Origin of the sequence: Zobellella denitrificans, assembly GCF_002407485.1 — a bacterium.
Taxonomy (GTDB): domain Bacteria; phylum Pseudomonadota; class Gammaproteobacteria; order Enterobacterales; family Aeromonadaceae; genus Oceanimonas; species Oceanimonas denitrificans.
In genome coordinates this window covers 141,585-195,545 of record NZ_CP012621.1, presented here as the reverse complement: position 1 = coordinate 195,545, position 53,961 = coordinate 141,585, and the positions used below count along the sequence as shown (strand labels likewise).

Genomic DNA, 53,961 nt, shown 5'->3' with positions numbered 1-53,961 from the left:
AGGCCGAGCAGGGGCACGGTAATGTTGGACAGCACCATGGGCAGGGCCAGGGCGAACACCTGGCGGTGGCCGGCCCCGCTAAAGAAGGAAGACCCCATGTCGTCGGGTGAGCGGAGAAACGGGCGGCCTAGCCGCCCCATTGCCTGAGGATACGGGCCAGATCCCGGACCAGTTCATCCCCGTCGACCAGCGGCATCATGCTCTGCTCGTCGAAGCCGGGGCGGAAGGAGGCATGCAGTTCCCCCCTGGGATTGACCAGGGCGATGGAGGCGGAATGATCCACCAGGTAATCCTGCTCTTCCCGCTCGTGGATACCGTAGATCAGCCCCAGCTGCTGCACCGCCGGCATCAGTCGCTCGTGGCCGGCGGTCGCCGCCACGAAGTCGGGATTGAAGTAGGCGGTGTAGGCCTTGAGCCGTTCGGGCGTGTCCCGCTCCGGATCCACCGACACGAACACCACCTGCACCGGCCCGTTCAGTTGCCGCAGCTCGGGGTAGATTCGCGCCAGATCAGCCAGGGTGGTGGGGCAGATATCGGGGCAGAAGGTATAGCCGACGAACACCAGGCTCCAGCGCCCGGCAAACCGCTGCTCGGTAAAGGGCTCGCCGTCGGCGTCGAGCAGGCTGATGTCCTTCAGCGGCCGCGGCTCGGGGTAGACCACTACCGCCTCGGTCAGGCTATTTTCCTGGTTGTTGTACCAGGCGATGCCGCTCAGGGTGCCCGCTATCAGCAAGGCAACCGCCAGTATCCATATCAGCTTGCTCGTATTAGCCATAGTCTATCCAGTGATCCGCCAGTATCAGCACGAACAGCCACATCAGGTGGCTGATTGAAAAGCGGAAACATTGTAGTGCGGTTTGCGGCCCAGGTCTAAACTTCAGGCGCCAGGCCCACTGGATAAAACGCAGGTTGAGCGCCAATGCCCCCAGCAGGTAGAGCGGGCCCGACATGCCCACCACCCAGGGCAGCAGGCACACCAGGGTGAGCAGCAGGGTATAGAGCAGCACGCAGGTCTTGGTGAACTCGATGCCATGGGTCACCGGCAGCATGGGAATATCGGCCTTGGCGTAGTCGTCGCGCCGGTGGATGGCCAGCGCCCAGAAATGGGGCGGAGTCCAGGCGAAGATGATCATCACCAGCAGCAGGGCATGGCCATGGAAGCCCCCGCTTACCGCCGTCCAGCCCAGCAGGGGCGGCATGGCGCCAGCCAGGCCGCCGATGACGATGTTCTGGGGGGTTGCCCGTTTCAGCCAGACGGTGTAGACCACCGCATAGCCGAGCAGGGACGCCAGAGTCAGCCAGGCGGTCAGGGCGTTGACCCACAGCAGCAGCACCGCCAGTCCTGTTGCCGAGAGGGCAAAGGCAAAGGCCAGGGCGGGCACCGTCTGCACCCGGCCCTGGGCCACCGGCCGGTGGTAGGTACGGGCCATCTTGATATCGATGCGCCGGTCCAGCACATGGTTGATGGCCGCCGCCCCGCCCGCCATCAGGCCTATCCCCAGGGTGGCTGCCACCACCAGTTGCGGGCTCGGCAAGGCGCCGGTGAGAAACATCCCCACCACGGCGGTCAGCAGGATCAGCAGCACCACCTTGGGCTTGGTAAGGGCGAAATAATCCCGCCAGGTCAGTTCCCAGCGTCTGGGCAATAATGCGCTTCGTGCCATGTTTCCTCCCTGTAACGCCAGAGGCGTTCTCCGGTTCCCGTTAAAATCAGCAATAGCGCCGCCGCCCCGGCATTGTGGGCCACCGCCACCGCCAGCGGCAGGTGCAGCACCACGTTGGCCACCCCCAGGGCCAGCTGGCCAGCGACCCCCAGGGCCAGACAGGCTCCCCAGCCCTTCATGCCGCGTCGCTGCCACAGCCGCCAGGCCAGCGCCAGCAGCAGCAACGCGGTGACCAGGGCCCACAGCCGGTGGGCGGCATGGATGGTGACCCGCTCCTCCTGGCTGAGCACCCCGTATTGGTAAGTCTCGGCAGGCACCCCATGGGGATGGAAGGCACTCCACTGCCACTGGCCCAGCCAGTCACCCTGACACACCGGCAGCTCCAGGCAGGACAAGGCGGCATAGTTGGCCGCGGTCCAGCCACCCAGGGCGATCTGCAGCACCAGGGCGCCCAGCCCCGCCAGGTACCAGCCGCCCAGGCCGGCAACCCGGGGCGGCTCGGGCATCGCTTGCCGTCCCTGACAGATGGCCAGGAACAGCAGCGCCAGTATGGTAAAACCGCCCAGCAGGTGGCCCATCACCACGAAGGGCAGCAGGTTGAGGGTCACCGTCAGCATGCCCAGGGTCGCCTGCCCCGTCACCAGCGCCAGCAGCAGCCAGGCGGGAAGCCGGTAGGCACGGTGCACCGCCTTCAGCGACCACAGCGCCATCAGCAGTATGGTCACCCCCAGCAGGCCCGCCGCGTAGCGGTGCACCATTTCGTTGCGTGCCTTGACCGGCTCCAGCGGGCTGTCGGGAAAGCGCTCCGCCGCCAGCCGCTGGGCCTGCTCGGACTTGGGCACGGTGTGAAAGCCGTAGCAGCCGGGCCAGTCCGGGCAGCCCAGGCCGGCGTCGGTGAGGCGGGTATAGGCACCCAGCACCACCACCACCAGGGTCAGGGCAAAGGCAAAGAGACAAAGTTTACGCATGGCGCCTCCTATCCGGCCCGGGAAAACTTGAGCAGACGACGCAGATCCTCAAGCAGGGCCTTGCCGGTCAGCCGGTCCTGTTGCTCGTTGCCGCTCAGGGCATAGCGCATGACGAGCTGGCCGGGCGGATCCGCGATATAGACAAAACCGGCCTCCAGCCCGGGGCCGGCCGACACCGGCATCACCGCCACCCTTTCCTGGTCCCGTCCCAGGGCGAGGTCGATGTTGTGCAACAGGGAAGCGGCGTCGGCGCAGTGGCCGCATTCCGGCGCCAGCGGCAGCAGCAGCCGCCACTGGCGGGCCCCTTCTATCCGTCCCTCCACCCACTCCCCCTGGCCCTTGACCCCGGGGGTGAACCAGCCCTGCTGCAGAACGACCCAGGCCAGGGCTACCGGCAACAGGAATACCCCCACCAACGCCAACACCGGTTTATGTTTCATGCCGCCTCCGATAGAACACCAATGCCGCCACCCACACCGCCAGGGCCATGGCAAACCACTGCACCGCATAGCCCAGGTGCCGCTCCGGCCCCATCACCACCGGCTGCCACTCGGTTCCCTCCGTCTCCAGCCGCAACACGAACGGCAGCGTCCGTTGGCCCCAGCGGGCCCGCAGCAGGTCCGGGTCCAGCCCGCTGATGCGTCGGGTCTGGGGATCCGGGGCGCCGCCCAGGGAAAGGGGCGGCCGGTAGGGCCGGACCAGCACGCCATTCAACTGCACCGGCCCTTCCGGTACCGCCACCACCGGCAGCCGCCGCCGGTCCGGATCCGCCGGCCACCAGCCGGCATCCACCGCCAGCAGGCCGTAGGGGGTCTGCAGCGGGCGGATCAGGCGGTAGCCCGCCCGCCCTTCGTGCATCTGGTTGTCGAGGAAGAGATCGCCGCCGGCCAGGTAAAGACCGCTCACCTCCAGGCGATAGCCGAAGGGGTTATCGATAGCCAGGGTTTCATCCAGATCCAGAGCGATGTCGCGCCGCTGCTGCCATTCCTGCAACAACTGCCGCTTGTCATCGGCCCGGGACAACTGCCAGATCCCCATGGTGACCATCAGCATGGTCATCAGCAGGGTCAGCGCCAACAATCCCCAACTTTTTCCTATACTCAAGACCTGGTCTCTCCGGGAAGCGATTGATGCTGTTCAAACTACTGATTGTCTTGCTGTTGTTGATGATGATCGGCAACCTGCTGCTGGGTCTCAGGGCCATGCTCGGCAACCGGGATCCGGCGCTGATGGCCCGCTATATCGGTCGCCGCCTGCTGTTCGCCGTCATCATACTGCTGCTGTTGATCGCCGCCATGGCCAGCGGGCTGCTGGTGCCCCATCCCACTCCGGGATGGAGCACCAAATGAAGCCCGCTATAAAATATAGACGAAGACGAACAAACAGAGCCAGACCACGTCCACAAAGTGCCAGTACCAGCTGCTGGCCTGAAAGCCGAAATGCTGCGCCGGGGTGAAATGCCCCTTGTTGACCCTGAGCCACATGATGAACAGCATCAGGGTGCCCAGGGTGACGTGGGCCCCGTGAAAACCGGTGAGCAGGAAGAAGGTGTTGCCGTAGATGCCGGAATCCAGCCGCAGGCCCAGATCCCGGTAGGCGTGCACGTACTCCCAGGCCTGCAGGCCCAGGAACAGCGCTCCCAGCAGCACCGTTCCCCCCAGCCATTGCTTGAGCCGGGCCCGCTGCTCCCGCAGCAGCGCCAGGTGCGCCAGGTGCACCGTCACCGAGGAGGACAGCAGTATGATGGTGTTGACCAGCGGCAGGCCGAACCAGCCCATGGCGGTGGTTTCGATGCCGCCGGGGGTCAGTACCAGGGGCCAGACCGGATTGAACTCGGGCCACAGCACCTCGTGGGTCATGGCGTTGTTGCCGGCACCGCCCAGCCAGGGCACCGCCAGCACCCGGGCGTAGAAAAGGGCACCGAAGAAGGCACCGAAGAACATCACCTCCGAGAAGATGAACCAGCTCATGCCCTGGCGGAAGGATCTGTCCATCTGCTCGCTGTACAGGCCAGAGTGGGCTTCATCAATCACGTTGCCGAACCAGCCAAACAGCATAAAGGTCATCACCAGGGTGCCGGCACCGAACACCACGGGCCCCCAGATGCCGGCGATGCCCGCCGCCCACATGCCGGCCCCCGACGCCAGCAGGAAAAGCCCGACCGCCCCCACTATGGGCCAGGGGCTCTGGGCCGGAACATAATAACTCTGAGTCTTGACCGCCATGACTGCCTCCTTGCTCAGCTGCGCGTGGCAACCTGCTCGCTGATGTCGTAAAGGGTATAGGACAGGGTGAACACCTCGATATGACCGGGCAGGGCTTCATCCACATAGAAGCGCATCGGCATCACCGCCTGCTGCCGCGCCGCCAGGGGCTGCTCCTGGAAACAGAAGCACTCGGTCTTGCGCAGGTAGCCCGCCGCCACCCCCGGCGACACCGAGGGAATGGCCCGCAGCACCCGGTCCTCCGCCACATGGCTGGTCACGATGAAGTCCACCTGGTGCATCTCGCCCGGATGCACCTGCAGCCGGCGCACCGAGGGTTCGAAGTCGCCGCTGAGGCCCTTGGCCTTGTAGGTCACAAACTCCACGGTGATCAGCCGCTGCTCGTCCATGGTCCTGGACTCCGCCGCCGCGCTGGTGGCGGTCTTGCCATTGAGGCCGGTGATATCGCAGAACACGTCGTACAGGGGGACCAGGGCGAAGCCGAAGCCGAACATCCCCACCGCCACCAGACCGAGCTTGAGCGCCTTTTTACCGTGATCCATTGCCTTCCACCTCCGGGGGGGTGCTGAAGGTGTGGTAGGGCGCCGGCGAGGGCACCGTCCACTCCAGGCCATGGGCCCCTTCCCAGGGGCAGGCCGCCGCTTTTTCTCCGCCGCGGATGCACTTCACCAGCACCGCCACGAAGATCAGCTGGGACAGGCCGAAGGCGAAGCCGCCGATGCTGACCAGGGCGTTGATGTCGGCGAATTGCAGGGCGTAGTCCGGGATCCGCCTGGGCATGCCGGCCAGCCCCAGGAAATGCATGGGGAAAAAGAGAATGTTCACCGAAATCACCGAGCACCAGAAATGCCACTTGGCCAGCCGCTCGTCGAACATGTGGCCGGTCCATTTCGGCATCCAGTAATAGGCCGCCGCCATGATGGAAAAGATGGCGCCGGACACCAGCACGTAGTGGAAGTGGGCTACCACGAAGTAGGTGTCGTGGTACTGGAAGTCGGCCGGGGTGATGGCCAGCATCAGGCCGCTGAAACCACCGATGGTAAACAGCACGATAAAGGCCAGGGCGAACAGCATGGGCACCTCGAAGCTGATGGAGCCCCGCCACATGGTGGCCACCCAGTTGAACACCTTGACCCCGGTGGGCACCGAGATCAGCATGGTGCAGTACATGAAGAACAGCTCCGCCGCCACCGGCATGCCCACGGTGAACATATGGTGGGCCCATACCAGGAAGCTCAGGCCGGCGATGGAGGCGGTGGCGTACACCATGGAGGCGTAGCCGAACAGCCGCTTGCGGCTGAAGGTGGGGATGATGGCCGAGATGATGCCGAAACTCGGCAAGATCATGATGTACACCTCGGGGTGGCCGAAGAACCAGAAGATGTGCTGGAACAACACAGGGTCGCCGCCCCCGGCCGCGTCGAAGAAGCTGGTGCCGAAGTACTTGTCGGTGAGCACCATGGTCACCGCCCCCGCCAGCACCGGCATCACCGCGATCAGCAGGAAGGCGGTGATCAGCCAGGTCCAGCAGAACAGGGGCAGTTTCATCCAGGTCATGCCCGGCGCCCGCAGGTTCCAGATGGTAACGATGACGTTGATCGCCCCCATGATGGAGCTGATGCCCATGATATGGATGGCGAACACGAACAGGGCGGTGCTGTCCGGCGCGTAGGTGGTGGACAGGGGCGCGTAGAAGGTCCAGCCGAAGTTGGGGCCGCCGCCGGGCATGAACAGCGAGCTCAGCATCAGCAGGAAGGCGAAGGGCAATATCCAGAAGCTCCAGTTGTTCATGCGCGGCAGCGCCATGTCGGGCGCCCCTATCATCATGGGGATCATCCAGTTGGCCAGGCCCACGAAGGCGGGCATGACGGCGCCGAACACCATGATAAGGCCGTGCATGGTGGTCATCTGGTTGAAGAAGTTCGGCTCCACCAGTTGCATGCCGGGCTGGAACAGCTCGGCACGGATCACCATGGCCATGCTGCCGCCCAGCAGGAACATGGCCAGGCTGAACAGCAGGTAGAGACTGCCGATGTCCTTGTGGTTGGTGGTCAACAACCAGCGCATGATGCCCCTGGCCGGGCCATGGTGGTGGTGATCGTCCGCCACGCCCAACTGGCCGTCCGCGGTCTGAGTACGGTCTAACTGCGTCATCCCTGCCCCCTATTGTCCCTGCCTGGCTTCATGGATGTCCTTGGGCTGCACCAGATCGCCGGTGTCGTTGCCCCAGGCGTTGCGCTCGTAGGTGATGACGGCGGCCAGCTCCTTCAGCGCCAGCTGCCGGTCAAAACTCTGCATGGCGGTACCCGCCTTGCCGTAGAGCACGATGTCGATATGGGCGGCCCTGTCGTTCAGCACCATCTGGCTACCCTTGAGCGCCGGAAAAGCGCCGGGGATCCCTTCGCCATTGGCCATGTGGCAGGCGGCGCAGCTGCGCTGATAGACCTGCTCGCCCAGGGCCATCATCTCCTCCATGGTCATCTCCATGGCCAGCAGTTCCTGCTCGGCGGCCCGGGCGGCGGCCTGCTCCGCCTTGGCTTGCGCCAGCCAGTCGTCGAACTCGGCGGCCGGCCGGGCATCCACCACTATCGGCATAAAAGCATGATCCTTGCCGCACAGCTCGGCGCACTGGCCCCGGTAGATACCGGGCTGGTTGATGCGGGTCCAGGCCTCGTTGATAAAGCCGGGGATGGCGTCCTTCTTGACCGCGAAGGCCGGCATCCACCAGGAGTGGATGACGTCGTCGGCAGTGATCAGGAAGCGCACCTTGCGATCGGTGGGCAGCACCAGGGGCCGGTCCACCTCCAGCAGGTAGTTGTCACGCTTGCGCAGGCTGCCGTCGATTTCCTGGGGCAGGGTCGCCAGCAGGCTGAAAAACTCGACGTCCTCGCCGAAGTAGCGGTAGTGCCACTTCCACTGGGAGGCGGTGACCTGCACCGTCAGATCCGACTGGCTGGCATCCTCCATGGCGATCAGGGTGCGGGTGGCGGGAATGGCCATGCCCACCAGGATCAGGAAGGGAATGATGGTCCAGAGGATCTCCACCTTGGTGCTTTCGTGAAACTGGGCAGCCTTGGCGCCCCTGGACTTGCGGTGGTGGATGATGGCCCAGAACATGACCCCGAACACCACCAGGCCGATCAGCGCACAGATGATGAGTATGGTCATGTGCAGGCCATACACCTTCTGGCTGATATCGGTGACCCCCTGGGTCATGTTGAAACGGCTTTGTGCCCACACGGGCAACGATGCCACTAGCGACAGCAGCAGAACGATCGGCTTCACACGCACCCCCAAAAAGTCTTGGTCCTTTATTTTGGCGCACTCGCAAGAGAGTCAGTGCTTACCGAACCACCGCGTCCATCGGTCCGGCACACACTAAGTAAAGCATTGATTATGAAAAAGTAAAAAAATGAAAAAAGAAGCGGGAAGCGGGAAGCGGGAAGCGGGAAGCGGGAAGCGGGAAGCGGGAAGCGGGAAGCGGGAAGCGGGAAGCGGGAAGCGGGAAGCGGGAAGCGGGAAGCGGGAAGCGGGAAGCGGGAAGCGGGAAGCATGCTAAGCCCCCGCCAACCCCAAGGCAAGCGGACGAGTTAAAAGTCGGTGTTGCGGATCACGCCCACCGCCAGGCCCTCGATGGTCAGTTCCTGGCTGCGCAGATCGACCTCGATGGGAGACAGCTCCTCGTTCTCCGGCAGCAGGCTGACCTTGCTGCCCTGGCGCCGGAAGCGCTTGACCGTGACTTCGTCGTCGAGCCGGGCCACTACTACCTGGCCGTTGCGGGCCTCACCGGTCTTGTGCACCGCCAGCAGATCGCCGTCCATGATGCCGATGTTCTTCATGCTCATGCCCCTGACCCGCAGCAGGAAATCGGCCGGCGGATGGAACAGGGCCGGATCCAGCTTGTAGTGGCTTTCTATGTGCTGCTGCGCCAGGATGGGCTCGCCGGCGGCCACCCGCCCGATCAGCGGCAGGCCCGGCTCTTCCTCCGGCTCTTCTTCCTGGGCCAGGCGAATGCCGCGGGAGGTGCCGGGCATCATCTCGATCACCCCTTTCTTGGCCAGGGCCTTCAGATGCTCCTCGGCGGCGTTGGCGGACTTGAACCCCAGGGACTGGGCAATTTCGGCACGGGTGGGCGGCATGCCGGTCTGCTGGATATGCGCCTTGATGATTTCCAGCACCTGGGACTGACGGGGGGTTAGCGCTTTCATAGGGAACCTGTCTTTTTATACAGCTAACTGTCAGTATATCCAGTAAATCCGGCAGGGCAAGCACAATACGCCCTCCCCGGCCGGCACTCCCCTGGCGACCAGGGCGGGAACAGGGCTACAGCAGCGCCAGGGCCAGACCGGCGAACACCGCCATACCCGCGAAGTTGTTGTTGAGGAAGGCCCGGAAGCAGGCCATCCGTTCCCGGTCCCGGATCAGCCGCTGCTGGTACACGAAGAGCGCGGCGGCGCCCAACAGCCCCCAGTAGAAAGGCGCGGCCAGGGCGAATACCTGGCCCGCTGCTACCAACAGCAGCAGGGTGACCAGCTGCAGCAGGCCGACCATCAGCTTGTCGCGCCGGCCGAACAGAACGGCGGTGGACTTGACCCCGATCCGGAGATCGTCGTCCCTGTCCACCATGGCGTACATGGTGTCGTAGGCCACGGTCCAGCTCAGATTGGCGGCAAACAGCAGCCAGAGCCCCGCGGGCAGGCTGTTTGCCTGGGCCGCAAAGGCCATGGGAATGGCCCAGGAGAAGGCGATACCCAGGAACAGCTGGGGCAGGTGGGTATAGCGCTTCATAAAGGGGTAGAGCGCGGCCCAGCCCAGGCCGGCGAAAGCCAGCTGAATGGTCAGGGCGTTGGTGGTCAGCACCAGCAGGAAGGAAATGGCCACCAGCAGGGCGAAAAAGCCCAGGGCCTGGCGCTCGGTCAGTTCGCCGGCAGGCAGCGGCCGGGCCTGGGTGCGCTTGACGTGGCCATCGATATGGCGGTCCGCATAGTCGTTGATCACGCAGCCGGCGGAGCGCATAAAGAAGACCCCGGCGACGAACACCAGCAGCAGCCAAAGTGAAGGCAGGCCGTCGGCGGCGATCCACAGGGCCCAGAGGGTGGGCCAGAGCAGCAGCAGGCTGCCGATGGGCTTGTCCATGCGGGCCAGCGCCATATAGGCACGCCAGCGCGGGCGGGAAGGCGAAGTCAGGGTGGTCATGCTACAGGCTCCTGATAGGCGGGCACGGCGGGCAGAAACAGCTCGGTCACCAGCACCCGGGCACGCCCGGTGGCCAGCACGGAACGCCGACCCCAGAGCGGTCCCGGGCTTGGGTCCAGACCGGCGCGGTGGCAAAGTCGAATGCGCTCATCGTTGGTCAGTTCGGCGAACTCGAAGGTGGATCGCTGCAGATCCGGGGCATCGAACAGCAACTCGCCCAGGGCGCGCCGTCCCAGCCCGGTCAATTGCGGCATGGCAGCCCGGGTGGCCGGAGAATAGAGGGAACTGGCATAGACCCAGGGGGTTTCGTCGCAGTAGAGCAATACCTCCCGGCAATAGGCCTGCTCGCAGTCCAGCAGGGCCTTCTGTTGCGGGGTCAGGGAGAGCAGCGCTTCGCTGGCCAGCACCTCGACCCGGAAGTCCCGGCAATGCCGGCGCAGGCGCTCGGTCAGGGAGCCGGGATCCCGCAGCCAGTCGCACAGGGCGGGCCACCCCAATGGCGACGCTGCCGACCAGCCCCAGCGGTGATCGATGGACGCCGTCACGGCGCGCTCCTGAAATAACGGATAGACATAAAAAGGGACAGCTCAGTTACCTTAAAAACCACCTAATTACTTGACCGGCACGATATTTGTTTAAACAATGCGCCCCAGAAACCAAGGTTGGAGACATTGTTTATGCTACGCATTGCTGCGCTGTGCCTGTTGCTGACGATAGCGGGCCAGACCCGGGCACAGGAAGCATCGCCGGCTCCCGAAGGGGCCCTATACTACACCATGACGCCGGACATTATTACCAACTACCAGCATTCGGGCGATCAGCTCGGTTATATCCGGGTGGCCGTCGAGCTGATGCTGGAGCGCCCGGAGCAGATGCCGCTGGTGGAGCGACACATGCCGCTGCTGCGGGACGCCATCAACAGCCTGCTGGCCGAGAAAAACCAGCAGGAGATCCGCTCCCTGGCCGCCCGCACCGAACTGGCCAGCGAGGGCCAGCGCCGGCTGAACGACCTGCTGCTGAAGGAAACCGGCGAGGCGCCCATCCGTCGCCTGCTGTTCACCAATTTCCTCTATCAGTAACGGCGGGATCTGTTGTCGAGCCAGGCCTGGGCCAGGCCGATCAGGCCGCCGCCCAGGTGGGCCATATTGGCCACCGGTCCCAGCACCCCGGCGAAGCCCAGCACCAACCACACCACCATAAACACCGCCATGCCGTCCGGCAGGCCGATACCCCGCAGCGGGTTGAGCCGGCCGCTGAGCCAGACATAGGCCAGCAGGGCATAGACCACCCCGGACAGGCCGCCAAAGCGGGGGCCGCTGGCCCAGTACTGCATCAGGTTGGGCAGCACCGCCGCCACCAGCAGCAGGGTCAGCAGCTTGCCGTGCCCCAGGCGGCGCTCCACCATGCCGCCCAGGTACCACCACCAGAACAGGTTGAACACCAGGTGCATCAGGGAAAAGTGCAGCAGTGCCGGGGTAAAGGCGCGCCAGAACTCCAGCCCCAGCAGCAGTTCCCAGCGGGGCGGAAAGGACAGCAGCCCGAACATGGGCAGCCCCAGCCAGCTCAGGCCATAGACCAGCAGGCAGGCCAGCACCACCACCATGTTCACCGGTCCGGTCTGGCGCAGCAGATCGCCCAGCCAGCCGGGCTCCTGGCGACCGTGGCTAAAGCGGACCTGGGTGTCGCCCTGGCGCCAGGAGGCATCCTGGTAGCGGGGATGCAGCGGCTCCGCCAGGAAGCGTTTCACCTCCTGCAACGCCTCCTGATAGCGGGACTCGTTGACCAGCCAGATGCTGACGTTGCCGTCGTCGTCCAGGGTCAACTCGCACTTGAGCCCGATGTCGGCCAGATAATCCACGAAGGCCTGGGCCCGGCGCGGATCATCGAGCACCAGTAGCAGCTTCATCCGGCCCCGACCACCGCCTGGGTACGGCGCCAGGCCTCGAAGCCGCCGTCCAGACTGTAGACTTCCTCGAAGCCTTGGTGGATCAGGTACTGGGCCGCACCCTGGCTGCTGATGCCGTGGTAGCACATCACGATCACCGGGGTATCGAACTCCACCTCACTGGTGAACCGCACCAGGCTGTCGTTGGTAAGATGAAAGGCGCCCTCGGCATGGGCCAGGGCAAAGGACTGGGCATCGCGGATATCCACCAGCCGGGCGCGGCCCTCGGCCAGCAGGGTACCGGCCTCGGCCACCGAAATATGGGCAAACTGATCCATAGACTCCTCCTCGAGTAATGTCAGGGCAGTTTACCCAATAGCGGCGGCCTTGGCATCATCCGCCCAGGTAGGCCCGCCGTACCTGTTCGTTGACCAGCAGGGCGGCGCCGGTATCGGCCAGCACGATACGGCCGTTTTCCAGCACATAGCCCCGATCCGCCAGCTTCAGCGCCTGGTTGGCGTTCTGCTCCACCAGGAAGATGGTCATGCCCTTCTCCTCGCGCAAGCGGGCGATGGTGTCGAAGATCTGGGCGATGATGATGGGCGCCAGGCCGAGCGAGGGCTCGTCCAGCAGCAGCAGCCGCGGCTTGCTCATCAGCGCCCGGCCGATGGCCAGCATCTGCTGCTCGCCGCCGGACATGGTGCCGGCCCGCTGGTGCATGCGCTCCTTGAGTCGGGGGAACATCTGGTACACCTCCTCCAGCAGCCCCTGGTGCTCGGCCTTGTCCACGAAGAAGGCGCCCATGTGCAGGTTCTCCTCCACCGTCAACCGGGAAAAGATCCGCCGCCCCTCGGGCACGATGGCGATGTCCTTGCGCATGATGGTGGCGGTGTCCAGGGCGCTCATGTCCTGCCCCTCGAACAGCACCCGCCCCTGGGTCGGCTTGGGATCGCCGCAGATGGTCATCATCAGGGTGGTCTTGCCCGCCCCGTTGGCGCCGATCAGGGTGACTATCTCCCCCTGGTCGATATGGATGGACACCTGTTCCAGCGCCTGGATCTTGCCGTAGCTGGCACTCACATTCTCCACTCGCAGCATGGTCAGGCTTCTCCCAGGTAGGCGTTGATCACATCGGGGTTATTGCGCACCTGCTCGGGGGTGCCGTCGGCCAGGGGCCGGCCCTGGTTGACCACGTAGATATGGTCGGAGATGCCCATCACCAGTTTCATGTCGTGCTCGATCAGCAGGATGCTCACGCCCTCGTTGTCGCGCAGATCGCAGATCAGCCGATCCAGCTCATGGGTCTCGTTCGGATTAAGCCCCGCCGCCGGCTCGTCCAGCATCAGCAGTTGCGGCCGGGCCGCCATGCAGCGGGCGATCTCCAGCCGGCGCTGCTGGCCATAGGCCAGGTTGCCGGCGGTGCGGTTGGCAAACTCGGTCAATCGTACCTTCTCCAGCCAGTAGTGGGCCCGCTCCAACCCTTCCCGCTCCGCCCGGCGAAAACCGGGGGTCTTGAACAGGCCGGCGAGAAAGTTGGTATTGAGATGGCGATGCTGGGCCACCAGCAGGTTTTCCAGCACCGTCATTTCCTTGAACAGGCGTACGTGCTGGAAAGTGCGCACCATGCCGAGGCGGGCGATTTTGTGGCCGGGCATACCCTGGATCGCCTGCCCCCGGAAATTGACGGTGCCGCCGCTCGGCCGGTAGAAGCCGGACAGGCAGTTGAACACCGTGGTCTTGCCGGCCCCGTTGGGGCCGATCACCGAGACGATCTGCCGCTCTCCCAGGGACAGCGCCACCCCGTCCACCGCCACCAGGCCGCCGAAGCGCATGGTCAGGCCGGATACCTTTAACAGCTCGGTCATGATTTCAGCTCCATGTGCGGTCGGTGCATCGGCAGCAGGCCCTGGGGCCGCCAGATCATCATCAATACCATCAGCAGGCCGAACAGCAGCATGCGGTATTCGTTAAACTCCCGGGTCAGCTCCGGCAGTATGGTCATGACGATGGCCGCCAGCACCACCCCTATCTGCGAGCCCATGCCGCCCAGCACCACGATGGCAAGGATGATGGCCGACTCGATGAACACGAAAGACTCGGGGCTGATAAAGCCCTGACGGGCGGCGAAGAAACTGCCGGCAAAACCGGCGAAGGCGGCCCCGATGGTGAAGGCGCTCAGCTTAATCAGCGTCGGGTTGAGGCCAAGCGAGCGGCAGGCGATTTCGTCCTCGCGCAGCGCCTCCCAGGCCCGGCCGAGCGGCATGCGCAGCAGCCGGTTGATGATGAAGATGGTAAACACCACCAGCACCAGCGCCAGCAGGTAAAGGAAGATCACCTTGTGTCCCGAGTTGTAGGCAATGCCGAAGAATTCGTGGAAAAGGTTCTCGCCCCGGCGCTCGAACTCCAGCCCGAACAGGGTCGGCTTGGGAATGCCGGCGATGCCGTTGGGGCCGCCGGTCACCTCCGTCATGTTGTTGAGCAGGATGCGGATGATCTCGCCGAAGCCCAGGGTGACGATGGCCAGGTAGTCGCCGCGCAGGCGCAGCACCGGAAAGCCGAGCAAAAAGCCGAACAGGGCCGCCATGCCACCGGCGATCAGCAGACAGGTCCAGAAATCCAGCCCCAGGTAGGCGTTGAGCAGGGCATAGGTATAGGCGCCCACCGCGTAGAAGCCCACGTAGCCCAGATCCAGCAGCCCGGCCAGGCCCACCACCACGTTGAGTCCCAACCCCAGCATTACGTAGATCAGGGTCAGGGTGGCCAGGTCGACGGCACCGCGGGAGCCGACGAAAGGCCAGATGATGAGGGCGCTCAGCACCAGCACGGTGACGATGCGGTACAGCCAGGGCTGCTCTTCCGGCGCAGGCAGGGCGAAATGGCCCTTGCGATCGGAGAGGTAGCGGAAGGGCTTGCGCAATTGGGCCTGAAACAGCTGGGCCAGGAACACCAGGGCGGCCCCCAGCGCCAACCACTCCCAGGCCGCGTCCAGGCGGTTGGTCACCACCAGCCGGGTACCGGCGGTTTCCAGCCGGAAGCCGAGCAGCCAGCCGGCCAGCACCAGGAACAGGGCGGCGGCGATGAAGGCGGGTTTGAACTTGTTCATACCTTTTCCACCTCCGGTTTGCCCAGAATGCCGGTGGGCATGAACAGCAGCACCGCGATCAACAGGCCGAAGGACACCACGTCCTTGTACTCGGTGCTGAAGTAGGCGCCGGTCATGGCCTCGGTCACGCCCAGCAGCAGGCCGCCGAGCACGGCACCGGGAATGCTGCCGATGCCGCCAAGCACGGCGGCGGTAAAGGCCTTGAGCCCGGCCATAAAGCCGATATAGGGGTTGATGACGCCGTAATAGGAGCCCAGCAGCACCCCGGCCACCGCCGCCAGGGCGGCGCCGATCACGAAGGTGAGGGCGATGATGGTGTTGCTGTTGATGCCGAGCAGGTTGGCCATCTTCAGATCCTCGGCGCAGGCGCGGCAGGCGCGGCCCATGCGCGAGCGGGAGATAAACAGCGACAGCAGGGTCATGGCGACGAAGGTCACCAGGAAGATGATCAGCTGCATGTAGGACAGGGAGGCCTGGAAGCTACCCTCGCCGAAGCTCCAGCCGCCGGGGATCAGGCTGGGCATGGCGACGTCCCGCGAGCCCTGGCTGAGGCGCATCATGTTCTGCAGGAAGATGGACATGCCGATGGCGGAGATCAGGGCGATCAACCGCTTGCTGCTGCGCAGCGGCCGGTAGGCCACCCGCTCGATGGAATAGCCATAAACGCTGGTCAGGGTGATGCTCACCAGGAAGGCGGACGTCAGCAGCAGGAAGCTGCTGTCGATGCCCATCATCATCAGGCCGGTCATCACCATGAAGGCGGCATAGGCGCCGATCATGTAGACCTCGCCATGGGCGAAGTTGATCATGCCGATGATGCCGTACACCATGGTATAGCCGATGGCGATCAGGGCATAGGTGCTGCCAATGGTCAGGCCATTGAGCAGCTGTTGGATGAAATAAAGCACAGGCTCAGACATACAACCTTGTCCTTGTCGTAAGAGCGGTCGGGAAAATGGGGGAATACCAAAGCGGGGCCGGCAGGCCCCGCTTGCGTCAGGAGGTGCTTCCCCTTACAGCTGGGTGGAAGAGCCGTCCTTGTGCCATTCGAACACGCCGAACTCAAAGCCGAGCAGGTCGCCCTTGTCATCCCAGGAAAGAGGGCCCATCACGGTATTCACCGGCTCGGCGCGCAGCGCTTCGGCCACCGCTTCCGGCTCGGTGCCGGCACGCTTGATGCCCTCGGCGATGGCTTCCACCGCCGCATAGGTGGTCCATACGAAGGGGCCGGTGGGATCCTCGCCCTTGGCCTTGATCGCCTCGACCACGGCGGCGTTGGCCGGATCCAGGTCGTATTTCTTGGGCAGGGTGACCAGCAGGCCTTCGGAGGCATCGCCGGCGATGGAGGTGATGTCCTTGTGGCCCACGCCTTCCGGTCCCATAAAGCGGGCCTTGAAGCCTTTCTCGGCGGATTGCCGCAGGATCAGCCCCAGTTCCGGGTGGTAGCCGCCATAATAGACGAAGTCCACCTGTTCCCGCTGCAGCTTGGCGATCAGTGCCGAGAAGTCCTTGTCGCCCGAGGTGATCCCCTCGTAGGCCACCACCTCGACACCGGCCTGCTTCAGCGCGTCGCGCACGCTGGAGGCCAGGCCTTCACCGTACTGTTTCTTGTCATGGATCACCGCGATGCGGCTGGGCTTGGCGTGCTCCAGGATATAGCGGGCGGCGGTCGGCCCCTGGTCACTGTCGAGGCCGATGGTCCGCATCACAAATTCCAGATCGCGCTCGGTGATGGCGGGGTTGGTAGAGGCCGGCGTCACCATCAGTATGCCTTCGTCGTCGTACACGTCCGACGCCGGCAGGGTGCTGTCGGAGCACAGGTGGCCCACCACGAACTGGACACCGTCATTGACGATACGGTTGGCCACCGCCACCGCCTGCTTGGGATCGCAGGCATCGTCGTATTCCACCGCCTGCAGGCTGTACTCGCCCAGGGTGCCGGACTGGTTGAGCAGCTCCACCGCCATGCGGCCGCCGGTAAACTGCATGTCACCGTACTGGGCCACGGCACCGGTTACCGGGCCGGCAATGGCAATCTTTACGGTTTCCGCCGAGGCGGAAAAGGCCGCGCCGTACCCCAGGGCGGCGCACACCGCCACCGCTACCGCCTTCTTGTTCCATATGACCATGTAAATTCCCTCTGTCCTGATATTGGTCTTGCCGGAGATGATCCGGTCTGCCCTTTTTTCTAACCCTAGTGCGTCATTTCCACAAGAGAAAAATGCTTCAGATGGGGCCGGTTACAAAATAAAAACAAAGAGTGTGAAGCCGGATCCCATCCAGGACTGGTCCATAACCCGAACCTGCCTAAAAAACAGGCAGCGAGGTGTCATGCCGCCTTCCGGCTCCGTCCTCGCCGAGGTGTCGCCCGATGGTGAACACCAAAGCACCGCTTGACGATGACATTTGCTACTATGTGTCCTTTCCCAGTTCGAGGTGTCAGCATGGCGACCATCAAAGATGTGGCAGCACAGGCGGGAGTGTCCATCTCCACCGTCTCCCATGTGCTCAACCGGACCCGCAAGGTGAGCGAGGCCGCCCGGACCCGGGTCGAGCAGGCGGTGCGGGAACTCAACTACGCCCCCAACTCGGTGGCGCGCAGCCTCAAGGTCAACAATACCCGCACCATCGGCATGCTGGTCACCACCAGCGCCCATCCCTTCTTCGCGGAAGTGGTGCAGGCGGTGGAGGATCTCTGCTTCGAACTGGGCTACAGCCTGATTTTGTGCAATACCGAGAACCAGCCCGAGCGACAGCTGATGCACCTGCGCATGCTGCTCGAGAAACGGGTGGACGGCCTGCTGGTGATCTGCACCGATACCCCCCCTTCCCTCACCGAACTGTTGCAGCAGCACCCCAGCCTGCCGCTGGTGATGCTGGACTGGAGCCGGGACAATGATTTTGCCGACATCATCCACGATAACGCCGACATTGGCGGATATCTGGCCGCCAAATACCTTATAGAACAAGGACACCGGGATTTCGCCTGCATCACCGGCCACCTGCACAAGGGCACCAGCCGGCTGCGACTGGAAGGCTTTACCCGGGCCTTGGCCGAGGCCGGCCTGGAACTGCCGCCCGAACAGATTATCGAGGGAGATTTCGAGAGCGAAAGCGGCTACCGGGCCATACAGCAGTTGCTGCGGCAGGGGAGCAGCGCCACGGCCGTGTTCGCCTTCTGCGACACCATGGCCTTCGGCGCCATCTGCGCCATCACCCAGGCCGGGCTCAGGGTACCCCAGGACATTTCGGTGATCGGCTATGACGACGTCAACATGGCACGCTTTACCAGCCCGCCCCTGACCACCATCTCCCATCCCAAACGCACCCTGGGCCGCTGGGCCCTGGAGCTGCTGCTGAAGCGGATCAAGGAAAAAGATCACCGGCCCGAGCAGCTGGAACTCCAGCCCCGGCTGGTGGTGCGGGACTCGGTCTGTCCGCCCGGGAGCAGGGATTAGGGACTGAAAGCCGGAAGCCGGAAGCCATATCCCCGGATTTCCGAAAGAACAGGGCCCGCCGAGGCGGGCCCTTGTTTAACCAGGCGGGGCGGCTTACTGCCAGTCCAGTATCACCTTGCCGGACTGGCCCGAGCGCATCACGTCGAAGCCCTGCTGGAAGTCGTCCACCTTGAAGTGGTGGGTGATGATGGGGGTCAGATCCAGGCCGGACTGGATCAGGCTGGCCATCTTGTACCAGGTTTCGAACATCTCCCGGCCGTAGATGCCCTTGAGCACCAGGCCCTTGAAGATCACCTTGTTCCAGTCGATGGCCATGTCGGAGGGCGGTATGCCCAGCATGGCCACCTTGCCGCCGTGGTTCAGCTTGTCCAGCATGTCGCGGAAGGCCGCCGGCACCCCGGACATTTCCAGGCCCACGTCGAAGCCTTCGGTCATGCCCAGCTCGGCCATGACGTCGTCCAGTTTTTCCTTGGCCACGTTGACCGCCCGGGTCACGCCCATCTTGCGGGCCAGCTCGAGCCGGTATTCGTTGACGTCGGTGATCACCACATGGCGGGCCCCCACATGGCGGGCCACGGCGGCGGCCATGATGCCGATGGGGCCGGCGCCGGTGATCAGCACGTCCTCGCCCACCAGATCGAAGGACAGGGCGGTGTGCACCGCATTGCCAAAGGGGTCGAAGATGGAGGCCAGATCGTCGGAAATCTCGTCCGGCAGCTTGAAGGCGTTGAAGGCCGGGATCACCAGGTACTCGGCGAAGGCGCCCTCCCGGTTCACCCCCACCCCCACGGTGTTGCGGCACAGGTGGGTGCGGCCGGCGCGGCAGTTGCGGCAGTGGCCGCAGGTGATATGGCCCTCGCCGGACACCCGGTCGCCAATGTCAAAGCCACGCACTTCCTGGCCGATGGCCACCACCTCGCCCACGTATTCGTGGCCGACCACCATGGGCACGGGGATGGTCTTCTGGGACCAGTCGTCCCAGTTGTAGATGTGGATATCGGTGCCGCAGATGGCGGTCTTGCGGATCTTGATCAGCAGATCGTTGTGGCCCAGCTCGGGTTCGGGCACTTCCGTCATCCAGATGCCGGGTTCCGCTTTCAGTTTTGCCAGTGCTTTCATCGTCATGCTCCCCTTAGATCACGCCCAGTTCCCGGCCGACTTCGGTGAAGGCGGCGATGGCCCGGTCCAGCTGTGCGCGGCTGTGGGCCGCCGACATCTGGGTACGGATGCGGGCCTGGCCCTTGGGCACCACCGGGAAAGAGAAACCGATGACATAGATGCCCCGTTCCAGCAGCCTGTCGGCCATGTTGGCCGCCAGGGCGGCATCGCCCAGCATCACCGGGATGATGGCGTGATCCTTGCCCGCCAGGGTAAAGCCGGCGGCGGTCATCTTCTCCCGGAAATAGTCGCTGTTTTCCCGCACCTTTCTGCGCAGATCGTCGCCGTCTTTCAGCATTTCCAGCACCTTGATGGAGGCGGCGACGATGGCCGGCGCCACCGAGTTGGAAAACAGGTAGGGACGGGAGCGCTGGCGCAGCCAGTCGATCACTTCCTTTTTGCCGGAGGTATAACCACCGGAAGCACCACCCAGGGCCTTGCCCAGGGTGCCGGTGATGATGTCGACCCGGCCCATCACGTCACAGTACTCGGGGGTGCCCCGGCCCTGCTCGCCGACGAAACCCACGGCGTGGGAGTCGTCCACCATCACCAGGGCGTCGTACTTGTCCGCCAGGTCGCAGATGGCCTTGAGGTTGGCGATGACGCCATCCATGGAGAAGACACCGTCGGTGGCGATCAGCTTGAAGCGGGCACCGTCGGCGGAGGCCTGTTGCAGGCAGGCCTCCAGCTCGGCCATGTCGTTGTTGGCATAGCGGTAGCGTTTGGCCTTGCACAGCCGCACCCCGTCGATGATGGAGGCGTGATTGAGGGCATCGGAGATGATGGCATCTTCCGGCCCCAGCAGGGTTTCGAACAGGCCGGCATTGGCGTCGAAGCAGGAGGTGTAGAGGATGGTGTCTTCCATGCCGAGGAAGGCGGACAGCTCCGCCTCCAGCCGCTTGTGCAGATCCTGGGTACCGCAAATGAAACGCACCGAGGCCATGCCGAAACCGTGGCTGTCCAGTCCCTGCTGGGCCGCCTTGATCAATGCGGGATGGTTGGCGAGTCCCAGGTAGTTGTTGGCACAGAAGTTAATCACTTCCCGCTGACCAACCTCGATGGCCGCACTCTGGGGAGAGGTGATCACCCGCTCCTGCTTGTAGAGCCCTTCGGCCTTGGTTTGCGCCAATTGCTCGCTGATATGAGCATAAAATGCCAACGACATACTGAACTCCCGTTATCAATCTGGCTGACTGGGTTAATTTCAGGTCATTTTACTACCAACAATCCCCTTTGACACAAGATATTCTAAGCAAGCCGACTATTTGTGAAAGGGATCACTGGGCGTACGGGCCAACGCCTGATAATGCTCCGACAATTTGGCCAGTTCGGCTCCTTTCTCCGGGTGGAAGTAGGGCTTGAGCAACAGCAGCACCCGGGCCACCCCCTCGTACAGCACCGCCTGGCTGATGCGGGGATCGAGCGACTGGGCCGACTGATAGCTGACCCAGAAGGAGACGACCATCTTCAGGGTCTGGGTCAGGGGATCTATCTCCTGGTCGGGAATGGCCAGCACCTGCTGGGCATTCAGCTCCCGCAGCAGGGCCTGCAGGTTGACGGCCAACTCCCGCTGCACCGCCAGGTACTTTTTGTGCAGCTCCGGATCCCGGTGCAGGATGTCGTTGAGATTGGCGTAGAAGAAACGGAACTCCCACATTACATAGAAGATGGCGTCCAGGTAGTGGAACCACACCGCCGGGCTGGCGCTGGCCGGGCCGGTGACCGGGGTAAAACTCTTGCGCAAATGCTCGGCATATTGCTGAAAAATGCGATGGATAATGTCGTTTTTATTGCGAAAGTGGTAATAAAGATTGCCCGGACTGATGCCCAGATGGGCGGCAATATGGTTGGTGGTAACATTCGCCTCCCCCTGCTCGTTGAACAACTGCAGGGCGGCGGCGACAATACGGTCCTTGGTTTTCATCCTGTTAACCAATACTCACTGACATAACTGAATAGTAACACAGGCGGGCGGGTTAGTTTTCTGTCGCCGAACCATGATAAACTTTCGCCCGATTTTATTCCGTTTTGCCGGACAGATTCCGGCCAGCAAGAGGCAGCTAACGATGATCATTGTGACTGGCGGCGCCGGCTTTATCGGCAGTAACCTGGTGAAGACCCTGAACGAGCAGGGCCGGACCGACGTGGTGGTGATCGACGATCTGACCGATGGCACCAAGTTCGTCAACCTGGTCGACCTGACCATCGCCGACTACCTGGACAAGGACGAGTTTCTGCACCGCATCGTGTCCGGCGACGAATTCGAGGAGTGGGGCGGCATCGAGGTCATCTTCCATGAAGGCGCCTGCTCCGCCACCACCGAGTGGGACGGCAAGTTCATGATGGAGAACAACTACGAGTACTCCAAGGATCTGCTGCACTACTGCCTGGAACGGGACATTCCCTTTATCTACGCCTCTTCCGCCGCCACCTACGGCGGCCGCAACGACAACTTCATCGAAGAGCCGCAATACGAGCAGCCGCTCAACGTCTACGGCTACTCCAAGCAACTGTTCGACCAGTACGTGCGCCGCCTGCAGCCGGAGATCCAGTCCCAGGTGGTGGGGCTCAAATACTTCAACGTGTACGGCCCGCGCGAACAGCACAAGGGCGGCATGTCGAGCGTGGCCTTCCACCTCAACACCCAGCTGCACAAGGGCGAAAACCCCAAACTGTTCGAAGGCTGCGACGGCTACCCGGACGGCGGCCAGATGCGCGACTTCATCTACGTGGACGATGTGTGCAAGGTCAACCTCTGGTTCTGGCAGAACCCGCAAGTTTCCGGCATTTTCAACTGCGGCACCGGCCGCGCCGAGCCCTTCAGCAACGTGGCCGAGGCGGTGATCAAACATCATGGCAAGGGCCAGATTGAGTACATCCCTTTCCCCGAGCAGTTGAAGGGCCGCTACCAGAGCTTTACCCAGGCTGATCTGACCAAGCTGCGCGCCGCCGGCTACCCCCATGAATTCAGGACGGTGGCCGAAGGGGTGGCGGAATACATGGCCTGGCTGAACAGATAACGCCCGGGCCGCCCATGAATATACTGATGGCGTTGTCCCAGCTGGAAGTGACCGGGGCCGAGGTGTATGCCACCACCCTCGGCGACGAGCTGAACCGGCGCGGGCACCGGGTATTTTATGTCTCCGACACCCTGACCAAGCCGCACCAGGGCCAGTTCTTCCGGCTGCGCTTCAACAAGCGCAGCATCCCCCGTCGCTTCTGGCATGTGGGTTACCTGATTTATCTCATCAAAAAACACCGCATCCAGCTGGTGCATGCCCACAGCCGCGCCTCCAGCTGGAGCTGTTATGTGGCCTGCAAACTGACCGGCACGCCCATGATCACCTCGGTGCACGGCCGCCAGCCGGTGCACGCCTCACGCAAGAAATTCCATGCCCTGGGCGACCGCGCCCTGGCGGTATGCGAGGCGGTGCGGGACCAGCTGATCAGTGCCCTTGGCGTCGAACCCGGATTGATCGCCATCGGCCGCAACGGCATCGACACCCGTCATTACCAGCCCGTGCCGGCACCGGTGAATGAACGGCCGGTGATCAGTATCGTCGGCCGGCTCAGCGGCCCCAAGGGCGAGCTCTGCTACCGGCTGCTGGATCAGTGCCTGGATACCGACAGGTACCGGGTGCAGGTGGCCTCCGGCTCCGAGCTTCCCGAGCGCTTCCGGCGCTTTCAGGACAAGGTGGAGTTTCTCGGTTATGTGCGGGACGTACCCGGGCTGATGGCCACCTCCGATCTGGTGATCGGTGCCGGCCGGGTGGCCATGGAGTCCATCCTGATGGGCAGGCCCACCTTCGCCATCGGCGAAGCCAGCGCCCCGGGGCTGGTGACGCCCGACAATATTGATGCTGCCATGGCCGGCAACTTCGGCGATATCGGGCCCATGGACCTGGACATCGACTTCGCCGCCCTGCCCGACCGGATAGCGACGGCGCTGGCCTGCCAGGGCACGGCACCCGCGGTAATGACAAAGGTCAGGAGCAACTACGATCTCGTCGCCGTGGCCGACGAGCTAGAGCAGCACTACCAGAGCGTCTATGTGCACCGGCTGCGGCGGGAAGTGCCCATCGTCATGTACCACCGCTTTATCCGCGACGACAGCGAAAAAGGGATACATGGCACCTATCTGCATGTGAACATGCTGGAAAAGCACTTCAAGCTGCTCAAACGCCTCGGCTACCGGACCCTCACCTTCGCCGATCTGGCCGACCAGGGCCTGGCCAGCCGGCTGACGCCGGACAGCAAGTACATCATCATCACGGTGGACGACGGCTACCGGGACAACTACGAGTTGCTGTTCCCGCTGCTGAAAAAGTACGGTTTCAAGGCGGTGATCTACCTGGTGACCGGCGAGCGTTTCAATCGCTGGGACGTGGAGCAGCCCGGCAACCCGGAAAAGCGGGTGGAGCTGATGACGCCGGAGCAGATCAAGGAAATGGCCGACTCCGGCCTGGTGGAATTCGGCGGACATACCCTGACCCACCCGCACCTGGACACCCTGAGCAGGGAAGAACAGCGACGGGAAATCGCCGACAACAAGGCGCAACTGGAACAGCTGCTGGGCCGGCCCCTCGCCTCCTTCGCCTACCCCTTCGGCAGCCATAACGAAGACAGCAAAGCGCTGGCCAGGGAGCTGGGCTACCCCTTCGCCGTGGCCACCAACAGCGGCCCCCTGGCCATGCACGAAGATCCTTACCAGATCCGCCGTATCGCCATCTTCCCCCGCACCGACGTGTTCGGGCTGTGGCGGAAGATCAAGGGGGATTATGTGTTCAGAAAGAATAAATAGTCTTCTCAAGTCAATGGAATATTTTCATGTTTAACAAGCTGACATCAAGATTGCTAAATATAATAAAAAGCAAAGGCGGCCAGCTCCTTACCAGCCCGGATTCTTATCTGATATGGAACAAAATCAAGTTATCTGGTAAGGGAAACCGTCTTGTTGTTCTTGGCAATGGTAAGTTTCGCCGTTGCGTGATCAGCGTTAGAGGAGAGAACAACATCATAGAAATTGATAATGGTGCCAATATCAGCTTTAGCACATTGGAAATAGTCGGCAACAACTGTCTTATTCGTATAGGTAAACAAACAGATATCGGAGGAGCGTATTTGTCAGCCAAGGGTGAGGGTACCAGGCTCACGATAGGTGAGCATTGCATGTTTTCTCGCGATATCAGTGTCATGACTTACGATGGACATCCTATTTACGATGCGGATACAAAAAAAATTCTTAACCACCCTCAAGACATCCACATAGGCAATAACGTATGGATAGCCGCCAATGCTTCCATATTAAAAGGTGTAACTATAAATGATGGCAGCATTGTTGCCTTCGGTGCCATAGTTACTAGAGATGTTGAAGAAAAAACAATTGTTGCTGGAACTCCCGCAAGAAAGATAAAAAGTAACATTGCGTGGGAGCACTAAAGTGAAAAAACATTGGTTAAGGCCATCCCCACAACCTGAGCGCTCATGCATCTGAAATACAGGATCATTATGAACAAGACTCCTATTCTCATAGTCAACCGCCTCACCCGATTGATCGGCAATGTTTTCAAAATTTTCTCCTACCTATTTCACTTCTTATTACCAAATCTACGCTTTTCCATCCCTGAGTACTCCCCTGCAAAGCTCAGTCTGTCCCGACGCAGCTCGATTCCTCGTACCATTTGGCAAACCAACTTCACCAACAAATGCACCTTGCCCGTGTATATGAACTACTTGTTCAATCGCTTAATGTCCCTTGACTGTGACTACCGCTATGTAAGCACCGAAGCTCGTGGAGAATATTTAAAAAATAACGCGAAAAAAGAAGTCTATGACGCCTATATGAAACTCACCAATGGTGCAGCTCAGGCTGATTTATGGCGCCTGGTAGTCTTGAATCTCGAAGGTGGTGTATATATGGATATAGATGCTACTCTGGTATGGCCGTTGGACAAGCTGATTGGTATGGAAGAAAAGGCTATTTATATAAAAATAGATAACAACACTCGCTTCACCAATTATTTTATTGCATCCGCCCCAAACAATCAGGATCTTGAAAGCGCGATTGAAAAAGTATTATACAATATTGATAATTATGATCCGGCCATGGGAGTTTATTACTCTACCGGACCAGGCGTATTTGACGAGCTTTTCAAAGAAAAAAATGACATTCATACGGAAGATCGTAAATACGTTTGTATCCAGGGGAGTTTCACCAATGAACACTTTCAATATTTGGATCGTCCTCGCTCCAAATGGACCCACATCAATCCGGCAGACCTGGTCAAAAAAGAGGATAACTGAGTGTCTATTTCTGAAAAGGCATCGCTAATTCTAACAAATTTGTCTGTTTGCATGAGCAATAACAATAAAATTAAAGGTAGTGGGGTCAACAAAATATGAGAAAACTAATTGTTGACCTGGATGGTACTCTGACTCAGGCTAACACCTCTGACTACAGGAATGTGCTCCCCAAAGAGGAAGTAATAGAGCAACTTCGAGAATATAAAAAGCAAGGATTTGAGATTGTCATTTCTACGGCACGCAATATGCGCACCTATGAGGGAAATGTTGGTAAAATTAACATCCATACACTGCCTGTCATTACAGATTGGCTGGACAGACACTCTGTGCCCTATGATGAAATCCTGGTTGGCAAGCCGTGGTGTGGCCACGAAGGTTTTTATATTGATGATCGTTCCATTCGCCCCTCTGAATTCACTTCAATGACATTAGAAGAAATTCACAAACTGCTCGAGAAAGAAAAAACATGTTTCTAATCATGTCGGGTGCCTATGTTGGGCAGGAGCTAGAGTCAGAATTCGGACGAATACCTCCCAGCTTTTTACCCCTGGGGAATAGGCGACTATTTCAGCATCAGGTGGCTTTGGCACCAAAGGGATTACAGATTTATCTTTCCCTTCCGGAGTCGTTCGATATTTCTCCCATTGACCAAGCCTGGCTGGATGAAAACAAAATAGAAGTCGTCCCCATCCCCGATGGACTTAGCCTGGGTGCATCCCTGGTAGCGGCAGTCAATATCAGTGGTCATCGACTCGACAAGCCGTTGCATGTGCTTTATGGAGATACCCTATTCCAACAACTACCTGTTGGTGATGACGTAGTCAGTATTTCTTTGGCAAAATACAGTTACAACTGGGCGGTATTAACTGACGACCATTGTGAGTGGCTAAAAGATCACCAACCTCAGAAAACGAGAGAGACAACAAGAATCATAGATGGCTACTTCAAATTCAGCCAACCTAAGACAATTCTGAAATGCATTACTCAGAGTGAGTGGAACTTTATACAGGGTCTTAACCGCTATCATCAAGCTGTCGGACTGACACCAGTATATTCTTCTGGCTGGTTGGACTTTGGCCATGTTAATACCTACTACCGTTCCAAGGCAAAATTCACTACACAACGTGCATTCAACGAGTTGGTGATCACGCCACACTGGATAGAAAAATCCAGTTCACATAACAATAAGATCTCGGCAGAAGCAGAGTGGTTCACAAAGCTGCCGGCCCCATTACGCGGCTATACTCCACAGTTTTTGGGCTGCGAGACCTCACGTGATGGCAAGATTTCTTATCGTCTTGAGTATTTGCATAATACGGCACTTAATGAGCTATTCGTCTTTTCAAGACTTCCCCTTCCAAGCTGGCAATCCATATTAAAGAATTGCATTGATTTTCTTGTTGAATGCTATAACACAAAGGCCCCGAACGAAGCCGAAAGCAACTCCATGGATATATTGTTCGGAATAAAGACTGAACAACGAATAAAGGAATATTGCCAAAATACCGATCTGGATCCTTCAAGCTGTTGGGTATTCAATGGCGAGCCAAGTGTGTCACTCAAGAAAATATTGCAGGACAGTCACGACAACTTGCCCGATTGCAGTCCTCATGCCTCGGTCCTGCATGGTGACTTCTGCTTCAGTAATATACTATATGATTTTCGTGCCGAGAAAATCAAAATAATAGATCCGAGAGGCATGACTCCTGAAGGAAAAAAAACTTTATATGGTGATATTCGTTATGACATAGCCAAGCTCAGTCACTCTGTGCTGGGCTTGTATGACTGGATAGTTGCGGGATATTATCAGGTTGACACCCACGAAAATAACATATTTTTATCAATTGCAGAGCCTGCCGAACACAAAGAATTACAGCAGGGATTTGTTGAAATGATTAAACATCACTTTGGGCTGGAAGCACAGCATCTCTATGCCATGCAAATACAGTTATTTTTGTCGATGCTGCCTCTTCATGAGGATGACCCAAAACGTCAGCAGGCCTTTTTTGCCAATGCATTTAGACTTCATCAGATCATGACGAGAGTTAAGCAATGATAGTGATACCGATGGCGGGTATGAGTTCACGTTTTTTTAAAGCCGGCTATGCAAAGCCCAAGTATATGCTTGAGGCTCATGGAAAGACGTTGTTCGACCACTCAGTGAGCAGTTTTGATTCATACTTTTTGAGCACACCATTTCTTTTTATTGTCAGAGACGCTTTCAATACTGCGGACTTTGTTGCGCAGTCTGCAAAAAGACTGGGGATTAAAGAATTCCATATCATTGTTCTGGAGCAGGAAACACGCGGTCAGGCTGAAACCGTTTCGCTAGGACTGGCCGGATTATCAGACCAAGGCATTGATTACAATGATGAAATCACCATTTTCAATATAGACACCTTCAGACCAAACTTCGTTTTCCCGGAGGTGGCAAGTTCAGGTTGTGGATATCTGGAAGTCTTTGAAGGAAGCGGTGACAACTGGTCATTTGCCAAGCCCAGGCATCCTGACAGCACCGAAGTGATTCAGACTGCTGAAAAAAAACCAATATCCAACTTATGTAGCACTGGATTATATCACTTTTCTAAAAAAAATCATTTTTTAAATGCGTACTTTGACTATTTATCAAAACCCAAGACAGAATGGGAAAAGGGGGAACTCTATATTGCTCCGCTATACAACCATCTGATTGAGAAAGGATTGACGGTTCACTATCACCTTATTGATCGTGATGATGTTATTTTTTGTGGCATTCCGAGTGAGTATCATGAGTTTCTACAAGCCTGAAAACGATATCAAAATTGATGACAAAGACATTACCTTTGTATTGCAAGGACCCGTATCTTCTAGTAAAAGCCGTGCACAGATTGAAGGTGTAACAGAACAAAATGTTGCATCAATCAGAGAGCTATTCCCCAGTTCCACCATCATACTGTCAACCTGGAAAGGTCAGGATGTTGCCAACCTGGATGTAGATAAAGTGTTACTACTTGATGATCCAGGACAAAATAGTGTTTTCAATGATAATGAAGAGATAAAACTGAACAACAACAGGCAGCTCCATAGCGCCCATCAGGGCCTCATGGCTGTAAAAACTCGATACGCAGCCAAAGTAAGAACCGACAACATTATTAAAGGCCGAGGTTTTGTTGATCTATTTGAACGATTTGCCTCTGCTCCAAGAGTACCAGCCATTTCCTACTTGAAGAATCGCGTTGTCACAAGCAGCACATTTTTTATTTCATCTCACATCGGCCAGCCAGTTCACTTCCACAAGAGTGATTTATTTGACTTTGGGGAAACACAGGACTTGCTTAAAATATGGCATGACCTTCCTGTTCCAGCGCTTCACTTCAGTAAGCGTTCTGGATACAAGTCTCGCTACCCAGCAACAGAGCAGTTTTTGTGCCTTCACTGGTTGTCCAGACTGATGAACAAAAAGCTGTTTATTAACACTAAAGCTGGAGATGATGCAGGTCTGGGGCCTGATTTTTGGAGAACATTTATCGCCCATAACCTTATAGTTTGCGAACCAGCCAAGATGGGGCTTGATGTCACTGAAAGATTTTATCAGCGCGGAAACATTGCACTTGAGTATGACTTGGATGATTGGAAATACATGGCAGGCTTGTCGGGAAAGCCGGCCGACAAAAAACGCCTAAAAAGATCATTAAAAAACCTTGAAGGACGACTACTTAGAAGAATTTTTAAATAATCACCACCTACCATTTTTTGCATTAAAGAGTGTTAATAAATGATGATTGAAAAAGATGACACATCAGACATCCACTTTCTATGGTAGCTATATCAGGTTCATCTATTTATAATCATGCAACATAGCATGGCTTTACAGACGAATATATCCGGATGAAAACTCTAGTCATAGGCCCCTCCTGGGTGGGTGACATGGTGATGTCCCAGAGCCTCTATATCACCCTGAAGCGCTTGCACCCCGGTGCCGAGCTGCATGTGATGGCGCCGGCCTGGTGCTGCGCCCTGCTGGAGCGGATGCCCGAGGTGGACAGGGCCATCGTTATGCCACTGGGCCACGGGGACTTCAAGCTAGCCGAACGCTTCCGCCTGGGCCGGCAACTGGCCGCCGAGGGCTATGACTGGGCCATTGTCCAGCCCAACTCCCTCAAATCTGCGCTGATCCCGCTGTTTGCCGGCATCAAAAAACGCACTGGCTGGAAGGGCGAGTCCCGCTATGGCCTGCTGAATGATCTGCGCCGCAACAAGACCGATTTCCCACTGATGGTGGAACGCTACGTCTCGCTGGCCTACCCCAGGGAGCAGATGAAGGATAACCACTGTCTCCCGGAACTGCCCTGGCCCACACTGCGGGTCGATCCGCAGAACCAGCGGCAGGCCCTGAGCGAGCTGGGACTGACCACAGACAGATCCATTCTGAGCCTATGCCCGGGCGCCGAGTTCGGGCCGGCCAAACGCTGGCCGGAGCAGTACTACGCCGAGGTCGCCCGGCACCAGATCGAGCAGGGCCGACAAGTATGGATCTTTGGCTCGGCCAAGGATATCCCGGTGGCGGAGGCCATCAAACACCACTTGCCGCAGCGGCTGCAGGAGCATTGTCATATTCTGGCGGGCAGAACCTCGCTGCACCAGGCCATCGACCTGATGGCGCTCAGTTCCGCCGTGGTGTCCAACGACTCGGGGCTGATGCATATCGCCGCCGCCCTGCAACGCCCCCTGGTCGGCATCTACGGCTCCACTTCCCCCCGGTACACCCCGCCACTGGCCGAGCGGGTCGCCGTGGTTCATACGGATATCGAATGCCGCCCCTGCTTCAAACGGGAGTGCCCCTTGGGTCACCTCAAGTGCCTGAAGGAACTGCCAGCCAAGCGAGTGATCACCGCACTCGAGAAGTTGCTCGGCCACGAGCTTATCTCCACATCTGCCCGGTAAGCCCATGCCCTATCGCCTTGTATACAACCTGCTTATCCATCTGTTCAGCCCCGTCCTGCTGGCCATGCTCTACTGGCCCAAACAGGGCAAACCGGGATTCGGCCGGCGCTGGCCGGAGCATCTGGGCTGGGTCAGGCCAACATCGACAGCAAGACCGCTCTGGCTGCATGCGGTGAGCGTAGGCGAGGTGGTGGCCGCGACTCCCCTGATCAAGGCGCTGAAGGCCGCCCATCCAGAGATTCCTATAGTGGTGACCACCACCACCCGAACCGGAGCGGATCAGGTGGCCAGGCTGGGAGAACTGGTGGAGCACCGCTATGCGCCGCTGGATTTCCCCTGGGCGGTGGCAGGCTTTATGCGCCGCATCCAGCCGCGGGCCCTGCTGATCATGGAAACCGAACTCTGGCCCAACCTGCTGCACGCCTGCGGCCAGCGCCGGTTGCCGGTGCTGGTGCTTAACGCCCGGCTGTCGGCCCGTTCCGCCGACAGATACCGGCGTTTTCACGGTATATTCCGGCTATTGTCCGCCAATATCACTCACATCGCCTGCCAGCACCGGGACGATGCCGAGCGCTTCGCCGGACTGGGTGTGCCCCGCGAGCGGCTCAGCGTCACCGGCTCGGTAAAGTTCGATATCGGTTATGACGAAAAAGTTCACCGGCAGGGCAGGACCTTGCACGAACACCTCGGGGCATCCAGACCGGTCTGGATCGCCGCCTCCACCCACGAAGGCGAAGACGAACAGCTCCTCGCCGCCCATCGCCAGCTGCTGCAACGGCACCCTGACGCCCTGCTGATACTGGTGCCACGCCATCCCGAGCGTTTCGACCAGGTGGCGGAGCTGGTAGCGCAGCAGGGGTTCATACTCTGTCGCCGCACCGATGACAATCCCGGCCCGCAAACCCAGGTCTATCTGGGTGATACCATGGGCGAGCTGCCCGTCATGCTGGCGGCGGCGGACATCGCCTTTGTCGGCGGCAGCCTGATCGAGCGGGGCGGCCACAACCTGCTGGAGCCCGCCGCCCTGGGCAAGCCGGTGCTGACCGGTCCTTCCACCTTCAATTTCAGTGACATCACCCGCCAGTTGGCGACGGCCGGTGGCGCCCGCGTCGTCGCCGATACCGACGAACTGGTCACCGCCCTGGAGTCATTGTTCGCCGATACGGAGCAGGCCCGGGCCATGGGCCGCCGGGCCCTGGCAGTGGTCAGAGCCAACCGGGGCGCCCTGGCCAGAACGCAAACCTTGATCCAGGATCAACTGGCCCTGTAACCGCTCAGCAGCGCCTGCCAGTCCTGTTCACTCCAGTGAAACCCGGGGTGCAGGCCCTGCTCCTTGCGAAAGGAGCGCAACAGCCGCTCCATGTTCTCCCGGGACCAACTGCCGGGCTGGCGGAAGTGGCATTTGTCGAAGTCGATCAGCCAGCTCTTGCCGCTGTCGTCCAGCAGCACGTTATGGCTGTTGAGATCCGCATGGTAGAGGCCGGCGTCGTGGAACTGGCGGATGGTCCTGCCGATGCCCTGCCATTCCTGCTTGTTCAAGGCCTGTTCCTTGAGGATAGCCACCAGATCGCGGGCGTTGTTGATGCGGGTCAGGATGATGTCGGCCCGGTATACCAGGTTGGAGCGCACCATGCGGGCGGCGCAGGGCCGGGGCACCGGCAGGCCGCGACGGTGCAGCTTGGCCAGCACGGTGAATTCCGCCATGGCCCGGCTCTTGGACTCGGCCACGTGCAGGAAGGTATCCTCCATCACCCGGCCTATCATGCCGCCCCGGTAGTAGTGGCGCAGCACCTTGTGACCCACCTCGTCCTCCACGAACCAGGTGGTGTTGCGCCCCACCGACTTGCCGCGGATGGCGTTTTGCTCGCGCCAGTAGTCGATTTCGAAATAATCCCGCTTGAATGCGCCGAAGCATTCGGGATCGTACCAGATAATTTCAGAACCGTGCTCTATCCGTTCCATTTCCACCCCCTGACGAAAACACGGATTTTACATGGCCGGAAAGGCTTTGCATAATGCCGGACTCGGATTCAGGAGAGTTCACCCATGGCCCTGTTCAGCTCGCCCCCCTCTTCCCTTTGTTTGCTGCGTTTATCCGCCATCGGCGACTGCTGCCATGCGGTGGCCCTGGTGCAGGCCATCCAGCGCCAGTGGCCCCAAACCCGCATCACCTGGGTCACCGGCAGGGTGGAAGCCGGCCTGCTGCAACTGCTGCCCGGAGTGGAGGTGATCCCCTTCGACAAGAAGGCCGGCTGGAAAGGCTATCTCGCCCTGTGGCGGCAACTGCGGGGACGCCGCTTCGACGCCCTGTTGCATATGCAGGCGGCCCTGCGCGCCAGCCTGGCCAGCCTGGGGATCCGGGCCCGATACCGGCTGGGTTTCGAGCGGGAGCGGGCCAAGGACGGGCAGTGGCTGTTCACTAACCTCAGGGTGCCCGCCACCGGCGACCATGTGGTGGACGGCTTTATGGGCTTCGGCCGGGCGCTGGGGCTGGACGATGTCTCCCCGAGCTGGTCCCTGCCCCTGCCGGCAGCCGAACGGGACTGGGCCCGCCCGCACCGGGACCACCGTCCGCTGCTGCTGATCTGTCCCGCCGCCAGCAAGGCCTACAAGAACTGGACCGCCGAAGGCTACGCCGCCCTCGCCGACCACGCCCACGAGCGCGGCATGAAGGTGATACTCATCGGCAGCCCCGCCAAGATGGAACAGGATCTGGCAGCGAAAATCTGCAATATTAGCGCCAACATCGACGAAAACCTGGTGGGAAAAACCAGCCTGCCGCAACTGCTGGCCCTGATCCAGGAGGCCAGCCTGGTGGTGGCGCCGGATACCGGCCCCGCCCACATGGCGACCCTGGTCGGCACCCCCGTCATCGGCCTCTACGCCCACCACAACCCCCGGCGCACCGGCCCCTACCGCTGCCGGGATTACGTGGTCAGCGTCTACGAAGAGGCCCTGCTGGCGGAAACCGGCAAGACCCCCGAGCAGTTGCCCTGGCGTACCCGGGTCAGGGACCCGCACGCCATGCAGCGCATCACCCTCGAGCAGGTGATTGCCCAGTTCGACCGCATCACCCAAGATTTCAATCTGTTACAGGAGCCTTCTCGATGAACCAGCGCCCCACCCTCGCCGCCGTCCTGATCGTCAAGAACGAGGCGGACAACCTGGCCGACTGCCTGGCCACCCTGGACTGGGTGGACGAAATCGTGGTGATGGACTCTGGCAGCACCGATCGCACCCGGGAGGTGGCCGAGGCCGCCGGTGCTCGTTTCTTCGAGAACACCGACTGGCCCGGCTTCGGCCGCCAGCGGCAGCTGGCCCAGGACAGGGTGCAGTCCGACTGGGTACTGTGGATCGACGCGGACGAGCGGGTCACCCCCGAACTCAGGACCAGCATCGAGGCGGTGCTGGCCCGGCCCACCGACGACACCGTCTACGCCATTTCCCGCCTGTCCTGGGTGTTCGGCCGCTTTATCCGCCACTGCGGCTGGTACCCGGATCGGGTGCTGCGACTCTACCCCAGGGCCCTCACCGGCTACAACGACGCCCTGGTACACGAAAAGGTGGAGCTCAAGCCGGGCATCAACACCGCCCGCCTGCGGGGGGATCTGCTGCACTACACCTATCGGGATCTGGAGCACTACCTGGTCAAGTCGGCCGGCTACGCCGCCGCCTGGGCCCGGCAGCGGGCCGAGCGGGGCAAGAAGGGCTCCCTGGCCCAGGGGCTGCTGCACGGGGTGGGTTGTTTCCTCAAGATGTACCTGCTGAAGGCGGGCTTCCTGGACGGCCGGCAGGGCCTGCTGCTGTGCCTGCTGTCGGCCCACTCCACCTTCGTGAAGTACGCCGACCTCTGGGTCAGGACAGAAACGTCCGGGCCCAGGGAGTGACCGCCGCCGCTACCGCAGTCACGTCCACCCGGCTCATGTCCTCCACCTGCTCCCCGGCCTCGCCGGGAGGATGAAAGGCCAGGTGCCGCCCCTCGCTGTTCAGCGGCCGCCAGCGCCGCGGCGTGGCCGAGCGGCGCAACGGGAAAAAGCCCACCGTGGGCACGTCCAGGGCGGCGGCGATATGCAGGGGACCGGTGCTGCCGGCCACGAACAGGCTGCCGCAGGCCAGCAGCCGGCAGAAGGCCGGCAGGGGCAGATCCCGGGCCACCACCGCCCCCACCCCAGCCTCGGCCGCGACCTGCTCCGCCAGCGCCGCCTCCCCGGGTCCGGCGGTGAGCACCGGCTGGGCGGCGGGGAACTGGCTGCATAGTGCCTGCATCAGTTGTGCATACTGGCCGGCCGAGAGGTTATTGGCCGAGCCGCCACTGCCCGCGTGCACCAGCAGCCAGGGCCGCTCCGCCGCTATCCCCAACGCCGCCGCCAGCTCCGCCCGGAAAGGAGCCAGCTCGGCGGCCTCGAAGCGCAGGTAGGGCGGCGCGGGTTCGACCGGCGTCACCCCATGGTGGTGCAGAAAGGCCCGCACCAGATCCAGGTTGTACTCGTACTCGGGCTTGGCGGAGCGGGAACGGCGCTGGGTCACCCTGTGGTTGTAGAGCACCTGGGCCAGCTTGGTGGCCGGTGCCCAGCGCTGGGGGATACCGGCCTGCCACACCAGCCTGGCGTTGCGAAAGTTGGAGAACAGGCAGATAACCGCATCGAACCGGCCACTTTTCAGCTGATCCAGCAGGGCGCGTTGCGCGGTCGGTGTCCCCTCCTTGCCCGGATCCAGCAGCACCCGGTCGATGCTCGGGCAAAGCTCGGCCAGTTCGCGGGTATAGGCGGGAACCAGGGCAACCACCTCGCAGCCGAGCGAGGCCTTGAGCATGGCGAAGGCCGGCCAGGCCAGCATAAAGTCGCCTATCTTGTCATTGCGAACCACCAGTACCCGTTTCATATCGCGCTCCACCTTGTTCCTGTGCTGCGGTATTCTACCTCAAACTCTTCAGCTGCGTTTGCCAATAAGGACATCCCATGAGCATCAGGGTCATCTACCCCGGCACCTTCGATCCCATCACCAACGGTCACCTGGATCTGATAGAGCGTGCTTCCCGACTGTTCAACGAAGTGGTCGTGGGGGTGGCCTTCAGCCCCAGCAAGCGGCCCATGTTCTCGCTGGACGAGCGGGTCGAACTGGTAAAGGAAGTCACCGGCCAACTGGGCAATGTCACCGTGGTGGGCTTTTCCGGCCTGCTGGTGGACTTCGCCCGGGCACACCGGGCCAATGTGCTGATCCGCGGCCTGCGCGCCGTGTCCGATTTCGAGTACGAGTTCCAGCTCGCCAACATGAACCGGCGGCTGATGCCGGAGCTTGAAAGCGTCTTCCTTACCCCGGCGGAGGAGAATTCCTTTATCTCCTCCACCCTGGTGAAGGAGGTGGCGATCCACGGCGGCGATATCAGCCAGTTCGTGCCCGCCGCCGTGGCCGAGGCGGTGGCCACCAAACTGGGCTGATCCTCACCGCTGGCAGAGCGGGCAGAACACGGTGCTGCGGCCGTTCATGCGCACCTCGCGCAGCAGGGTGCCGCAGCGGGTGCAGGGCTGCCCGGCCCGGCCGTACACCTGCAACTCCTGTACGAAGTAGCCGGGCTTGCCGTCGCTGCCGGTAAAGTCCTTCAGGGTGGTGCCGCCCTGGCCGATGGCCCGCGCCAGTACCGCCTTGATCTCCCCGGCCAATTTCAGGTAGCGCTCCCGACCGATATTGCCCGCCTCCCGCTTGGGGCTGATGCCGGCGCCGAACAGCGACTCGTTGGCGTAGATGTTCCCCACCCCCACCACGATATGGTTGTCCATGATGAACTGCTTGATGGCCGTCTTGCGGCCCCGGCTGCGCTGGTAGAGGTAGTCGCCGTCAAAGGCTTCGGTGAGCGGCTCGGGCCCCAGCCTGGCCAGCAGCGGGTGCTGCTCCGCCGGCGCCCGGGTCCACAGCAGGCATCCGAAGCGGCGCGGATCGTTGAGCCGCAGCAGCTTGCCGTTGGCCAGCTCGATATCCACATGGTCGTGCTTGCCCGCCGGCGTGCCCTGGGACAACACCTTGAGGTTGCCGGACATGCCCAGGTGCAAAATGGCGGTGCCCCAGTCGGTTTCCAGCAGCAGGTACTTGGCCCGGCGGCGGATGCCGACGATGGTGAGCCCCGCCAGCTCCTGGATTTCCGCCGGCACCGGCCAGCGCAGGCTGGGGTTGCGCACCACCACCCGCATCACCGACTCCCCCAGCAGATGAGGAGTAATGCCCAAACGGCTGACTTCGACTTCTGGTAACTCCGGCATCTCGCCCTCCTGCTACAGTGAGGCGGCAGTATAGCCAAGGTGGCGGCCATAAAAAAACCCGGCCGGAGCCGGGTTTTTTTTCGAAGGCAGGATCTTACTTGATCTTGCCTTCTTTGTAGATCACATGCTGGCGGATCACGGGATCAAACTTTTTGATCTCCATTTTCTCGGGCATGTTGCGCTTGTTCTTGGTAGTGGTGTAGAAATGACCAGTACCAGCGCTGGAGTTCAGGCGGATCTTCTCGCGAATACCTTTAGCCATGGGTTATCTCCTTAGACCTTTTCGCCACGGGCACGCAGGTCAGCCAGGACACTGTCGATACCTTTTTTGTCGATGATACGCATACCCTTGGTGGTGATGCGCAGTTTTACAAAACGCTTCTCGCTTTCAACCCAGAAACGGTGGGTCTGCAGGTTGGGCAGGAAGCGACGCTTGGTGGCGTTGTTGGCGTGAGAGCGGTTGTTACCAACGGCTGGCCGCTTACCAGTTACTTGGCATACTTTAGACATGTCAGTCTTCTCCAAAACTTACTTTTGCTCGAGCAATCAATCACCCCGTTGGCCGTCTGTCGGGGCAAAATAAGGCGGCAATTTATACAGCATACCGCGCCCGAGATCAACTAAAAGCCGAGCGTCCGGCACTAAAGCCAGCCACGCTCGGCAAAAGATACGGTTTCACCGTCACCAACCACCAGATGATCCAACACCCGGATATCCAGCAGCCCCAGGGCGGCCTGAATGCGTTCGGTGATCATGCGATCCGCCCGGCTGGGCTCGGCCACTCCGGACGGATGATTATGCACCAAAATGACCGCGGCGGCACCCAGTTTCAGGGCCAGGGCCACGATTTCCCGCGGGTACACCGCCGCCGCGTCCAGGGTGCCGAAAAACAGCTCGTGGAAGCGGATCACCCGGTGCTGGTTGTCGAGCAGCAGCAGGGCGAACACCTCCCGGCCCCGGTCCCGCAACTGCGCCTGCAAATACTGGCGGGTCAGTTCGGGGCTGGTGAGGGCATGCTCGCGCACCAGCTTTTCATCGAGAAAGCGGCGCATCAGCTCCAGGCTGGCCTGCAACTGCACGTACTTGGCCAGCCCCAGGCCGGGCCCCTCGCAAAACTGCCGCGGCTCGGCCTGCAGCAACTGGCGCAGGGAGCCGAACTGGCTCAGCAGGGTACGCGCCAGGGTCACCGCGTCCATGCCCCGGCTGCCGGTGCGCAGAAAAATCGCCAGCAGTTCCGCATCCGACAGGCTGGCCGGCCCCCGGCTTAGCAGTTTTTCGCGGGGGCGTTCCCCCTCCGGCCAGTCCTTGATGCTCATCGACGCTCCCCCCTGCCCAACCGTTAAAGCCTAGCCCAGACTCCGCCCGGGCCGCACAATTCACCCGTTTGTGGTAATCTTGCCGGCCTGTCCAGTTAGGGAACGCAGCCATGTCATTAACGGGAAAACGCATAGTTATCGGCATCACCGGCGGGATCGCGGCCTACAAGAGCGCCGAGCTGGTGCGCCGCCTCAAGGAGCGGGGTGCCGAGGTCCGGGTGGTGATGACCGAGTCCGCCAAGGCCTTTATCACCCCGCTCACCCTGCAGGCGGTGTCGGGCGAGCCGGTGTCCGACTCCCTGCTGGACCCGGCCGCCGAAGCCGGCATGGGCCATATCGAACTGGCTCGCTGGGCCGAGCTGCTGCTGATCGCCCCGGCCAGCGCCAACACCCTGGCCCGGCTGGCCGCCGGCCTGGCCGATGATCTGCTCACCACCCTCTGCCTGGCCACCCCGGCCGTAGTGGCGGTGGCCCCGGCCATGAACCAGCAGATGTACCGCCACGCCGCCACCCAGGCCAACCTGGCGACCCTGGCCGACCGCGGACTGGCCATCTGGGGCCCGGCCCGGGGCGAACAGGCCTGCGGCGACGTGGGGCCGGGCCGGATGCTGGAGCCGATGGAGCTGGTGGCCGAGGTAGAGCGTCATTTCACTCCCCAAGCCCGACCCCTGGCGGGCATCAAACTGATGCTCACCGCCGGTCCCACCCGTGAGGCGCTGGACCCGGTGCGGTTCATCTCCAATCACAGCTCCGGCAAGATGGGCTTCGCCCTGGCGGCGGCGGCGCAGGAGCTGGGCGCCGAGGTGCTCCTGGTGAGCGGCCCCGTCGGCCTGCCCACCCCGGCCGGGGTGACCCGCATCGAGGTGGAGAGCGCCCGCCAGATGCACCAGGCGGTGATGGCGCACATCGCCGACCAGCAGATTTTCATCGCCTGCGCCGCCGTGGCCGACTACGCCCCCAAAACGGTGGCCGAGCAGAAAATCAAGAAAACCGCCAGCGACACCCTGGTCATCGAACTGACCAAAAATCCCGATATCGTGGCCGAGGTGGCGGCCCTGCCGGACAAGCCCTTTACCGTGGGATTTGCGGCCGAAACCCGGGATGTGGAAAAATACGCCCGGGACAAGCTCAGCCGCAAGGGGCTGGACATGATCGCGGCCAACGACGTGGCCAAGGCCGGGCAAGGCTTCAACAGCGACGACAATGCCCTCACCGTGTTCTGGCCGCAAGGCCGGGCCGATTTACCCCTGGCCGGCAAGACCCAGCTCGCCAGGCACCTTTTGATCCTGATTGCAGACCGATACCATGAACGCCATTGAACTGAAGATCCTCGACCCCCGCGTGGGCACCGACTTCCCGCTGCCGGCCTACGCCACCCCGGGCTCCGCCGGCCTGGATCTGCGCGCCTGCCTGGACGCCCCCCTGGAGCTGGCCCCGGGCGACACCACCCTGATCCCCACCGGCATCGCCATCCATATCCAGGATCCCGGCCTGTGCGCCACCATACTGCCCCGCTCCGGCCTGGGCCATAAGCACGGCATCGTGCTGGGCAACCTGGTTGGCCTGATTGACTCTGACTACCAGGGTCAGTTAATGGTATCCTGCTGGAACCGCGGAAAGGATCATTTCACCATACAGCCGGGAGAACGCATCGCCCAGCTGGTGATCCTGCCCGTGGTGCAGGCCCAATTTACGGTAGTTGACGAATTTGACCAAAGCGAGCGGGGAGAAGGCGGTTTCGGCTCTTCCGGTCGCCACTAACCAAGTTGAGTGCGCCTATGGCCAATACCCAGAACAAGAAAAACCGTCGTGAACAAATCCTGCAGGCCCTGGCCCACATGCTGGAAACCAGCCCGGGGCAGCGGATCACCACCGCCAAGCTGGCGGCGGCGGTGGGCGTGTCGGAAGCGGCGCTTTACCGCCACTTTCCGAGCAAGGCCCGGATGTTTGAGGGATTGATCGACTTTATCGAGGAAACCCTGTTTTCCCGGATCAATCTCATTCTTCAGGATGAAAAGGACAGCGCCCTGCGCCTGCGCTACATACTGCAACTGGTGCTGGGCTTTTGCGAACGCAACCCCGGCATTACCCGCCTGCTCAACGGCGACGCCCTGCAGGGCGAGCACGAGCGGCTGCTGGCGCGCATCAACCAGTTGTTCGACCGGCTGGAAACCCAGCTCAAGCAGGTGATGCGCGAGCGCCGCCTCTACGAAGGCGAGGGCTTCGCCGAAAACGAGACGGTGCTGGCCAACCTGCTGCTGGCCTATGCGGAAGGCCGCATCAACCAGTACGTTCGCAGCCAGTTTCGCATCAAACCCACCCACAACTTCGACAGTCACTGGCAATTGCTGCACCGGCAGCTGGCCGTGGCCGCCTGACGCCCGTCGTCACATCTCCCCCGCCCTTGCCGGCATCACCGGCAAGGGCGCGACCAAAGCAACAATAACGAGAGAGGCACGTTTATGGATACAGAATTGCTCAATACCGACATGCTGAACGAGGCCCAGAGCTGGATCGTCAATAACCAGGGGCTGATCATCGAGTATTCGGTGAATATCGCCGCCGCCCTGCTCACCCTGATCATCGGTTTCATGGCGGTCGGCATGCTGACCGGCGGCCTGAACAGGGTCCTCAAGGCGCGCAAGGTCGACAGCACCATCTCCGACTTCGTCACCAGCCTGCTCAAGTACGGCCTGCTCGCCTTCGTGATCATCGCCGCCATGAGCCGGGTCGGGGTACAGACCGCTTCCTTCGTGGCCATCGTCGGTGCCGCCGGCCTGGCCGTGGGTCTGGCGCTGCAGGGCTCCCTGTCCAACTTCGCCGCCGGGGTGCTGCTGATCGGCTTCCGCTTCTTCAAGGCCGGCGACTACGTGGAGGCGGCCGGCACCGCCGGCACCGTGCACTCGGTGCAGATTTTCACCACCATACTGCTGACCCCGGACAACCGCATGATAGTGGTGCCCAACGCCAAGATCCTCAACGACAACATTATCAACTACTCCCGGGAGAAGACCCGCCGCATCGACCTGGTGATCGGCGTCTCCTACAGCGCCGACCTGAAGAAGACCAAGGAAGTGCTGACCCGCATCGTCAACGCGGACAGCCGCATCCTTAAAGAGCCCGAGTGCCGCATCGCGGTGAACAACCTGGGCGCCTCCTCCGTCGACTTTATCGTCCGCCCCTGGGTGCAGGCGGAGGATTACTGGACGGTGCGCTTCGATCTGCTGGAAAAGATCAAGAACGAGCTGGACGCCAACGGCATCGGCATTCCCTTCCCGCAGATGGACGTGCACCTGCACCAGAAGGAGCCCCAGCGGATGAAGCAGGAAGTTGCCTGACTCCGCCGTCATCAACCACAAAAAAGCCGCTTTTCAGCGGCTTTTTTATTAAATTCCGTATTGCTCCCGGTAGGCCCGTACCCGTTCCAGGTGCTCGGCCATCTCCGGCCTTTCGCCCAGGTAGTCGATCAGATCCGCCAGGGTGATGATGGCGGTGACCCGGGCCTGGTAGTCCCGCTCCACTTCCTGGATGGCGGACAGTTCGCCCTTGCCCTTTTCCTGGCGGTCCAGGGCGATCAGCACCCCGGCCAGGGTGGCGCCGTTGGCCTGGATGATGTCCATGGACTCGCGGATGGCGGTGCCGGCGGTGATCACGTCGTCCACCAGCATGATGCGCCCGGCAAGCGGGCTGCCCACCAGGTTGCCGCCTTCACCGTGATCCTTGGCTTCCTTGCGGTTGAAGCAGTAGGGCACGTCCAGATCGTGCACCTCGGCCAGTTGCACCGCGGTGGCGCTGGCGATGGGAATGCCCTTGTAGGCGGGGCCGAACAGCACGTCGAACGCCACCCCCGCATCCACCAGGGCGGCGGCGTAAAAGCGGCCCAGCCGGGCCAGGTCGCGGCCGCTGTTGAACAGGCCGGCGTTGAAGAAGTAGGGACTCTTGCGCCCGGATTTGAGGGTAAATTCGCCAAACTTGAGCACGGACTTGCTCATGGCGAACTCGATAAACTCACGCTGGTAGGCTTTCATCTTTTCCTTATCTCCGCTCTTGTTACAGGCCGGCAATGGCCCGGCGCTGGTACTCCACCAGCTCGTCGATGCTTTTATGGGCCAGGGCCAGCATGGCCAGCAGTTCTTCGTGGCTGAAGGGCTCGCCTTCCGCCGTGCCCTGTACCTCTATCATTTTACCCTCGGCGGTCATCACCACGTTCATGTCGGTCTCCGCCGCCGAGTCCTCGGTGTATTCCAGATCCGTCACCGCCAGGCCGTCGACGATGCCGACAGAGATGGCCGCCACCAGGGTCTTGAGGGGATTGGCGGCGATCATGCCTTTTTCCTGCATCCATTGCAGGGCGTTGGCCAGGGCCACGCAGGCGCCGGTGATGGAGGCGGTACGGGTGCCGCCGTCGGCCTGGAGCACGTCACAGTCCACGGTGATGGTGTACTCGCCCAGGGCCTTGAGATCCACCGCCGCCCGCAGGGAGCGGGCGATCAGCCGCTGGATTTCCATGGTGCGACCACCCTGCTTGCCCTTGGCCGCCTCCCGTTGCATCCGGCTGTGGGTGGAGCGGGGCAGCATGCCGTATTCCGCCGTCACCCAGCCCTGGCCCTTGCCCTTGAGGAAGCGGGGCACCCCGGTTTCCACGGTGGCGGTGCACAGCACCTTGGTGTGGCCGAACTCCACCAGCACAGAGCCTTCCGCGTGACGGGTATAGTTGGTGGTGATGGTGACCGGCCGGATTTGATCGGGCGCGCGTCCGCAGGCTCGTGTTGACATGGGATCCTCCAAATGGGGTGAAAAGCGGGTTTCGCCCGGCGGGCGAAGTGGCGCCATTATAGAGAAAGCGGACGGCCATTGCATGCCGTCCGCCATTGGCGCCGGCCCCACCCTGTGTCACACTCTGGTTATGACGCCCAATTACCAGATGAGAACCCCATGATCCACAGCATGACCGCCTATGCCCGTCAGGAATTCAAGCAAGACTGGGGCACCGCCGTGTGGGAAATCCGCTCGGTCAACCAGCGCTACCTGGAAACCTACACCCGCCTGCCCGAACAGTTCCGCGGCCTGGAACCCCTGGTGCGGGAAAAACTGCGGGCCCGGCTGCAACGGGGCAAGGTGGAATGTGGCCTGCGCTTCGAGTCCAACCTGGCCAACCAGGGACAGTTGCAGATGAACAAGGCCCTGGCCGAGCAACTGATCGAAGGCGCCACCTGGGTGATGGAAAAGGCCGGCCACGGCAGCATGAACCCGGTGGACATACTGCGCTGGCCCGGGGTGATGGAAGCCCAGGCTCAGGACATGGACGCCCTCAGCAGTGCCCTGATCGGCTGCCTGGATACCGTCATCGACGACTTCCTCGCCGCCCGCGCCAGCGAAGGCGACAAGCTGAAAGCGCTGATCGAGCAGCGGCTTGACGGCATCGAGCAGGAAGTGGTCAAGGTGAAAACCCATATGCCCGACGTGCTGGCCTGGCAGCGCCAGCGCCTGCAGGAACGCTTCGAGGAGGCCAAACTGGAGCTGGACCCGCAGCGGCTGGAGCAGGAAATGGTGCTGCTGGCACAGAAGGTGGACGTGGCCGAAGAACTGGACCGCCTCGGCGCCCACATTGCCGAAACCCGCAAGATCCTCAAGAAAGGCGGCGCCTGCGGCCGTCGGCTGGACTTTATGATGCAGGAGTTCAACCGCGAGTCCAACACCCTGGGTTCCAAGTCGATCAACGCCGACATCACCGCCTCGGCGGTGGAATTGAAGGTGCTGATCGAGCAGATGCGGGAGCAGATCCAGAATATCGAGTGATGCTTCACCAACTGATTGCTCGATCCGGCCCTTGTGTCACAAGGGCTTTTTGTTCCAAACCCTAGTGACAAGCGATGCGTTTCCCGGTAGCGGAGAACGGGACGGTGAGCGTGGTCCGCCAGGCGCCCCCGCGGCAGTAATCCCCGCTCCGGTCACCCGGAGCGGCTTATTCCAGTCCGACCCAAAGGGTGCTGAAACCGCTGCCCGGGTAGCGGGCCCTGACCGGCTCTCGTCCGGGAGGCAAAGACCACCAGTCACTCGCCTGCAGCATCGCCTCCAGTACCAGCCGCAATTCCAGCCTGGCCAGGGGCGCCCCCGGGCAGACGTGGATGCCGGCGCCATAGAGCAGGTTGTCCGCCGGATCCCGATCCAGGCGGAACTCGTCCGGATCGCCGAACACCGCCTCATCCCGGTTGGCCGACGCCCAAAGAATGGAAATCCGCTCGCCCGCCACCAGCGTTTGGCCACCCACCTCGACTTCTCTGGTGGTCACCCGGCGGTTGCTGATCAGGGGCGCATGAATGCGCAGGATCTCGTCGATGGCGGCGGGCAGCAGCGAGGCATCCTGGCGCAATTGGCGCTGCACCTCGCCGTGCTCGGCCAGATAGTGGATCAGGATGCCGATGCTGGCGGTGATGGTGCCGAGTTCGCCCACCGTCCAGTTGCGCAGCAGGCTGACCAGTTCCTCGTCGGTCATCGGCCGCCCCGATACCCGCTCCCGCAGCAGGGCGGTGGTCAGATCGTCCGGGGCATCGGCGCCCAGCGCTCTGCGCTCCGCCAGCAGGGTGCGGATATAACCGTCGAACTCGGTTGCCACCGCCGCCAGTTGGGCCCGGTCGCCGGCCAGGGTTGCGCGGTGGTTTTTCCCGGCCCATTGGCGCAGCGGCTCGTGCAACGAGGCCGGCCAGCCGAGAAAGGCGCATTGCACCCGCAGCGAGAACGGCTGGGCCAGGCTGGCCATCATCTCGCATTCGCCCTTGGGCAGGGCGGTGGCCAGGCGACGGGCCAGTTCCCGGCAGGCCGGCTCGAAGGCCGCCATGCGCTTGTCATCGAAATAAGGCTCGATCAGCCGCCGGTACCGGCCATGCTCCGGCGGGTCCATGCCATTCGGCACGGACAGATGACGGGATACGGCATTGCTGAAACCGTGGTGATCCTCGAGGATGCGCCGCACCTCCCGGTGGCCGAGCACCGACCACTGCAGATAATCGCTGTAGGCAACAGGGCATCGCCGGCGCAGTTCATCATAGGCGGCAATCTGATCCTGCAGGACGGCTTCGGCCCTGGGATCCCAGTCTATTGGGGGTTTATCGGCCATTGTGGCTCCTTTTTTCATCACCGGCGACAACGTCGCCGGTATCAAATACCCGACAGATGGTCATTGCCGCATAAAGCCCCGGGTTCGCCCTTGATCGGGATCAGGGATAATGTGCATTTAAAATATCACTGCTCCTCATGTCCCCCATTCACCACTCTATTTTCGATATTTCCCGAAACTTATCGGTAAATGACACAATATTTTCAACATTTCCTGCTATTTACCGGTGAAGGGCTCACCGACGCTGGCAAAGGGACTCAAAACGACATTAAGCTGAATCCATCCCAGTCTCGCCGGAGCACACCGCCCTTACCCGAATCACCACCGCACGCACCACAAAATAACTAACAACCAACAACATAGAGCACCGCCGGCAACGAACGCCGGCGTATCCTAGGGAGAAGAACATGAACCAATGGCATCGCCTCGGCATGCGCACCCGCCTGTTTATCGCCACGGCCCTGCTGCTGGCCGTCCTCGTCCTGCTGGTGGTGGTACTGCAGTCCACCCTCAACGGACGGGACCGGCTGTCCCGGCTGCAGCACGACGAACTGCCCACGGCGCTCTCGGCCATCGCGGCCCAGGTCCAGGCCAGGCTGAATACCGCCATCACCGGCTCCGAAGCCCTGGCCAGGAATCCCTTTATCCTGGACTGGATTGCCGCCGGCGCGCCGGCAGAACAACTGCCGCAGATGCAGGCGGCCCTGGCCCAGGTGCAGGAGTCGCTGCAGGCCACGGCGGTGTTCATGGCCACCAACGACGGCCGGGAGATACGCTACCACCACTACGAAGACGGCAAGCTCAACTGGCGACGGATGTCCGCCGACAACCCCGACGACGCCTGGTACTTCAGCTACCTGAACGGCGGCCGGTCCTTTGAGCTGAACCTGGACACCAACGCCTTCAGCGACGAGCAATTGCTGATGTTCGTCAACTTCCGCAGTCACCGCACCAACCCGGCGGGGCAGCCGCTGAACGTGGCCGGCGGCGCCATGAACATGAGCCAGCTCGGCGCCCTGATCCGGGAGTTCCGCATCGGAGCCGGCGGCCAGGTGATGCTGGTGCAGCCTTCCGGCCTGGTCGACATCCACCCGGACATGAGCCTGGCGGGAAGGCTCGACCTGGGCGGCCAGCCCGAGCTGGCCGGCCTGCTGTCCGACAAGAGCGAGCAGGGCCGCATCCTCCGCCTGGACTGGCAGGGGGAAGAGAAATTCATCGGCGCCATCTGGATGCCCGCCCTGCAGCGTTTTCTGCTGGCCGAGGTGCCCACCGCCGACATCCAGGGAGAGATCCGCCACAACCAGTTGACCACCCTGGGCATCGCCGGCCTGCTGCTGAGCCTCGGGCTGGTGCTGCTCTATCCCATGGCCGGCGCCCTGATCGCGCCCCTGGCCTCGCTGCGCCGCCAGATCAGCGCCACCGCCGACAACCTGGATCTGCGGGTACGCTTCGATACCCGGGATCAGGCCGAGATCGGCCACCTGTGCCGGCAGTTGAACCTGCTGATGGACAAGCTGCGCCAGACCCTGAGCGAAGTCCGCCATGTCAGCGACGAAACCGAAGTGGTGGTGGAGCAGTTGCACGGCGGGGCCCGGGAAGCGAGTGACTCCTTCCATCAGCAGCAGTCGGCACTGGAGCAGATCACCCGGGTCATGCACGGCATCACCACCCAGGTGGCCGACATCGCCACCAACGCCGGCGAGGCCGGCCGTTACTCGGAAGAAGGCAGCGCCGTGCTGGACGCGGCGGAGCGGCAGCTGGAGCAGAGCTACGGTGCCATCGGCCGGCTGGAGCAGGACATGCTGGATGCCAAGGCGCGGATGGAGTCCCTGCGCCGCCACAGCGACGACATACTGCACGTGCTGGAAGTGATCCGCAGCATCTCGGATCAGACCAACCTGCTGGCACTCAACGCCGCCATCGAGGCGGCGCGGGCCGGCGAGCACGGTCGCGGTTTCGCCGTGGTCGCCGACGAGGTGCGCCAGCTGGCCCAGCGCACCCAGAGCTCCACCACCGAAATCCAGCACATGATCGACAACCTGCGCGGCGCCAGCGCCCAGGTGGCCGAGCAGATGGAGATCAGCGCCGGCAGCAGCCAGCACGGCCTGGCCAGCCTGACCCGCACCCGCGACCAGCTGCGGCAGATGAGCCGGCGCCTGGAGGAGGTGTTTGCCATCAACAGCAGCATGAGCACCGGCACCCGGGCCCAACAGGACGCCATCGGCCAGATCCACGAGGGGCTGCAACACCTGGCCGAGCAGGGCGCCCGGGCCAGCACCATGGTGCAGCAGGCCGCCAGCGCCAGCCAGCACCTGAGCCAGCAGGTCGGCCGGCTGCGGGACAAGGTGATGGTGTTCCAGTGCTGAGCCCGGCTTACACGCATAATAATTCGGTATTTACGATGTTTCTGGCAGGTAAAAACTGATAGAGCCGAAGCGGTCACCTGATCATAATGAAATCTGCGTGGAGGGCACTTCCGCAGCAAGCTATAGTTACTTTTGACTGGCCGTTGTGTTTACAACGGCCATTTTTTTATCTGCCGGCTTCTGGTAAGCTTTGCCGCCCCTGGTTCCAGCCGCCATGCTCGGCGCTGGCAGACAACCTCGAACGGGCAGACACTATGGCGCACATCGGTACCCTCTTTATCATTTCCTCCCCCAGCGGTGCGGGCAAATCCAGCCTGATCAAGGCCCTGCTCGAGCGCCCCAGCGCCGACGGCCGGCTGCAGGTGTCGGTCTCCCACACCACCCGGCCGATGCGCCCGGGCGAGGTAGACGGGGTGCACTACCACTTCGTCGACAAGGCGCAGTTCGAACAGCTGATCGCGCGGGGCGCCTTCTACGAGTGGGCCGAAGTGTTCGGCAACTACTACGGCACCTCCCGCGAGTGGATAGACGCCCAGCTGGCCCAGGGCATCGACATCCTGCTGGACATCGACTGGCAGGGCGCCCGCCAGATCCGGGAGCAGTCGCCCAGCGCCAAGTCCATCTTTATCCTGCCGCCCAGCCGGGAAGAGCTGGAGCGCCGGCTCAACGCCCGCCAGCAGGACAGCGCCGAGGTGATCAGGGGCCGCATGGCCAAGGCGGTATCGGAAATGTCCCATTACGACGAGTACGACTACCTGCTGGTCAACGACAGCTTCGAGCACGCCCTGAACCAGCTCAGCGCCATCATCGAGGCCGAGCGCGCCAACACCGGCAAGCAGGCGGCCCGTTACCAGGACTTGCTTTCCCGGCTACTGGCGGAATAAGCTAAGATCCATTAGAATTTTGCACCTTTTTTAATCATTGGAGTCCGTTATGGCCCGCGTTACTGTTGAAGATGCTGTAGAACAGATTGGCAACCGCTTCGATCTGGTCCTGGTTGCCGCCCGCCGCGCCCGCCAACTGGCCACCCAGGGCAAGGAGCCGCTGGTCGACGAAGAGAACGACAAGCCCACCGTGATCGCCCTGCGCGAGATCGAGGAAGGCCTGGTCAACCACGCCGTGATGGACGTGCAGGATCGCCAGGAACAGCAGGAGCTGGAAGCCGCCGAACTGGCCGCCGTGGCCGCCATCGCCGAAGGCCGCAGCTAACACCGGCTTGCCCTCCAGGCCCGCGCCGCGGGCCCCTTCCCGGCCTGAGCGGGCCTCATCTCTGAACTGTGTAAACGGCGTTGACTGTCGGGGTATAGATAGATTGTATCTGTTTGAATCACTCAAGGAGTTGGCCTCCAGCTATCTGCCGGCCGAGCAGGTCGAACAGCTGAAGGCCGCCTATATCCTGGCCCGGGACGCCCACCAGGGTCAGACCCGTTCCAGCGGCGAGCCCTACATCACCCACCCGGTGGCGGTGGCCCGCATTCTGGGCGAGATGCACCTGGACCACGAAACCCTGATGGCCGCCCTGCTGCACGACGTGATCGAAGACACCCCGGTCACCAAGGAGCTGCTCGAACACCAGTTCGGCAAACCGGTCGCCGATCTGGTGGAAGGGGTCTCCAAGCTCGACAAGCTCAAGTTCCGGGATCGCAAGGAAGCCCAGACCGAAAACTTCCGCAAGATGGTGCTGGCCATGACCCAGGACATCAGGGTCATCCTGATCAAGCTGGCCGACCGCACCCACAACATGCGCACCCTGGGCGCCCTGCGCCCGGACAAGCGCCGCCGCATCGCCCGGGAAACCCTCGAAATCTACGCCCCCATCGCCAACCGCCTCGGCATCCACAGCATCAAGAACGAACTGGAGGAGCTGGGCCTGGAAGCCCTCTACCCCATGCGCACCCGGGTGCTGCGCGAGTCGGTGCGCCGGGCCAGGGGCAACCGGCGCGAGATCATCCAGTCCATCCTGGAGGAGATCAAGGGCCGGCTGGACGACGCCCGCATCGAGGCCCTGGTCCGGGGACGGGAGAAAAACCTGTTCTCCATCTACAACAAGATGGTGAAGAAGGAGCTGCAGTTCCATGAGGTGATGGACATCTACGCCTTCCGGGTGATCGTCAAGGACATCGACACCTGCTACCGGGTACTGGGCCAGATGCACACCCTGTACAAACCCCGTCCGGGCCGGTTCAAGGACTACATCGCCATTCCCAAGACCAACGGCTACCAGTCGCTGCACACCTCATTGGTGGGGCCTCACGGCGTGCCGGTGGAGGTGCAGATCCGCACCGAGTACATGGATCAGATGGCCGACAAGGGGGTGGCGGCCCACTGGGCCTACAAGCAGGACGGCGAAAGCTCCGGCACCACCGCCCAGGTGCGGGCCCAGCGCTGGATGCAGAGCCTGCTCGAGCTGCAGCAGAGCGCCGGCTCCTCCTTCGAGTTTATCGAAGGGGTCAAGACCGACCTCTTCCCCGAGGAAATCTACGTGTTCACCCCGGAAGGCCGCATCCTGGAGCTGCCCTCCGGCGCCACCCCGGTCGACTTCGCCTACGCGGTGCACACCGACATCGGCCACGCCTGCGTCGGCGCCCGGGTGGATCGCCAGCCTTTTCCGCTCAGCCAGCCGTTGCACTCGGGCCAGAGCGTGGAGATCATCACCGCCCCCAGCGCCCGCCCCAACGCGGCCTGGCTCAACTTCGTGGTCACCTCCCGCGCCCGCACCAAGATCCGCCAGTTCCTCAAGAACCTGCGCACCGAGGAATCGGTGCTGCTGGGCAAGCGGCTGCTCAACCACGCCCTGGGCGCCAAAAACCTGGAAGACATTCCCCCCGAACGCGTCGAGCAGGTGCTGAAGGACACCAAGCACGGTTCCCTCAACAACCTGCTGGCCGACATCGGCCTGGGCAACGCCATGAGCGTGGTGGTGGCCCGCCGGCTGCTGGGCCAGCTGGACGAGATCCCCGCCGAACGCAACAAGGCGGTGAAGAAAATGCCGATCCGCGGTGCCGACGACATGCTGCTCAACTTTGCCAACTGCTGTCGTCCCATCCCCGGCGATCCCATCGTGGCCCACATCAGCCCGGGCAAGGGCCTGGTGGTGCACCTGGAGTCGTGCAAGAACATCCGCGGCTACGCCAAGGAGCCGGACAAGTACCTGCCGGTGCAGTGGGATCTGGAGCAGGATTTCGACTTCGAGTTCAAGACCGAGATCGGCATCGAAATCGTCAACCATCAGGGCGCCCTGGCCGAGCTGGCCAACGTGATCGCCGCCACCGGCGCCAATATCCACAGCATCAGCACCGAGGAGAAGGACGGCCGGGTCTATGTGGTGGAGTTGCTGATCACCACCAAGAGCCGGATCCACCTGGCCAACATCATGCGCAAGATCCGGGTCACCCCCAACGTGCTCAAGGTCTACCGCCAGCGCAAATAAATACCCCGGGGCCCGGGGGCGGTCTGCCCCCTCACGCCTCACGCCAGAGATGTTCTCTGCCCGGCTTTCACGATAAACTGGGCGGCATGCCATCCACCCGGAAACAACCCTTGACCGCCATGCTCGCTCGTTTGCTCTTGCTCGGGATCTGCCTCGTTATGAATGTCGCCACCGCCGCCACGCCGCACCTGACCACCGAAGCCGAGCTGCGCCGGCTGGGACTGGCCGGCCTGCAGGCCTTCTGGCGGGACCACGCGGTGGAGGGCCATTTTCGCGCCGGCGACGGCCTGCGCCTGCCCTATGCCAAGCTGGCGAAGGCGGAGCACGACAAGGCGGTGATCCTGGTCAACGGCCGTACCGAGGCCTACCTCAAATACCAGGAGCTGGCGCGGGATCTGTTCGGCAACGGCTACAACGTCTATCTCTACGATCACCGGGGCCAGGGCCTGGCGCCGCGCCTGCTGACCGATCCCCTGATGGGCTACGTGGGCGATTTCAACGACTATGTGCAGGATCTGGAGCAGTTCGTGCAGCAACAGGTGCTGCCGGAGCAACCGCAGCGCCTCTACCTGCTGGCCCACTCCATGGGCGGCACCGTCTCCGCCCTCTGGCTGGCGGAAACCCGGGTGAAGCTGGAGGCGGCGGTGCTCTCCTCCCCCATGATGGGCATCTTCCTCGGTCCCATGCCGCGCTGGCTGGCCGACGCCCTGGTGGCGGTGCTGGACACCGGCTGCCGCTGGCTGGGCAAAACGGTCTGCTATGCGCCGGGCCAGGGGGACTACATGGAGGTGGCCTTCGTCGACAACGATCTGACCCACAGCGAAACCCGTTACCGGCTGTTCCGCGAGCTGTACCGGCAACAACCGGCCCTGCAGCTGGGCGGCGCCAGCCTGCAATGGCTGCGGCAGGGACTGATGGCGGGAGACGACGCCATTGCCAAGGCCAATCGCATCACCACGCCGCTGCTGGTCCTGCAGGCCGGCGCCGACGTGGTGGTCGACAACGAGGCGCAGCGGGCCTTCTGCCAGGCCCAGGGCTCCTGCCGGGACGACAATCCCCTGGTGATCGAGGGGGCGGCCCACGAACTCTTTATCGAGCAGGACCCGCTACGCCGGCAAGCACTGGAAGCTGCACTGTCGTTCTTCGAACAACATTCCTGAACGGTGCACCCGTTCCCAGCCAACAGGACAGTCCTATGTACAACGTGATAGTGTCGGATCTCGACGGCACCCTGCTCAACAGCCATCACCAGGTTTCCGGCTACACCCGGGAAGTGCTGCACCAGCTGGTGGCCCGGGATATCGAATTCATCGTCGCCACCGGCCGCCATTACGTGGACGTGCGCTCCATCCGCGACAAGCTGGGGCTGAACGTCAGCCTGATCACCAGCAACGGCGCCATGGTGCACAACCCGGACGACAAGCTTATCTACAACCAGACCATTCCCGCCGAGATGGTGGAGGATCTGGTCGGCCGCTTCCGCCTGCCCGGGGTGCACCTCAACGTGTACCGGGGCGAACACTGGCTGGTGGAGGAAGAAATGCCGGGCATGCTCGACTTCAGCCCCGACAGCGACTTCCGCTACCGGCTCACCGACCTGCGCGCCACCGCCAAGCAGGGGGTGGAAAAGGTGTTCTACGCCGGCGATCACCAGCAGTTGCTGAAAATGGAAGAACTGCTGCTGGACCACTTCGGCGACCGGCTCAACATCACCTTCTCCCTGCCCCAGTGCCTGGAGGTGATGCACGGCGAGGTCAACAAGGGCTCGGCGGTGGCTTCGCTGATGGGCCTCAAGGGCATACCCCTGCAGCGGGTGATCGCCTTCGGCGACGGCATGAACGACTACGAGATGCTGTCCGGCGTGGGCCGCGGCGTGGTCATGGCCAACGCCCACTCCCGGCTGCAGGATGCCCTGCCCCGCCACGAGCGTACCCTGAGCGCCGACGAAGACGGCGTGGCCCGTTACCTGGCCAGGGTGTTCGGGCTCTGACTCAGGCCATCGCCAATATCGCCCGCCACTGCGCCGGGGTGACCGGCATCACCGACAGCCGGCTGCCCTTTTGCACCAGCGGCATCCCGGCCAGGGCCGGGTTGGCCTTCAGCGCCGCCAGCGGCAGCAGCGGCAGGCGGCGCTCGAAGGTCAGCTCCACCGCATACCAGGTAGGCTTGTCCGGATTGGATTTGGCGTCGAAATAGGCGCTGTCGGGATCGAAGGCGAAGGGATCGGGAAAGCCGGCCCGCACCACCCGGCCGATGCCGGCGATGCCCACCTGCTTGCAGCTGGAATGGTAGATGAACACTTCGTCACCTTCCTGTACCTGGTCACGCAGGAAGTTGCGCGCCTGGTAATTGCGCACCCCTTCCCAGATGGTATTGGCCCGGGCCAGATCGTCGATGGAAAAGGTGTCGGGCTCGGTCTTGAACAGCCAGTAGGCCATGGTGCTCCCTCGTCATTTATTTGCGCCGCCCGCTGGCGGCCCTTGCCGCGCTATGGCAACCTTGTGGGTTGAAAATAGTGACCCTTCACGGAGAAATACGCAATGCACAAACCGCTGTGGCTCGGCCTGGCGCTGCTGCTCACCGCCTGTGGCGGCA

Annotated in this window: 61 protein-coding genes (2 of these 61 running past the window's edge); 28 read left to right on the top strand and 33 right to left on the bottom strand. The window is 61.8% G+C overall.

Annotated features, from left to right (window positions below):
- The 6 genes in view from dinF to AN401_RS00905 are tightly spaced (at most 29 nt apart) and all read right to left on the bottom strand, a layout consistent with a single transcriptional unit that may run on beyond the window.
- Positions 1 to 98 carry the start of an MATE family efflux transporter DinF gene (dinF, locus tag AN401_RS00930; protein WP_094038759.1) on the bottom strand. It extends 1,276 nt beyond the left edge of the window, so only the first 98 of its 1,374 coding nucleotides appear in the window; it begins with the start codon at positions 96 to 98; its stop codon lies beyond the left edge, outside the window.
- A 29-nt stretch (positions 99 to 127) separates the two neighbouring features.
- A complete protein-coding gene (locus AN401_RS00925) occupies positions 128 to 775 on the bottom strand; it encodes an SCO family protein (RefSeq protein ID WP_096778306.1) in 648 nt (215 codons plus the stop codon).
- Positions 768 to 1,664 carry a heme o synthase gene (cyoE, locus tag AN401_RS00920; protein ID WP_094038761.1) on the bottom strand — a complete coding sequence of 299 codons (897 nt, stop codon included), beginning with the start codon at positions 1,662 to 1,664 and terminating at the stop codon, positions 768 to 770. Before cyoE ends, AN401_RS00925 begins: the two co-directional genes overlap by 8 nt.
- Complete coding sequence (locus tag AN401_RS00915; protein ID WP_096778305.1) at positions 1,625 to 2,632, bottom strand: COX15/CtaA family protein; 1,008 nt, start codon at positions 2,630 to 2,632, stop codon at positions 1,625 to 1,627. The genes cyoE and AN401_RS00915 overlap by 40 nt, the downstream gene beginning before the upstream one ends.
- An 8-nt stretch (positions 2,633 to 2,640) precedes the next feature.
- The gene (locus AN401_RS00910; protein WP_094038763.1) at positions 2,641 to 3,072 is read right to left on the bottom strand and encodes a hypothetical protein; all 432 of its coding nucleotides are present in this window, start codon (positions 3,070 to 3,072) and stop codon (positions 2,641 to 2,643) included.
- Entirely contained in the window at positions 3,062 to 3,736 is a 675-nt protein-coding gene (locus AN401_RS00905) for an SURF1 family protein (protein WP_096778304.1), read from the bottom strand. The genes AN401_RS00910 and AN401_RS00905 overlap by 11 nt, the downstream gene beginning before the upstream one ends.
- Before the next feature lie 26 nt (positions 3,737 to 3,762).
- On the opposite strand from AN401_RS00905, the gene AN401_RS00900 reads away from it, so the two are divergent.
- Positions 3,763 to 3,981: a DUF2909 family protein gene (locus AN401_RS00900; protein ID WP_096778303.1), complete on the top strand. Its 219-nt coding sequence runs from the start codon at positions 3,763 to 3,765 to the stop codon at positions 3,979 to 3,981.
- Positions 3,982 to 3,987: 6 nt separating this feature from the next.
- Here AN401_RS00900 and AN401_RS00895 read toward each other — a convergent pair whose 3' ends face one another.
- The 7 genes from AN401_RS00895 to AN401_RS00860 all read right to left on the bottom strand — a co-directional run bounded on the left by AN401_RS00895 (position 3,988) and on the right by AN401_RS00860 (position 10,598).
- Positions 3,988 to 4,857 (bottom strand): cytochrome c oxidase subunit 3, encoded by an 870-nt coding sequence (locus AN401_RS00895; protein ID WP_094038766.1) that lies wholly within the window; start codon positions 4,855 to 4,857, stop codon positions 3,988 to 3,990.
- A 14-nt stretch (positions 4,858 to 4,871) separates the two neighbouring features.
- Positions 4,872 to 5,399, bottom strand: a complete 528-nt coding sequence (locus AN401_RS00890) for a cytochrome c oxidase assembly protein (protein ID WP_094038767.1) — start codon at positions 5,397 to 5,399, stop codon at positions 4,872 to 4,874.
- Positions 5,386 to 7,011: a cytochrome c oxidase subunit I gene (gene ctaD, locus AN401_RS00885; protein ID WP_096778302.1), complete on the bottom strand. Its 1,626-nt coding sequence runs from the start codon at positions 7,009 to 7,011 to the stop codon at positions 5,386 to 5,388. Before ctaD ends, AN401_RS00890 begins: the two co-directional genes overlap by 14 nt.
- A gap of 9 nt (positions 7,012 to 7,020) precedes the next feature.
- Complete coding sequence (gene coxB / locus AN401_RS00880; RefSeq protein ID WP_332461899.1) at positions 7,021 to 8,142, bottom strand: cytochrome c oxidase subunit II; 1,122 nt, start codon at positions 8,140 to 8,142, stop codon at positions 7,021 to 7,023.
- A gap of 305 nt (positions 8,143 to 8,447) precedes the next feature.
- A complete protein-coding gene (gene lexA, locus AN401_RS00870; protein WP_094038769.1) occupies positions 8,448 to 9,065 on the bottom strand; it encodes a transcriptional repressor LexA in 618 nt (205 codons plus the stop codon).
- 115 nt (positions 9,066 to 9,180) lie between these two features.
- The gene (gene ubiA / locus AN401_RS00865) at positions 9,181 to 10,053 is read right to left on the bottom strand and encodes a 4-hydroxybenzoate octaprenyltransferase (RefSeq protein WP_096778301.1); all 873 of its coding nucleotides are present in this window, start codon (positions 10,051 to 10,053) and stop codon (positions 9,181 to 9,183) included.
- A complete protein-coding gene (locus tag AN401_RS00860; RefSeq protein ID WP_232513361.1) occupies positions 10,050 to 10,598 on the bottom strand; it encodes a chorismate--pyruvate lyase family protein in 549 nt (182 codons plus the stop codon). The genes ubiA and AN401_RS00860 overlap by 4 nt, the downstream gene beginning before the upstream one ends.
- Before the next feature lie 132 nt (positions 10,599 to 10,730).
- Between AN401_RS00860 and AN401_RS00855 the strand changes: the two genes are divergently transcribed.
- A complete protein-coding gene (locus AN401_RS00855) occupies positions 10,731 to 11,132 on the top strand; it encodes a flagellar basal body-associated FliL family protein (protein ID WP_094038798.1) in 402 nt (133 codons plus the stop codon).
- Here AN401_RS00855 and glpG read toward each other — a convergent pair.
- From glpG to AN401_RS00820, 7 genes are all read right to left on the bottom strand, one after another.
- On the bottom strand, positions 11,126 to 11,959 hold the full coding sequence (glpG, locus tag AN401_RS00850; protein ID WP_094038771.1) for a rhomboid family intramembrane serine protease GlpG: 834 nt from the start codon (positions 11,957 to 11,959) through the stop codon (positions 11,126 to 11,128). The two genes, AN401_RS00855 and glpG, sit on opposite strands and share 7 nt — an antisense overlap.
- Positions 11,956 to 12,276 carry a thiosulfate sulfurtransferase GlpE gene (gene glpE / locus AN401_RS00845; protein WP_094038772.1) on the bottom strand — a complete coding sequence of 107 codons (321 nt, stop codon included), beginning with the start codon at positions 12,274 to 12,276 and terminating at the stop codon, positions 11,956 to 11,958. Before glpE ends, glpG begins: the two co-directional genes overlap by 4 nt.
- A 55-nt stretch (positions 12,277 to 12,331) precedes the next feature.
- On the bottom strand, positions 12,332 to 13,036 hold the full coding sequence (locus tag AN401_RS00840; protein WP_094038773.1) for an ABC transporter ATP-binding protein: 705 nt from the start codon (positions 13,034 to 13,036) through the stop codon (positions 12,332 to 12,334).
- Between the two features lie 2 nt (positions 13,037 to 13,038).
- Positions 13,039 to 13,803, bottom strand: coding sequence for a high-affinity branched-chain amino acid ABC transporter ATP-binding protein LivG (gene livG, locus AN401_RS00835; protein WP_096778300.1), 765 nt, complete (start codon positions 13,801 to 13,803; stop codon positions 13,039 to 13,041).
- Positions 13,800 to 15,041 (bottom strand): high-affinity branched-chain amino acid ABC transporter permease LivM, encoded by a 1,242-nt coding sequence (locus AN401_RS00830; protein WP_094038775.1) that lies wholly within the window; start codon positions 15,039 to 15,041, stop codon positions 13,800 to 13,802. The genes livG and AN401_RS00830 overlap by 4 nt, the downstream gene beginning before the upstream one ends.
- Positions 15,038 to 15,961, bottom strand: a complete 924-nt coding sequence (gene livH, locus AN401_RS00825; protein WP_094038776.1) for a high-affinity branched-chain amino acid ABC transporter permease LivH — start codon at positions 15,959 to 15,961, stop codon at positions 15,038 to 15,040. The genes AN401_RS00830 and livH overlap by 4 nt, the downstream gene beginning before the upstream one ends.
- A 93-nt stretch (positions 15,962 to 16,054) precedes the next feature.
- Positions 16,055 to 17,170 carry a branched-chain amino acid ABC transporter substrate-binding protein gene (locus AN401_RS00820; protein ID WP_096778299.1) on the bottom strand — a complete coding sequence of 372 codons (1,116 nt, stop codon included), beginning with the start codon at positions 17,168 to 17,170 and terminating at the stop codon, positions 16,055 to 16,057.
- A 315-nt stretch (positions 17,171 to 17,485) separates the two neighbouring features.
- On the opposite strand from AN401_RS00820, the gene AN401_RS00815 reads away from it, so the two are divergent.
- A complete protein-coding gene (locus AN401_RS00815) occupies positions 17,486 to 18,499 on the top strand; it encodes a substrate-binding domain-containing protein (RefSeq protein ID WP_096778298.1) in 1,014 nt (337 codons plus the stop codon).
- 93 nt (positions 18,500 to 18,592) lie between these two features.
- On the opposite strand, the gene tdh is transcribed toward AN401_RS00815, so the two are convergent.
- The 3 genes from tdh to AN401_RS00800 form a co-directional block, all read right to left on the bottom strand.
- Complete coding sequence (gene tdh / locus AN401_RS00810; RefSeq protein ID WP_176442001.1) at positions 18,593 to 19,618, bottom strand: L-threonine 3-dehydrogenase; 1,026 nt, start codon at positions 19,616 to 19,618, stop codon at positions 18,593 to 18,595.
- 13 nt (positions 19,619 to 19,631) lie between these two features.
- A complete protein-coding gene (locus tag AN401_RS00805) occupies positions 19,632 to 20,822 on the bottom strand; it encodes a glycine C-acetyltransferase (RefSeq protein ID WP_094038780.1) in 1,191 nt (396 codons plus the stop codon).
- Between the two features lie 96 nt (positions 20,823 to 20,918).
- A complete protein-coding gene (locus AN401_RS00800) occupies positions 20,919 to 21,581 on the bottom strand; it encodes a TetR/AcrR family transcriptional regulator (protein WP_096778297.1) in 663 nt (220 codons plus the stop codon).
- A 142-nt stretch (positions 21,582 to 21,723) separates the two neighbouring features.
- Between AN401_RS00800 and rfaD the strand changes: the two genes are divergently transcribed.
- From rfaD to waaA, 10 genes are all read left to right on the top strand, one after another.
- Positions 21,724 to 22,677 carry an ADP-glyceromanno-heptose 6-epimerase gene (gene rfaD / locus AN401_RS00795; RefSeq protein WP_096778296.1) on the top strand — a complete coding sequence of 318 codons (954 nt, stop codon included), beginning with the start codon at positions 21,724 to 21,726 and terminating at the stop codon, positions 22,675 to 22,677.
- A 14-nt stretch (positions 22,678 to 22,691) separates the two neighbouring features.
- Positions 22,692 to 24,458, top strand: coding sequence for a polysaccharide deacetylase family protein (locus AN401_RS00790; protein ID WP_096778295.1), 1,767 nt, complete (start codon positions 22,692 to 22,694; stop codon positions 24,456 to 24,458).
- A gap of 26 nt (positions 24,459 to 24,484) precedes the next feature.
- Complete coding sequence (locus AN401_RS00785) at positions 24,485 to 25,096, top strand: acyltransferase (protein WP_094038784.1); 612 nt, start codon at positions 24,485 to 24,487, stop codon at positions 25,094 to 25,096.
- A gap of 69 nt (positions 25,097 to 25,165) precedes the next feature.
- Positions 25,166 to 25,960 (top strand): glycosyltransferase family 32 protein, encoded by a 795-nt coding sequence (locus tag AN401_RS00780; protein ID WP_096780270.1) that lies wholly within the window; start codon positions 25,166 to 25,168, stop codon positions 25,958 to 25,960.
- Between the two features lie 95 nt (positions 25,961 to 26,055).
- Positions 26,056 to 26,436: an HAD-IIIC family phosphatase gene (locus AN401_RS00775; protein ID WP_094038785.1), complete on the top strand. Its 381-nt coding sequence runs from the start codon at positions 26,056 to 26,058 to the stop codon at positions 26,434 to 26,436.
- Positions 26,427 to 28,016: a capsular biosynthesis protein gene (locus AN401_RS00770; RefSeq protein WP_096778294.1), complete on the top strand. Its 1,590-nt coding sequence runs from the start codon at positions 26,427 to 26,429 to the stop codon at positions 28,014 to 28,016. The genes AN401_RS00775 and AN401_RS00770 overlap by 10 nt, the downstream gene beginning before the upstream one ends.
- The gene (locus tag AN401_RS00765) at positions 28,013 to 28,747 is read left to right on the top strand and encodes a glycosyltransferase family 2 protein (RefSeq protein WP_094038787.1); all 735 of its coding nucleotides are present in this window, start codon (positions 28,013 to 28,015) and stop codon (positions 28,745 to 28,747) included. Before AN401_RS00770 ends, AN401_RS00765 begins: the two co-directional genes overlap by 4 nt.
- Complete coding sequence (locus AN401_RS00760; RefSeq protein WP_096778293.1) at positions 28,728 to 29,675, top strand: WavE lipopolysaccharide synthesis family protein; 948 nt, start codon at positions 28,728 to 28,730, stop codon at positions 29,673 to 29,675. The genes AN401_RS00765 and AN401_RS00760 overlap by 20 nt, the downstream gene beginning before the upstream one ends.
- 152 nt (positions 29,676 to 29,827) lie before the next feature.
- Entirely contained in the window at positions 29,828 to 30,883 is a 1,056-nt protein-coding gene (waaF, locus tag AN401_RS00755; RefSeq protein WP_094038789.1) for a lipopolysaccharide heptosyltransferase II, read from the top strand.
- Positions 30,884 to 30,887: 4 nt separating this feature from the next.
- Positions 30,888 to 32,153 carry a lipid IV(A) 3-deoxy-D-manno-octulosonic acid transferase gene (waaA, locus tag AN401_RS00750; RefSeq protein ID WP_096778292.1) on the top strand — a complete coding sequence of 422 codons (1,266 nt, stop codon included), beginning with the start codon at positions 30,888 to 30,890 and terminating at the stop codon, positions 32,151 to 32,153.
- On the opposite strand, the gene AN401_RS00745 is transcribed toward waaA, so the two are convergent.
- Positions 32,138 to 32,845: a 3-deoxy-D-manno-octulosonic acid kinase gene (locus AN401_RS00745; RefSeq protein WP_094038792.1), complete on the bottom strand. Its 708-nt coding sequence runs from the start codon at positions 32,843 to 32,845 to the stop codon at positions 32,138 to 32,140. The two genes, waaA and AN401_RS00745, sit on opposite strands and share 16 nt — an antisense overlap.
- Before the next feature lie 84 nt (positions 32,846 to 32,929).
- Between AN401_RS00745 and AN401_RS00740 the strand changes: the two genes are divergently transcribed.
- Both AN401_RS00740 and AN401_RS00735 read left to right on the top strand, forming a co-directional pair.
- On the top strand, positions 32,930 to 33,994 hold the full coding sequence (locus tag AN401_RS00740) for a glycosyltransferase family 9 protein (protein WP_096778291.1): 1,065 nt from the start codon (positions 32,930 to 32,932) through the stop codon (positions 33,992 to 33,994).
- Complete coding sequence (locus AN401_RS00735; RefSeq protein WP_096778290.1) at positions 33,991 to 34,770, top strand: glycosyltransferase family 2 protein; 780 nt, start codon at positions 33,991 to 33,993, stop codon at positions 34,768 to 34,770. The genes AN401_RS00740 and AN401_RS00735 overlap by 4 nt, the downstream gene beginning before the upstream one ends.
- Here AN401_RS00735 and AN401_RS00730 read toward each other — a convergent pair.
- Positions 34,739 to 35,764, bottom strand: a complete 1,026-nt coding sequence (locus tag AN401_RS00730; protein WP_096778289.1) for a glycosyltransferase family 9 protein — start codon at positions 35,762 to 35,764, stop codon at positions 34,739 to 34,741. The genes AN401_RS00735 and AN401_RS00730 overlap by 32 nt on opposite strands.
- 77 nt (positions 35,765 to 35,841) lie before the next feature.
- Between AN401_RS00730 and coaD the strand changes: the two genes are divergently transcribed.
- Positions 35,842 to 36,321 (top strand): pantetheine-phosphate adenylyltransferase, encoded by a 480-nt coding sequence (gene coaD, locus AN401_RS00725; protein ID WP_094040654.1) that lies wholly within the window; start codon positions 35,842 to 35,844, stop codon positions 36,319 to 36,321.
- A gap of 3 nt (positions 36,322 to 36,324) precedes the next feature.
- Here the strand turns inward: coaD and mutM are convergent, their stop codons facing one another.
- From mutM to radC, 4 genes are all read right to left on the bottom strand, one after another.
- Positions 36,325 to 37,137 carry a bifunctional DNA-formamidopyrimidine glycosylase/DNA-(apurinic or apyrimidinic site) lyase gene (gene mutM / locus AN401_RS00720; protein WP_096778288.1) on the bottom strand — a complete coding sequence of 271 codons (813 nt, stop codon included), beginning with the start codon at positions 37,135 to 37,137 and terminating at the stop codon, positions 36,325 to 36,327.
- A gap of 94 nt (positions 37,138 to 37,231) precedes the next feature.
- Positions 37,232 to 37,399 (bottom strand): 50S ribosomal protein L33, encoded by a 168-nt coding sequence (gene rpmG / locus AN401_RS00715; RefSeq protein ID WP_094040656.1) that lies wholly within the window; start codon positions 37,397 to 37,399, stop codon positions 37,232 to 37,234.
- Between the two features lie 11 nt (positions 37,400 to 37,410).
- Positions 37,411 to 37,647, bottom strand: a complete 237-nt coding sequence (gene rpmB, locus AN401_RS00710) for a 50S ribosomal protein L28 (RefSeq protein ID WP_014291125.1) — start codon at positions 37,645 to 37,647, stop codon at positions 37,411 to 37,413.
- A 131-nt stretch (positions 37,648 to 37,778) separates the two neighbouring features.
- A complete protein-coding gene (gene radC, locus AN401_RS00705; RefSeq protein ID WP_094040657.1) occupies positions 37,779 to 38,453 on the bottom strand; it encodes a RadC family protein in 675 nt (224 codons plus the stop codon).
- Between the two features lie 110 nt (positions 38,454 to 38,563).
- Between radC and coaBC the strand changes: the two genes are divergently transcribed.
- The 4 genes from coaBC to mscS all read left to right on the top strand — a co-directional run bounded on the left by coaBC (position 38,564) and on the right by mscS (position 41,791).
- Positions 38,564 to 39,772, top strand: coding sequence for a bifunctional phosphopantothenoylcysteine decarboxylase/phosphopantothenate--cysteine ligase CoaBC (gene coaBC / locus AN401_RS00700; protein WP_096778287.1), 1,209 nt, complete (start codon positions 38,564 to 38,566; stop codon positions 39,770 to 39,772).
- The gene (dut, locus tag AN401_RS00695; RefSeq protein ID WP_094040659.1) at positions 39,759 to 40,214 is read left to right on the top strand and encodes a dUTP diphosphatase; all 456 of its coding nucleotides are present in this window, start codon (positions 39,759 to 39,761) and stop codon (positions 40,212 to 40,214) included. Before coaBC ends, dut begins: the two co-directional genes overlap by 14 nt.
- Positions 40,215 to 40,231: 17 nt before the next feature.
- The gene (gene slmA / locus AN401_RS00690; protein WP_094040660.1) at positions 40,232 to 40,831 is read left to right on the top strand and encodes a nucleoid occlusion factor SlmA; all 600 of its coding nucleotides are present in this window, start codon (positions 40,232 to 40,234) and stop codon (positions 40,829 to 40,831) included.
- A gap of 84 nt (positions 40,832 to 40,915) precedes the next feature.
- On the top strand, positions 40,916 to 41,791 hold the full coding sequence (mscS, locus tag AN401_RS00685; RefSeq protein WP_094040661.1) for a small-conductance mechanosensitive channel MscS: 876 nt from the start codon (positions 40,916 to 40,918) through the stop codon (positions 41,789 to 41,791).
- 48 nt (positions 41,792 to 41,839) lie between these two features.
- On the opposite strand, the gene pyrE is transcribed toward mscS, so the two are convergent.
- Positions 41,840 to 42,481, bottom strand: coding sequence for an orotate phosphoribosyltransferase (gene pyrE, locus AN401_RS00680; RefSeq protein WP_094040662.1), 642 nt, complete (start codon positions 42,479 to 42,481; stop codon positions 41,840 to 41,842).
- Between the two features lie 22 nt (positions 42,482 to 42,503).
- Positions 42,504 to 43,229, bottom strand: a complete 726-nt coding sequence (gene rph, locus AN401_RS00675; RefSeq protein ID WP_094040663.1) for a ribonuclease PH — start codon at positions 43,227 to 43,229, stop codon at positions 42,504 to 42,506.
- Between the two features lie 159 nt (positions 43,230 to 43,388).
- Here rph and AN401_RS00670 point away from each other — a divergent pair, with 159 nt between their 5' ends.
- Positions 43,389 to 44,252, top strand: a complete 864-nt coding sequence (locus tag AN401_RS00670; RefSeq protein WP_094040664.1) for a YicC/YloC family endoribonuclease — start codon at positions 43,389 to 43,391, stop codon at positions 44,250 to 44,252.
- Positions 44,253 to 44,418: 166 nt separating this feature from the next.
- Here the strand turns inward: AN401_RS00670 and AN401_RS00665 are convergent, their stop codons facing one another.
- Positions 44,419 to 45,570, bottom strand: a complete 1,152-nt coding sequence (locus tag AN401_RS00665) for a cytochrome P450 (RefSeq protein WP_096778286.1) — start codon at positions 45,568 to 45,570, stop codon at positions 44,419 to 44,421.
- Between the two features lie 407 nt (positions 45,571 to 45,977).
- On the opposite strand from AN401_RS00665, the gene AN401_RS20235 reads away from it, so the two are divergent.
- The 6 genes from AN401_RS20235 to AN401_RS00635 all read left to right on the top strand — a co-directional run bounded on the left by AN401_RS20235 (position 45,978) and on the right by AN401_RS00635 (position 53,356).
- Complete coding sequence (locus tag AN401_RS20235; RefSeq protein WP_096778285.1) at positions 45,978 to 47,936, top strand: methyl-accepting chemotaxis protein; 1,959 nt, start codon at positions 45,978 to 45,980, stop codon at positions 47,934 to 47,936.
- 254 nt (positions 47,937 to 48,190) lie between these two features.
- Positions 48,191 to 48,820 (top strand): guanylate kinase, encoded by a 630-nt coding sequence (gene gmk / locus AN401_RS00655; RefSeq protein WP_096778284.1) that lies wholly within the window; start codon positions 48,191 to 48,193, stop codon positions 48,818 to 48,820.
- 49 nt (positions 48,821 to 48,869) lie between these two features.
- Entirely contained in the window at positions 48,870 to 49,145 is a 276-nt protein-coding gene (gene rpoZ / locus AN401_RS00650) for a DNA-directed RNA polymerase subunit omega (protein WP_094040668.1), read from the top strand.
- Positions 49,146 to 49,248: 103 nt separating this feature from the next.
- Complete coding sequence (gene spoT, locus AN401_RS00645; protein WP_094040669.1) at positions 49,249 to 51,366, top strand: bifunctional GTP diphosphokinase/guanosine-3',5'-bis pyrophosphate 3'-pyrophosphohydrolase; 2,118 nt, start codon at positions 49,249 to 49,251, stop codon at positions 51,364 to 51,366.
- Between the two features lie 158 nt (positions 51,367 to 51,524).
- Positions 51,525 to 52,526, top strand: a complete 1,002-nt coding sequence (locus AN401_RS00640; RefSeq protein ID WP_232513360.1) for an alpha/beta fold hydrolase — start codon at positions 51,525 to 51,527, stop codon at positions 52,524 to 52,526.
- Between the two features lie 35 nt (positions 52,527 to 52,561).
- Positions 52,562 to 53,356: a Cof-type HAD-IIB family hydrolase gene (locus tag AN401_RS00635; protein WP_094040670.1), complete on the top strand. Its 795-nt coding sequence runs from the start codon at positions 52,562 to 52,564 to the stop codon at positions 53,354 to 53,356.
- Between the two features lies 1 nt (position 53,357).
- Here AN401_RS00635 and AN401_RS00630 read toward each other — a convergent pair whose 3' ends face one another.
- Positions 53,358 to 53,804, bottom strand: coding sequence for an EVE domain-containing protein (locus AN401_RS00630; protein WP_094040671.1), 447 nt, complete (start codon positions 53,802 to 53,804; stop codon positions 53,358 to 53,360).
- A gap of 102 nt (positions 53,805 to 53,906) precedes the next feature.
- On the opposite strand from AN401_RS00630, the gene AN401_RS00625 reads away from it, so the two are divergent.
- Positions 53,907 to 53,961: the 5' end (the start) of a hypothetical protein gene (locus AN401_RS00625; RefSeq protein WP_096778283.1), read on the top strand. 131 nt of this gene lie beyond the right edge of the window; only the first 55 of its 186 coding nucleotides appear in the window; its start codon is at positions 53,907 to 53,909; its stop codon lies off the right edge, out of view.

What these genes read in the sequence shown, in the direction of transcription:
- rpmB (WP_014291125.1), bottom strand. Translation starts at nt 37,647, where the DNA reads ATGTCTAAAGTATGCCAAGTAACTGGTAAGCGGCCAGCCGTTGGTAAC.
- AN401_RS00900 (WP_096778303.1), top strand. Translation starts at nt 3,763, where the DNA reads ATGCTGTTCAAACTACTGATTGTCTTGCTGTTGTTGATGATGATCGGC.
- AN401_RS00815 (WP_096778298.1), top strand. Translation starts at nt 17,486, where the DNA reads ATGGCGACCATCAAAGATGTGGCAGCACAGGCGGGAGTGTCCATCTCC.
- AN401_RS00665 (WP_096778286.1), bottom strand. Translation starts at nt 45,570, where the DNA reads ATGGCCGATAAACCCCCAATAGACTGGGATCCCAGGGCCGAAGCCGTC.
- AN401_RS00890 (WP_094038767.1), bottom strand. Translation starts at nt 5,399, where the DNA reads ATGGATCACGGTAAAAAGGCGCTCAAGCTCGGTCTGGTGGCGGTGGGG.
- AN401_RS00670 (WP_094040664.1), top strand. Translation starts at nt 43,389, where the DNA reads ATGATCCACAGCATGACCGCCTATGCCCGTCAGGAATTCAAGCAAGAC.
- dut (WP_094040659.1), top strand. Translation starts at nt 39,759, where the DNA reads ATGAACGCCATTGAACTGAAGATCCTCGACCCCCGCGTGGGCACCGAC.
- AN401_RS00915 (WP_096778305.1), bottom strand. Translation starts at nt 2,632, where the DNA reads ATGCGTAAACTTTGTCTCTTTGCCTTTGCCCTGACCCTGGTGGTGGTG.
- radC (WP_094040657.1), bottom strand. Translation starts at nt 38,453, where the DNA reads ATGAGCATCAAGGACTGGCCGGAGGGGGAACGCCCCCGCGAAAAACTG.
- AN401_RS00640 (WP_232513360.1), top strand. Translation starts at nt 51,525, where the DNA reads ATGAATGTCGCCACCGCCGCCACGCCGCACCTGACCACCGAAGCCGAG.
- pyrE (WP_094040662.1), bottom strand. Translation starts at nt 42,481, where the DNA reads ATGAAAGCCTACCAGCGTGAGTTTATCGAGTTCGCCATGAGCAAGTCC.
- AN401_RS00735 (WP_096778290.1), top strand. Translation starts at nt 33,991, where the DNA reads ATGAACCAGCGCCCCACCCTCGCCGCCGTCCTGATCGTCAAGAACGAG.
- rpoZ (WP_094040668.1), top strand. Translation starts at nt 48,870, where the DNA reads ATGGCCCGCGTTACTGTTGAAGATGCTGTAGAACAGATTGGCAACCGC.
- AN401_RS00820 (WP_096778299.1), bottom strand. Translation starts at nt 17,170, where the DNA reads ATGGTCATATGGAACAAGAAGGCGGTAGCGGTGGCGGTGTGCGCCGCC.
- AN401_RS20235 (WP_096778285.1), top strand. Translation starts at nt 45,978, where the DNA reads ATGAACCAATGGCATCGCCTCGGCATGCGCACCCGCCTGTTTATCGCC.
- waaF (WP_094038789.1), top strand. Translation starts at nt 29,828, where the DNA reads ATGAAAACTCTAGTCATAGGCCCCTCCTGGGTGGGTGACATGGTGATG.
- cyoE (WP_094038761.1), bottom strand. Translation starts at nt 1,664, where the DNA reads ATGGCACGAAGCGCATTATTGCCCAGACGCTGGGAACTGACCTGGCGG.
- AN401_RS00635 (WP_094040670.1), top strand. Translation starts at nt 52,562, where the DNA reads ATGTACAACGTGATAGTGTCGGATCTCGACGGCACCCTGCTCAACAGC.
- AN401_RS00855 (WP_094038798.1), top strand. Translation starts at nt 10,731, where the DNA reads ATGCTACGCATTGCTGCGCTGTGCCTGTTGCTGACGATAGCGGGCCAG.
- glpG (WP_094038771.1), bottom strand. Translation starts at nt 11,959, where the DNA reads ATGAAGCTGCTACTGGTGCTCGATGATCCGCGCCGGGCCCAGGCCTTC.
- AN401_RS00840 (WP_094038773.1), bottom strand. Translation starts at nt 13,036, where the DNA reads ATGCTGCGAGTGGAGAATGTGAGTGCCAGCTACGGCAAGATCCAGGCG.
- AN401_RS00925 (WP_096778306.1), bottom strand. Translation starts at nt 775, where the DNA reads ATGGCTAATACGAGCAAGCTGATATGGATACTGGCGGTTGCCTTGCTG.
- AN401_RS00730 (WP_096778289.1), bottom strand. Translation starts at nt 35,764, where the DNA reads ATGAAACGGGTACTGGTGGTTCGCAATGACAAGATAGGCGACTTTATG.
- mutM (WP_096778288.1), bottom strand. Translation starts at nt 37,137, where the DNA reads ATGCCGGAGTTACCAGAAGTCGAAGTCAGCCGTTTGGGCATTACTCCT.
- AN401_RS00780 (WP_096780270.1), top strand. Translation starts at nt 25,166, where the DNA reads ATGAACAAGACTCCTATTCTCATAGTCAACCGCCTCACCCGATTGATC.
- glpE (WP_094038772.1), bottom strand. Translation starts at nt 12,276, where the DNA reads ATGGATCAGTTTGCCCATATTTCGGTGGCCGAGGCCGGTACCCTGCTG.
- AN401_RS00630 (WP_094040671.1), bottom strand. Translation starts at nt 53,804, where the DNA reads ATGGCCTACTGGCTGTTCAAGACCGAGCCCGACACCTTTTCCATCGAC.
- lexA (WP_094038769.1), bottom strand. Translation starts at nt 9,065, where the DNA reads ATGAAAGCGCTAACCCCCCGTCAGTCCCAGGTGCTGGAAATCATCAAG.
- ubiA (WP_096778301.1), bottom strand. Translation starts at nt 10,053, where the DNA reads ATGACCACCCTGACTTCGCCTTCCCGCCCGCGCTGGCGTGCCTATATG.
- AN401_RS00785 (WP_094038784.1), top strand. Translation starts at nt 24,485, where the DNA reads ATGTTTAACAAGCTGACATCAAGATTGCTAAATATAATAAAAAGCAAA.
- ctaD (WP_096778302.1), bottom strand. Translation starts at nt 7,011, where the DNA reads ATGACGCAGTTAGACCGTACTCAGACCGCGGACGGCCAGTTGGGCGTG.
- AN401_RS00910 (WP_094038763.1), bottom strand. Translation starts at nt 3,072, where the DNA reads ATGAAACATAAACCGGTGTTGGCGTTGGTGGGGGTATTCCTGTTGCCG.
- AN401_RS00775 (WP_094038785.1), top strand. Translation starts at nt 26,056, where the DNA reads ATGAGAAAACTAATTGTTGACCTGGATGGTACTCTGACTCAGGCTAAC.
- AN401_RS00745 (WP_094038792.1), bottom strand. Translation starts at nt 32,845, where the DNA reads ATGGAACGGATAGAGCACGGTTCTGAAATTATCTGGTACGATCCCGAA.
- rpmG (WP_094040656.1), bottom strand. Translation starts at nt 37,399, where the DNA reads ATGGCTAAAGGTATTCGCGAGAAGATCCGCCTGAACTCCAGCGCTGGT.
- AN401_RS00760 (WP_096778293.1), top strand. Translation starts at nt 28,728, where the DNA reads ATGAGTTTCTACAAGCCTGAAAACGATATCAAAATTGATGACAAAGAC.
- livG (WP_096778300.1), bottom strand. Translation starts at nt 13,803, where the DNA reads ATGACCGAGCTGTTAAAGGTATCCGGCCTGACCATGCGCTTCGGCGGC.
- rfaD (WP_096778296.1), top strand. Translation starts at nt 21,724, where the DNA reads ATGATCATTGTGACTGGCGGCGCCGGCTTTATCGGCAGTAACCTGGTG.
- slmA (WP_094040660.1), top strand. Translation starts at nt 40,232, where the DNA reads ATGGCCAATACCCAGAACAAGAAAAACCGTCGTGAACAAATCCTGCAG.
- AN401_RS00740 (WP_096778291.1), top strand. Translation starts at nt 32,930, where the DNA reads ATGGCCCTGTTCAGCTCGCCCCCCTCTTCCCTTTGTTTGCTGCGTTTA.
- coaBC (WP_096778287.1), top strand. Translation starts at nt 38,564, where the DNA reads ATGTCATTAACGGGAAAACGCATAGTTATCGGCATCACCGGCGGGATC.
- livH (WP_094038776.1), bottom strand. Translation starts at nt 15,961, where the DNA reads ATGTCTGAGCCTGTGCTTTATTTCATCCAACAGCTGCTCAATGGCCTG.
- rph (WP_094040663.1), bottom strand. Translation starts at nt 43,229, where the DNA reads ATGTCAACACGAGCCTGCGGACGCGCGCCCGATCAAATCCGGCCGGTC.
- coaD (WP_094040654.1), top strand. Translation starts at nt 35,842, where the DNA reads ATGAGCATCAGGGTCATCTACCCCGGCACCTTCGATCCCATCACCAAC.
- AN401_RS00800 (WP_096778297.1), bottom strand. Translation starts at nt 21,581, where the DNA reads ATGAAAACCAAGGACCGTATTGTCGCCGCCGCCCTGCAGTTGTTCAAC.
- gmk (WP_096778284.1), top strand. Translation starts at nt 48,191, where the DNA reads ATGGCGCACATCGGTACCCTCTTTATCATTTCCTCCCCCAGCGGTGCG.
- AN401_RS00895 (WP_094038766.1), bottom strand. Translation starts at nt 4,857, where the DNA reads ATGGCGGTCAAGACTCAGAGTTATTATGTTCCGGCCCAGAGCCCCTGG.
- AN401_RS00805 (WP_094038780.1), bottom strand. Translation starts at nt 20,822, where the DNA reads ATGTCGTTGGCATTTTATGCTCATATCAGCGAGCAATTGGCGCAAACC.
- AN401_RS00765 (WP_094038787.1), top strand. Translation starts at nt 28,013, where the DNA reads ATGATAGTGATACCGATGGCGGGTATGAGTTCACGTTTTTTTAAAGCC.
- mscS (WP_094040661.1), top strand. Translation starts at nt 40,916, where the DNA reads ATGGATACAGAATTGCTCAATACCGACATGCTGAACGAGGCCCAGAGC.
- waaA (WP_096778292.1), top strand. Translation starts at nt 30,888, where the DNA reads ATGCCCTATCGCCTTGTATACAACCTGCTTATCCATCTGTTCAGCCCC.
- AN401_RS00790 (WP_096778295.1), top strand. Translation starts at nt 22,692, where the DNA reads ATGAATATACTGATGGCGTTGTCCCAGCTGGAAGTGACCGGGGCCGAG.
- AN401_RS00830 (WP_094038775.1), bottom strand. Translation starts at nt 15,041, where the DNA reads ATGAACAAGTTCAAACCCGCCTTCATCGCCGCCGCCCTGTTCCTGGTG.
- AN401_RS00770 (WP_096778294.1), top strand. Translation starts at nt 26,427, where the DNA reads ATGTTTCTAATCATGTCGGGTGCCTATGTTGGGCAGGAGCTAGAGTCA.
- tdh (WP_176442001.1), bottom strand. Translation starts at nt 19,618, where the DNA reads ATGAAAGCACTGGCAAAACTGAAAGCGGAACCCGGCATCTGGATGACG.